A 57,011-nucleotide genomic window follows, 5' to 3' on the forward strand; every position below is an offset into this window, starting at 1 on the left:
GCCGCGTCCGGCGCCCAGCCCCAGCCGCAGCCCCAGCCGGCCGCGCGGGAGCAGGGCACCGCCGCGGCCTCCCCGCTCCCCGGGGAACGGCAGACGCAGCAGCCGGCCGGGCCGTACCACCCGCCGCAGGCCTACCCGGCGCAGCAGGGGGCGGCCGCCGGTGCCGGTGCCGCCGCGGCTGCCGTACGGCGCCCGCGCACGGGCGCGCGCACCACGCCCCGCGTCCGCAAGGCGCGGCTGCGGGTGGCGAAGGCCGACCCGTGGTCGGTGATGAAGGTCAGCTTCCTGCTCTCCATCGCGCTGGGCATCTGCACGATCGTGGCGGCTGCCGTGCTGTGGATGGTGATGGACGCGATGGGCGTCTTCTCCACGGTCGGCGGCACGATCTCCGAGGCCACCGGCTCGAACGAGTCCAACGGCTTCGACCTCCAGGCCTTCCTGTCGCTGCCCAACGTCCTGATGTTCACGTCGATCATCGCGGTCATCGACGTCGTCCTGGCGACGGCCCTCGCGACGCTCGGCGCGTTCATCTACAACCTCTCCGCGGGCTTCGTGGGCGGTGTCGAGCTGACGCTCGCCGAGGACGAGTGACGTCGCTCTGACGTGCTGCGGGTGTCCCGGTGACGGTGCTCCGACAACGGATTTTGGGACTGCCCATGTCGTGCGCTAATCTTCAGGAGTCAGCGCGCGGGACACACACCGCAGAGCGCGGCGGGGCTATAGCTCAGTTGGTTAGAGCGCATCCCTGATAAGGATGAGGCCACAGGTTCAAATCCTGTTAGCCCCACCAGCGAGAAGACCCCCGGTCCATCAGGACCGGGGGTCTTTGCCATCTACGGCGACAGCAGCCGCGCGGCCTGTGCTGTATGAGCGCGTGCTGTCCGCTTCTCAGGAGACGTGCGAAGGCCCCGACCGGTGGCAGTCGGGGCCTTCGGGGTCTCCGGTGTGTCGTGGTGAGTACGCAAGATCGCCAAGACGTACCAGGGATCGCGGCTTCAGCGCTGGAGGGGCGTGAGGTGGTCCGCCTCGGGGTCGGGGTCCGCGTCAGGGTCGTCGTCGGCGCAGGTGGTGCTCGGTGAGGCCGCCGTGTCCGCGAGCGGGCGGTGGCGGCAGCGGGGGGACTTGCCGTGGGCCTCGGCGCGGATGCGCTGTTTCATCGTGGGGGGCAGGGCCCTGGCGTGGGCCCAGGGGAGCGTCGCCGGCGCCGTCCGCTGCTGCGGGATGCTGATGCCGTTGCTGTTGCGCTCCTGCTCGGCCTGCGGTACCGCCGCGGCGGCGGTCGTGGTGACGAATCCGAGCGCCGTGCACAGGGCGAGGAAGGCGGTGACGATGGCGGTCCACAGCTTCATGACCTTGTTCCGGGCCATGGGCCCCTCACTTTCGGGTTGGGCGATTTGCGTACTTTCCTCATGATGTGTATGGGGGGCGAAAAGTGGTGGACCGACGCCCGGGGCGCGTCGATGTTCCGATGAACACCACCCGGATGGATGCAAGCAGGGTGAAAAGGTGAGAAGAGTGGAGGAGGAGGGTCAAAATCACCGTCCGTCGCGGTGTGATCACCCTCCGATCGGAGCGGCGAACTCCGCTTCTATCCGGGCTTCCCGGGCGGGAGTTGAGAGCCGACGCAGGTCACCGATCGGTATCGGTCGGTGTGTATAGTCGGGCGCCAGAGGTCCCCTACGTCAAGGAAAGACGAGGTCGCGCGGTGAAGAAGCTTCTCCTGGTCGCACTGGCCGCCATCGGCGGGCTCCTCGTGTACCGCCAGATCCAGGCGGATCGCGCCGAGCAGGATCTGTGGACGGAGGCGACTGACTCCGTGCCCACGGGTTCGTGAGTCACGACATCCCGAACTGAGCACACCCCGGCCGCCTCGCGGTCGGGGTTTTGTGTTCCAAGGGACAGTCGTGATCCTCGTCGGCGGGGCAGGATGGGCCACGGTGCACGGTTCCGCGGTCCGGCGACGGTGAGGGGTGGCGCGTGAGGGGACGGTGTCGTACGGCGTGGGGGCGTGCGGGCGCGTGGCGCGGTCGTCCGCCGGTGGCCGTGCGCCTGGGCGTCGTGGCGGTGGTACTGGGGACGACGGCTGCCGTGGCGCCGGGCCAGGCCGCCCTGGCCGCCAGCGAGGCCTCCGGTACGGCGCTGACGCCGAGCTCGTACGCCTTCGCCGACGGCGCCCGGAGCATCGAGGGCGCCAGGAGCACCGCGGACGCCCTGCTCCTGAAGCCGGGCACGGCCTACAAGAGCTCCCTCCCGAGCAGCGGCGAGGTCAACTACCGCCTCGAACTCGACGCCAGCTCGAACGCGTACGTCTCCGTCACCGCCGTCCCCTCCCCCGGCAGCACCGTCTCCGTCATCGACGGGGTCAAGGTGTCCGTGCAGGACGCCGAGGGCAACTCCTGCTCCGACAACACCGAGAGTTTCGGCGCCGCCCGCAGCCCCCACCCGATCGCGGCATGGGGCAGGCGTGAGATCGCGCCGAACAAGTCCCTGTGCCAGAAGAGCGGTGCCTACTACGTCTCCGTCGAGCGCGCCGACCCGGAGGGCGAGGGCTCCTCACCCGACACCTGGGCCCTGGAACTCCTCGCCACGACGGAACCGCGGACCGCGAGCACCGGGGCGACCACCGCGCCCGAGGTGTGGAACTCCGCCACGCCCCAGCCGCTCCAGGGAGACTCGCAGCGCCGCCCGGGAGGTGCGGGGTTCAGCGAGGCGCGGCCCCTGGACCAGGGCGTCTGGCGGGACGACATCCGGCCCGGCCAGACGCTCTTCTACGAGGTGCCGGTCGACTGGGGACAGCAGCTCGCCGTCACCGCAGAGCTGGGCAGCTCCGACTCCGGCGGCACGGGCTACGCGGCGGACGCGCTGGACCTGGCCCTCTACAACCCCGCGCGCGGTCCCGTCGCCGACGTCGGCGTCGGCTACGACGGCGACCAGAAGTCCGGCAGCCTGCCGCCCCTGCCGCCGGTCGACCATGCCAACCGCTACGCCGTCATCGGCCAGGTCGGCGCCATGCGCTTCGCCGGCTCCTACTACCTTGTCGCGCACCTCTCGGAGAGCGTCGCCGACAGCTTCGGGGACGGGCCGTTCAAGATGACGCTGCGCGTCCGGGTGAGCGGGGAGCCCCGGGGCGGGCCCGCGTACGCGGGGGAGTCCGAGCCGACGGGCGTCTTCGAGGTCTCGGACCAGGACCGGGAGGCAGCGGCGGAAGGCGTGGCCGCGGGCGACGACACCGCGATGAGGGTGGTCGCCGTGGGCGGGATCGGCACCGGGAGCGCGCTGCTGGTGGGGCTCGGGGTGTGGACCGTGGTGGCCCGGCGGCGGGGTACCGCGTAGGGCGGGCGCCCGGGCAGCGCGTGGGGTGGGTGCTGGGGCAGTGCGTGGGGCGGGTGCCGGGCTTGCGGTGACCGCGGCTGCTCAGAGGCGGGTCAGGGCCCAGAATCCCACCGCGTAACAAGCCAGGGCGAGCAGCAGGAGCGGGACCGCCACCTTGGCCGGCGGGCCGGGGCGGCGGCGTGGCCGTTCCGCGCGGTGCCGCGAGGCCGCCCGGGCGGGCGGTGGACTCTGCGGGGACTGGGCGGTGTAGGAGGCCGTGGAGGCGTCGGCGCGCTGCTGTGCCGCGGCGGGCAGGGGCTGACTCGCCGGGTAGACCTGGGCGCCGGGGTACGGCGGCGGCAGCGGCTGGGACGAGTGCAGTGGGTACGTGGGGTCGTAGGGGGAGACGGGAGCCTGCTGGCGCGGGGCCTGAACCTGTGGCTGCCCGGGCGCGGGGGAGGAGGTGACCGTGGCCTGCGGAGGCGGCAGGTGGAAGCTGCCGGTGTCCGACATGGAGGACGGCTGCGCGGGGGTGGCCGGCGGGCCGGTGACCTGGCTGGGGCCGGGCTGTGCGGTCTCCGCGGCCGGGACGTTGCCCAAGCCGGAGGCGTCGGCGCGCTGCCAGGAGTCCGTTCCTGCCGGAGCCTGCGCGTCCTGCCGGGACCGCAGCCCGCCCGTTCCCGGGCCGGACGGCACCTCGCCCGAGGCCGGGCCGGTGCGCACATCGCCCGTGGCTGGACCGGGCCGCACCTCGGCTGACGCCGGGCCGGGCCATTCCTCGCCTGACGCCGGGCCGGGCCGCGCATCGCCCGTTCCCGGGCCAGACCGCACCTCCGCCGGCGCCGGACCCGACCGCTGTCCAACCGACGCCGGACCCGGCCGCTGTCCCCCCGACACCGGGCCTGAGCGCTCTTCTCCCGGGCTCAGCCCCCGTGCTCTCTCCAGCGGGCCCTCGGGCGCGAACCCCGGTGGCAGCGGGCCGAGTTGATCGAAGATCTCGATCAGCTCGTCGTCCGGGCCCGGCTCCGGGAGGAGCTCCGCCGCCGCGGCGAGCGCCTTGCGCGCCCCCGTGGCCGTACGGAACCGCGCCTGCGGGTCCGGCTGGAGCAGCGTGGCCACCACCTGCCACAGCGGCTCCGGAATGCCCTTGGGCGCACCGGGCGTCCCGTGCTCGGCGAAGTACTGGATCAGCGCCTTGCTGTCCGGCTTGGCACCCTCCAGCAGGTACAGCGCGACCAGCCCTACGGCGAACAGGTCGGCGGGGAAGTCCGGTTCGGCGCCCATCATCTGCTCGGGCGCGAGGTAACCGGGCGTCCCCACCACGAGGTTGGTCTCCGTCAGCCGGGGCTCGCCCAGCCGCATCGCGATGCCGAAGTCGGACAGCCGCAGCCGCGGCCGGCCCGTACCGGTGGCCTCCAGCAGCACGTTGGCGGGTTTGACGTCACGGTGCACGACGTCCTCCGCGTGCACCGCCGCGAGCCCGGACAGCAACTGGTCGAGCAGGGTGCAGACGAAGGCGGGCGGCAGGGGGCCGTAGTCCCCGACGAGGTGCACCAGGGAACCGCCGGCGACCAGGTCCATGGTGAACAGGACCTTGTCGTCGTCAGCGGCCCAGCTGGTGGGGGCGAGGACATGGGGGTGGTCGATCCGCAGGGCCTGTTCGCGGACGAAGCGCAGCAGTGAGTGCGCGTCGCTCTGGAGCAGGACCTTGGCGGCCACGTAGCGGCGGCGGCGGTGGTCCCAGGCGCGCCAGACGGCGCCGACCCCTCCGCGCCCGATCGGGTCGACCAGTTCGTACCGGCCGGCGAAGACCTCACCCATGGCTGTACGTCGCTCCTCCCCCAGTGGCTTCCCCCCTTGCTTCCCCCTCGACGGGCGCTACGACTCCCCGACAGGCGGTACGACTCCCCCGATGAGCGATACACATCCCCCTCGCGTCGACCGGTCCCCCGTACGGCACACGCCCCTTCGTGCCCGCCCGTACCGCGACGCGTCCCCCGTCACCTCACCCGCGCCCGCTGCCGAACCCCCTTCGGCGGCCGGGCGGTGGGATCAGCTCTGGTGGGACTGGTAGTGCGCGACCGCGTCCGAGGTGCGGCCGGCGCCGTAGACCCGGAGGAACTCTGCCAGCTCCGGATGGGTCGGGGCGAGGGTGTCGGCGGCGTCGATGATGTCGCCCGCCGCCGCCACCGACCTCAGCAGCGACTGGATCTCGCGGACGACGCGCTTGACCGTGGGCGCCCCCGAACCGCTCGTCGTCTGCGTGGTGTTGCTGAGCACAGAACCCCCCTGTGACTTCTTGATCTCGTCCATGCGCTCGGTGGCCTCGGCCGCGCTCACGCTGCCGTCCGCGACCTGCCCCGCCAGGTCCTGGAGCAGCTGCACCCGCTGCACCACGGCCGGGTTGCCGATCTTCGCCCGCTGACCGCTCATCAGCTGCGAGAGCATCGGCGCGGACAGTCCCAGAACCCCCGCGAGACGAGCCTGGTTGAGACCAAGATCGTCGATGAGCTTACGGAAGAGCGCCCCCAACGGCTCCCCGTACCAGTTCCGCTGCAGTTCCCGCGCTCTTGCGGTCGCTTCCTGCTGTGCGGCGTCCATTGCGTCTCCCCATCGCTTCCCCATGTACGGCGGTTCGCGGTAGCGAACCACGCGGAGCATCTTACGGAGAGTGGTCGACGACGGGGACCCCCAATCCTTTTGCGGAATCACCGGGGTGACCCGGTACTCTGGTCTCCGACGCCCGCCGGGACGCGGTTTCTCCGGACGGACGTCCTCTTGAGGGGCCTTAGCTCAGTTGGTAGAGCGCTGTCTTTGCATGGCAGATGTCAGGGGTTCGACTCCCCTAGGCTCCACTTCCCGAAACGCCCTCCGAACTGCGGAAACGCGGTGCGGAGGGCGTTTTTGCGGGCTAGGCGCTCTGGTCGGTCAGCATCGCCAGCCTGTCGCGGGTGGTGCGGGTGGTGGGGTGGTCCTCGCCGAGCTGCGCGCGGTAGCCGGTCAGGCAGCGCCGCAGCAGACGGACGGCCTCTGCTTCGCGGCCGTCGTCCCGGGCGACGAGGACGGTGGCCAGGTTGTCCCGGGTGCGGTGGGTGTCGAGGTGCTCCTCGCCCAGGGCACGGGCGCGGCCGGACAGGACGGCGCGCAGCAACGACTCCGCCTCCTCGAAACGGCCGAGGTCGTTCAGCACCTTCGCCAGGTTGTGCCGCGTGGCGAGCGTGTGCCGGTGCTCCGGGCCCGACCGGCGCTCCTGTTCGGCCAGGACGGCTCGGAACTCGGATTCGGCCCCCTCCCGCTTCCCCTGGAGGTAGAGGGCGGTGGCCAGGTTGGCGCGTACGTCGACCAGGGGGTGCTCGTCGTCCTCACGCGGTCCGCTGGTGCGCAGCAGGAGGCGGCAGATGCTCTCGGCCTCCGCCGGCTGTGCGGTGTCGAGCAGGGACACCGCGAGATTGTGCAGGGCGGTCCGGGTGTCCGGGTGCTTCTTGCCGAGCTTGCGTCTGCGGTGGTCGACGACGTGCCGCAGCAGGGCCGCCGCTTCCGGGGCGCGGCGCAGTGCGTTCAGTGCCCTGGCGAGGCCGCAGGCGGCGGACAGGGTGTCCGGATGCGCCGGGCCGAGGTCCCGCTTGCGGACCTCGAAGACGTACCGCCACAGCTCCTCGGCCGTGGTGGGCTGTCCGTCGACGTGCAGCAGAGCCGCGCACTCCGCCATGACCGCCAGCGTCTCGGGGTGGGTCTCGCCGAGGGTGTCGGCCTTGGTGCTCATCACCTGGCGGAAGAGATCGAGCGCCTTGGCGTGGTGTTCCGGCTTGTGCGCGAGGACGACGGCCAGCTGGTGGCCCACCTTCACGGTCTTGGGGTGGGAGGGGCCGAGCCGCTCGATGTGCTCGTTGAGCATCAGGGGCAGTACCTGCTCGGGCGGCAGCCGGATCTCGATGGTCTCCGGTGGGGCCGGCTCGTCGCCGCCCTGCCGGAACAGGTTTTTCAGCTTCATGGATCCCCCGTTGCGCTCTCGATACACAGGGTGACAGGTCGAGTACGGTGCGCACAAGCGAGTTGGTCAGGCTCCCGCGTGGACATGCGCGGCCCACAGGCTCGGGCTCCTCTCGTACCGAGCGCGGCAGGCGCGCACCGCCCGGTGCAGCGCCACGGCCGCGCGCCCGGTGTCCAGTGCGGGAGTGCCCGGGAGCCGGGGCCCGGCGCGCAGCTCGCGGTAGAACCCCGTCGCCACCCGCCGCGCCACCGCGTCGTGCACCGGCCACAGCGTGCCGACGACATGCGGGTAGCCCGCCACCTGGAAGGCCGAGGTGATGTGGATCGCCTCGTCCGCCAGCGGTCCGGCCGTGCGGGAGGTCTCGCACGCCGACAGCACCGCCAGCCGCGCCGCCGACAGGTCGAGCCGCGAGATGTCGCGTACGGTCAGTGGCCGTTCGGCGTGGTCGTGCAGGAGCAGTTCGCCGGCGGACGGATCGGCCAGGTCGCTGACGCCGTGGCAGGCGAAGTGCGCGTACGGGTGCTGGGGCAGCGCCGCGTACACAGCGTCGAAGGTGGCTTCCGGACCGGCCAGTTCGCATGTCGGCAGCAGCGTCCCGATCGCCTTCGCCTCACGCTCCGCCCCGCGCAGCGGGTGCCGGTTGCCGACCGCCTCGCTCTGTACGACGGCCAGCAGGGAGTCCGGTGTGGCCACCGGGCGTCGTTCCCGTGCGCGGGCGTGGCGCAGGGCTCGGAGGGCCGGGGTGTACGAGGAGACGACGCGGTCCAGGGCCGTGCGTGTGGGGTCGCCATGGTGGCCGGCCGCGTGCAGCGGCAGGGCGGACAGCGCACCGCTGGGTGACCACCACAGGCGCTGCGGCGGGGCTGAGGGCGGGGCGAGAGCGTCGAGCACGGGGCCGACCGCGTTGTCCCAGAGCCAGGCCAGCACCTCGTGCAGGACCCGGTTGGCGTCCTGCTCCTCACCGGGCGAGCGGGAGGCGGTGAGCGCGTCGCGGAACCGGGCCGCCTGCCGTGACACGGCGGCTTCGCCGAGCGCGGGGAGTGCGAGGTGCCGCACGGGGGCGCCGGGGCCCGTGAGGATCAGTGCGTCACCGCGCCGCGGCCCGCCGTACAGCAGGACGACCGGCCCCTGGTCGGCGCAGGCCATCAGCTCGTCGAGGGAGGGCAGGGCCAGGAAGGACGCGAACCCGGGCAGTCGCCGGACTCTCCTCAGTTCCTCCTCCCAGCGCGCGCCGAGGGTGTGGCGTTCGTCAGAGGTGCCGGGGGCTTCGTCCGGGCCGAGGGACAGGTCGTCCATGCGGTCGCGCAGGTCGGTGAGGCGGGCAGCCGCCTGCGGGTGGGCCGCGCGCAGTTCCGTCATCTCGCCGCGGGCTTCGAGCAGGTGGCCGAGGAGCGTGCCGCGCCCCTGCTCCAGGAGCCGCACGGCCAGCCGTACGTCGCCCGTGTCGACCGCGCAGGCGGCGGCGCGGGCGGCCAGGCCGCTCAGCCGGGCCAGTGTCTGCTGCTGGTCGGCGCGGGCGAGGTGGCGTGGGGCGACCTGCGGCAGCAGGTCGACGGCGAGCCGGTAGGCCTCGAGTGCGGCGGTCGCGCTTTCGCACTCCACGGCGGCGTCGCCCCAGGCGCGGGCGGCGGCCGCGCGTTCGAGGGGTGGTGCCTGGACGGTGAGAGCGGCCTGGCGGTACCCGTGCGCGGCGGTCCGCAGGACGCCCGGGTCGCCCTCCCAGTCGTACAGCAGACGCAGCGCGTCGGCGTGGTGGAACTCGTGCTGTGCCCGTCGGCCGGGCCACGGTTCACCGGCGATCACCGCCCGGCCGAGTGCGATGATCGCCTGCTCGGCGGCCGCGCGGTCTCCGATGAGTTCCGCCTTGCGGAGCCAGGTGGCGCCCAGATCCCTCAGTGTGCCGGCGAAGTCGGGGGAGTCGGGCGGCAGCAGGTCCGCGGCTTGTTCGAGCAGAGTGACGGCTTCGTCGAGGTCGGCGTGCGCGTCCGGGCCCGGATCGCCGGGCCTGGCCCGGACCGTGAGGGCGTTGGCCAACGTGTTGAGCCGGTCCGCTCGCACCACGGCCCGGTCCGGAGCGCGGCGCAGCGCGGCGCGGGCCGTCTCGACGGCCTCACGGGCGGCGTCACCGGCCTCGGGATCGGCCGCGGCCAAGGTCTGGAAGACGGCGCTCGCGTTACTCAGGCCGTTGCTGTCCCGAGCGAGCCGGGTGGCCGAACCCATCAGCTCCCGGATGACGGCGGCGGACTCGCGCAGCGAGGCGAGGTCCCCCGTGACCAGGTGGCGCCGGTGCAGGGCCGCGGCCAGATTGACGCGCGCCCCGTCACGGTGGTCGTGCTGCGACGGGAGGCCGGCGAATCCGGCGACGGCCTGTCGCAGGCAGTCGATCGCCTCGTCCAGCAGGCCCGGCTCCCGCGCCAGGAGCGAATGCCGGTGCAGGACGTTGCCCAGCCGCATCAGCCGCTCGGGCCGGTCCGGGTGGTCTGCCGGCGTGCTGCCGACCGCCTTCCGCAGCACCATCGCGGCCTCCCCCAGGGCATCGACACCGAGTTCGCCGCCTTCGACCGCCAGCCGCAGCAGGACACCGAGGCAGCTCAGGAGGCTCCCGTGCTCGGGGTGGCCGGCCGGGGCGAGGGCGAGTCCCTGCCGGCAGACGAGGATCCCCTGGAGCGCGGCCCCCGGCACCCTCGCGTCGGCGGCCGACGCCAGAGCCTCGCCCAGATGACGCAGCATCGCGGGCCGCTCAGGAGACCCGGCCGGGAGCCCCGCGATCGCCTCGCGATACAGACCGACGGCTTCTGTCAGGGCGGTCGGCCCGTCGTCGGCCCGGTGGCGGAGAAACCGGACGTTGGCGAGGTTGCCCAGCACCAGGGGCCGCACGCCGGGACCGGCGTCCGGAAGGGCCAGCGCCCGCCGTAGATCGGCCTCCGCAGTGGCCAGGTCGGACAGGCGGCCGGTGCGGTGAAAACGGGCGAGCAGTGCCACGGCCCGGCTGTTCAGCACGGTCATGAGCCGGCCGTCCGGGTCCGGCAGAGTGGCGGCACGGCCGAACACCTCGATGGCCTCGTCGAGTTGGCCCGGCGTGCCGGTCCGGTCGTGGCTCTCCGTCAGCGCCTGGCCGAACAGCAAGAGGTCCTGAAGGCTGGGCGATCCGGCCGCGGTGGTGCGGCCGAGTACGACCAGGCCTCCGAGGTCGCGCGGGTCACCGGTGGCGGACCAGCGCAGCGTGAGGGCGGCCAGGAGATTGCTCCGGCAGCTCGTGTGTTCCCGCCCGCCCCGGGGCGTCTCGCCCAGGCCCTGCCGGAGCAGCGTGACGGCCAGATCCAGTGCGGTGCGCTCGCCGCGCCGCAGGTAGTGCTGGAGGAGGGCCGCGCCCCGCTGTGCCGCACTGCTCACGCCCGTCCTCGCCAGAGTTCCGCGGTCCTGCCCGGTCGCGTTCATTATCCTCGTTTGTGAGCAGCAGTGACGCACCGTAACCGGCGAGGAGTTGACGGGTGGCGGAACAGCACGAGCAAGGACGACGCGATGCCCGCCTGGCCGCGCTGTGCAGCCGCCTCGCCACCCCGGGCGGACCCCTGGCCGAGGACGCGGAACTGCGGGCTCTGGTGGCGAACGTGCTGGCCGGAGTGCGGGAGGGCAGGCCCTGGGAGGAGGTCGACGAACAGCTCGACGACCTTGAGGACCGGCTCCTGGTGACCGGCCACACGGCGGGCCTCGGCGCGTACCGCGGCGGAGTCCCGGTACCCGGAAACTCCGCCTACGAGCCGCTGCCCGGACTGGGAGGCGGGCGCGCCCTGCTGGAGGTGCGGACCTGCCCGCGTGGCCGCTGCACCCGCGTCGAAGCACCGGCCGGGACGTCGGCCACGGCCGCACCGTCGCGCTGCTCCGTGTTCGACGAACCCCTCCGACTGCTCGACATCACGCCGTGAGCCCGGCGTGAGTGCCTTCCTCGGCACGCTGGGCGGAAAGCTCGCCGAGCGCTGGAGCGCGCTGCTCGTCCTGCCCGGGCTGCTGTACCTCGGGGTGCTGGCCGGTGCCGTCGTGCTGGGCCGGGAGCGGTGGTACGACGTGGACCGGCTGCGTGACGTCCTCGACGAGCTGGCGGCGGCGCCCGCGGGCGACTCCCCCGGCGTCATCGTGCTCACGGCGGCAGGGGTGCTGGCCGGGGCCTTCGGCGTGGACCAGGTGGCCAGGGCCCTGGGCGCGGGGATCGAGGGGCTGTGGCTCGCCGAGGGCCGGGGACCGGTGGCCCGTCGGCTGACCGCGCGGCGGCTGCGGCTCTGGCGGGCGGCCGACGACGCCTTCCGGGAAGCCCTGGTGGCGGCGGGCCGCGCCCGGGTGACCGGGGACACGGATACCACCGCCCTGGCCGAGCACGCGGCGCTGCTGAACGCCGAGCGCAACCGCATCGCCCTCGCCGCCCCGAGCCGGCCCTTCTGGGTCGGGAACCGGCTGGCCGCCGTGGAGCAGAGGGTGTGGGGACAGTACCGGCTCGACCTGGCCTCGGCATGGCCCAGGCTGTGGCTGCTGGTCGAGGACGGCGCGCGGCTGGAGCTCCACACGGCTCGCCAGACGCTGGCCGCCGCGCATCGCCTCCAGGCGTGGGGCGTGCTGTACGGGGTGCTCGCCGTGGTGTGGTGGCCCGCGGTGGTGCTGGGAGCCGGGGCCGTCGTGGTGGGGGTGCGTCGGGCGCGAGTCGCCGCGGCCGTACTCGCCGAGCTCGTCGAGTCGGCTGTCGACCTGCGGATCCGTACGCTCGCCGCCGACCTGGGCCTCGACTGCCCGGGGCCGGTGGATCAGGCCACGGGTGAGGCGCTGACCCGGGCCCTGCGCAAGGGCACATGACAGGTGCGGCATCCCGCGGTGCCCCGAGGCTTGTCGCCGCCGACGCGTGTTTCACGTGAAACAGCACGGCGGGGCGGGAGACCCGCAAGGGCTGAGCCCCAGGTCTCCCGCCCCGCCGTGCTGAGGGGACCGGCTGCCGTCAGGAACGGTCGTCGCGCCGGGCGGCCTCTTCCTCCGCCTGCTTGGCCTCGACCTCCGGGTCCAGAACCGACTGGCCGCTGCCGTCCACGGAGGACAGCCGGCCGGACTCGGGGACCTCCGTCGCGGCCGGCGGCTCCACCAGCCAGTCCGGGTTGGCCTGCTTGTCCCACCACTTCCAGGCGGCGAAGGCACCGCCCGCGACGGCTCCCAGAATCACCAGCGTCTTCATGGCCCGGCCGGCCCTCGCCCGCCGTTCCTGCCTGCGGACCAGCTTCTGGATCTCCTTCGACGAGACCTGACCGCGCAGCGCGGCCATCGCGGCCGCACTCCGGGCCGCGGCCTCGGTCGTGACGGGCACGGCCGCGGCCATCGCCTGCTCGATCCTCGGACGGGAGTACTCCGCCGCCTGACGGGCGGCCTTGCGAGTGCGGACGGCGGCCTCGTGGGCGGCCTGGTCGACCTTCGGCGGCACATGCGTGCGGGCCTGCTCCAGATACGGCTGCACATGACTGCCGTACTGGACGCGTGCCTGCCCGGCGGCCTGCGTCACCTTGGGCGCTAGCCGTACGCGTGCCTCGTGTGCGTAGTGCGCGGCCCTGTCCTTGGCCGTGTCGGCGTAGGGCGCCACCACTTCCGCGGCGTGCAGCACGCTGTCCTTCGCCGAACCGGTCGCGGCGCGCACGCTGTCGATGCGGGTCACGGGTTCCTCCTCCTCGGTGGCGTACGGTATTTCGACTTTCCACCCTTTTACGGATCATGCCTGCCCGGGCGCATCCCGCCATGCGAGGCGGGCATACGGGTGCCGATGGAGTTGATCGAGTACAAGAACGGATGAATGGGGGGAACATGAGCTTGTCGTCGACAATGCCACGGATCGCCGCCGCGCGCCCCCGCCCCGGGACTACTCGACTGGTTTTCCGCAGCCGTTCGGCCCGGTTTCCCCCGGGTGAACGGAGGTCGGGCGACGCGGGGCCCCGTCCATGCGAGGATCAGGGAGTCACGGCAAGACAACGGAAGGCAGATCGTGGCTGAGCAGCTCTACGCCACCCTGAAGACCAACCACGGCGACATCGAAGTCCGGCTTCTGCCGAACCACGCCCCCAAGACGGTCAAGAACTTCGTCGAGCTCGCCCAGGGCGAGCGGGAGTGGACTCACCCCGAGACCGGGCAGAAGTCCACGGACAGGCTCTACGACGGCACGGTCTTCCACCGGGTGATCAGTGGCTTCATGATCCAGGGCGGTGACCCGCTGGGCAACGGCACCGGCGGTCCCGGCTACCAGTTCGAGGACGAGTTCCACCCGGACCTGCGCTTCGACAAGCCCTACCTGCTGGCGATGGCCAACGCCGGCCCGGGCACCAACGGCTCGCAGTTCTTCATCACCGTGTCCCCCACGGCGTGGCTGAACCGCAAGCACACCATCTTCGGCGAGGTCACCGACGCGGCCAGCCAGAAGGTCGTGGACACCATCGCCTCGACCCAGACGAACCCGCGCACCGACCGCCCGGTCAACGACGTGGTCATCGAGTCGGTCGTCGTCGAGACCCGCTGAGTGCGAAAGCTCCCACAGGGAACCAATCGCCCCGCTCATCCGTAAGGATGAGCGGGGCGGGGCTTTTGCCCACCACGGCTCTTGCGCCCAGCATGGCATTCATCACGACTTAGGGGATCTCATGGACGACCAGGCTGCGGGCAGCCCGCAGGACGCCCACAGCGTCCCCGTGTGCTACCGCCACCCGGACCGTGAGACCGGTATCCGCTGCACCCGCTGCGAGCGGCCGATCTGCCCCGAGTGCATGGTCAACGCCTCGGTCGGCTTCCAGTGCCCCGAGTGCGTCCGCACCGGCTCAGGCACCGGCCACGCGCCCACGGCCGCCATGCCCCGGACCATCGCGGGCGGCACCATCGCGGCCGATCCCCGCCTGCTGACCAAGATCCTCATCGGCATCAACCTGGCGGTGTTCATCGCCGTCCAGGTCCACGAGTCCCTGCTGAACGACCTCGTCCTGTTCGGCGCCTGGCCGCTCGCGCCCTACACGCCCATCCAGGGCGTGGCGGGAGGCGAGTGGTACCGCATGGTGACCTCGATGTTCACGCACCAGGAGATCTGGCACATCGCGTTCAACATGCTCAGTCTCTGGTGGCTCGGCGGCCCGCTCGAAGCGGCGCTCGGCCGCGTCCGCTATCTCGCGCTCTACTTCATCTCGGGTCTCGCGGGCAGCGCCCTGGCCTACCTGCTGACCTCCCCGGACACCTCCACCCTCGGCGCCTCCGGCGCGATCTTCGGCCTGTTCGGCGCGACGGCCGTTCTGATGCGCCGGCTCGACTACGACATGCGGCCGATCATCGCGCTGCTGGTGATCAACCTGATCTTCACCTTCAGCCCGGGGCTCAACATCTCCTGGCAGGCCCACATCGGCGGCCTCGTCGCCGGTGTCGCCGTCGGGTACGCCATGGTCCACGCCCCGCGTGAGCGACGCGCCCTGGTCCAGTACGGCACATGCGCCCTGGTCCTGGCTGTGGTCGTGCTGTTGACCCTGGTGAGGACGGCCCAGCTCAGCTGAGCGCGACCGTTGTCCACAGCGGGTGTCGGATCTTGTGCATAGTGTGCGGGAACACATGTGCCCCCTGTCACCGACCTGTGTTTCCGCAGGTCAGACAGGGGGCGAACAGGTTTTCGAGTGCCGGTACTTCCGTCATGCTGGCGTCAACGCTCAGCGAGTTATCCACAGATCGTCGTTTCTTTTCCACCTGTGGACAACTGCTGTGGATAACTCAGCGAACAGCCGTGGGCAAAGCTGCGTTCACCTCCCGGTGACCGCTACTTCCACTGGGTCGAGACGCCGAATCCGGCCGCGATGAAGCCGAAGCCCACCACGATGTTCCAGTTGCCCAGCGAGTCGATGGGCAACGAGCCGTCGGTGACGTAGAAGACGACGATCCAGGCCAGACCGATGAGGAACATGGCCAGCATGACGGGCGCGACCCAGGCACGGCTGTTCAGCTTGATGGCGGTCGCCTGCTTCGACGGCGGCGGCGTGTAGTCGGCCTTCTTGCGGATACGTGACTTCGGCACGAGGGTCTCTCCTGTCGATGCGCTGCGTGGCCGCGCAGGTAACTGGGTCGGTCTCGGGGCAGCGTAGGGGGACTCCGACTGCTCCCCCGGGCGTCCGTTAGCGTAGTGCTTCCGCCGCGCCGAAGGAGATAAGGGTACGTTGAGCAATTCTGCCGACTCCCCCGGGACGGGATCCACCCCTGGGCGCGCGCGCCGTTTCCGGCCCGTGCGGATCCTCACAGCGGCCGTCTTCGCTCTGGCGGGACTCATCTTCTTCACCAGCTTCAACACCGCCAAGGGCACCGACATCCGCACGGACGCCTCCCTGCTGAAGCTGTCCGACCTCATCCAGGAGCGCAGCCGGGAGAACGGCGTGCTGGACGAGACCAACGCGGCCCTGCGCAAGGACGTAGAGGCGCTCGCCGAGCGCGACGACGGCAGCACCAAGGCGGAGGACGACAAGCTCGCGGCCCTGGAGAAGCGGGCGGGCACCCAGAAGCTCAAAGGCGAGTCGCTGACGGTCACGCTCAACGACGCCCCGCCGGACGCCACCGCCAAGCTCCCCGGCTACCCCGAGCCGCAGCCCGACTACCTGGTCATCCACCAGCAGGACCTCCAGGCCGTGGTGAACGCGCTGTGGCAGGGCGGGGCCAAGGGCATCAAGGTCATGGACCAGCGGCTGATCTCCACCAGCGCGGTGCGCTGCGTGGGCAACACCCTGATCCTCCAGGGCCGCGTCTACTCACCGCCGTACAAGATCACGGCGGTCGGTGACCCCGGGAAGCTGCAGAAGGCGCTCGCGGCCTCGCCGGCGATCCAGAACTACATGGTCTACGTCAACGTCTACGGGCTCGGCTGGAAAGTCGAGGAGAACGGCCCGGTGACTCTGCCCGGCTACTCGGGCACAGTGGATCTGCACTACGCGAAGCCCGTGGAGTAGGAGCCAGGCCGGGGGAGCTGCCGGTGCGCGTGATCGTCAGGACCGTCAGCGAACTGTGCATCACCGTCGGCAACCTGATCGTGCTGTTCGTCGTCTACGTGCTGTTCTGGACCGGTGTGCAGGCCGACGACGTCATGGACGACCAGATCGAGCTGCTCCGGGAGGAGTGGTCCAAGCCCCGTCCGCCGGCAGGCCCCGCCGCGGGTCCGGCGAAGCCCAGGCCGTACGCCGAGGGCAAGCCCTTCGCGATCATGTACATCCCGCGTCTTGGTTTCACGTGGAACAAGCCGGTGCTCGAAGGCACCGCCACCGGCACCCTGAAGAAGGGGCTCGGGCACTACGCGGAGACCGCCCAGCTCGGGCAGAAGGGGAACTTCGCGGTCGCCGGCCACCGCCGGACCCACGGCGACCCCTTCAAGGACTTCCCCAGGCTGCGGCGCGGTGACGCCGTGGTGCTGACCGACGGCACCACCTGGTTCACCTATCGGATCGACAAAGGACCGTACAAAACAGTGCCCTCGGACATCGAGGTGATCGACCCTGTCCCACGTACATCCGGGTACACGCGTTCGGGCCGCTATCTGACGCTGACCACGTGCGAACCGGAATGGGGACACAGTCATCGGCTGATCGTCTGGGCGCACCTGGACTCCACCCAGCCTGTGGAGGCCGGGAAACCTGAGGCGCTGCGCCGTTAGTCTGGTGGCTGTACGGCGTAGGTCTGGTGCCGTGGTACGACGGAAGGGACGGCATGTACGGCTGGATCTGGCGGCATCTGCCGGGGAGCACATGGGTGAAGGCGCTGATCTCACTCGCCCTGGTCGTGGCCGTGGTCTACGTGCTTTTCCAGTACGTCTTCCCGTGGGCGGAACCGCTGCTGCCCTTCAACGATGTGACGGTGGACAACCAGTGAGCGCGCGCATTCTCGTCGTGGACAACTACGACAGCTTCGTCTTCAACCTGGTCCAGTACCTGTACCAGCTGGGCGCCGAGTGCGAGGTCCTGCGCAACGACGAGGTCTCGACGGCGCACGCCCAGGACGGCTTCGACGGCGTCCTGCTCTCCCCGGGCCCCGGCACGCCGGAGGAGGCGGGCGTCTGCGTCGACATGGTCCGGCACTGCGCCGCCACGGGCGTCCCGGTCTTCGGCGTCTGTCTCGGCATGCAGTCGATGCAGGTGGCGTACGGCGGTGTCGTGGACCGTGCGCCCGAGCTGCTGCACGGCAAGACCTCGCTGGTCGAGCACAGCGGTGCGGGCGTCTTCGCGGGTCTCCCGTCGCCCTTCACGGCGACGCGCTACCACTCCCTGGCCGCCGAGCCGGCCACGGTTCCGGCCGAGCTGGAGGTCACGGCCCGGACGCACGACGGCATCGTCATGGGCCTGCGGCACCGCGAACTGCCGGTCGAGGGCGTGCAGTTCCATCCCGAGTCGGTGCTGACCGAGCACGGGCACCGGATGCTGGCCAACTGGCTGGTGGAGTGCGGCGACCAGGGCGCGGTGGCGAGGTCGGCCGGGCTCGCCCCGGTGGTGGGCAGGGCCACGGCGTGACGGCGCTGCGCCCCGAGCGCGAGTCCGACACCTCGTACGGGCAGCAGTCGTACGGGGTGCCGGGTGCGTTCGAGGACTGGTCGGGCGGAGGGGCGCACGGTGCGTCTCCGCAGCCGGGGGCGCAGCCGCAGTCGTACCGGCAGGAGCCGCAGCCGTACGCGTCCGTCCCGGAAGAGCCGTATCTGCCTCCGGTCGACGAGGAGACGGTGGCGCTGCGGATACCGGATCCGCCGCCCGCGGCCGGTGACGCCCTGACGGGCTCTGCGGCCTCGTCCGGCGCACGGCACGGCGGAGGGGCCCACGGCGGCCGTGCGGCCCGCAGGAAGGCCGCCAGACGCCGTCACGGGCGCCATGGGGGCGCGGACACCCGCTCGCCGGACACCCGCTCGGAGGAGAAGTCCCGGGCGCCGCTGTCGCGGGTCGAGGCGCGGCGGCAGGCGCGGGCGCGCAAGCCGGGCGCGGCGGTCGTCGCCAGCCGGGCCATAGGTGAGGTCTTCATCACGACCGGCGTGCTGATGCTGCTGTTCGTCACCTACCAGCTGTGGTGGACGAACGTCCGGGCGCACGCGCAGGCCGGCCAGGAGGCCAGCAGCCTCCAGGACGACTGGGCGAACGGCAAGCGCAACCCCGGGGCGTTCGAGCCCGGGCAGGGATTCGCCATCCTGCACATTCCGAAGCTGGACGTCGTGGTGCCGATCGCGGAGGGCACCAACAGCAAGGGCGTGCTCGACCGGGGCATGGTCGGCCACTACGCCGAGGGCGCGCTGAAGACCGCGATGCCCAGCGACAAGACCGGGAACTTCGGACTCGCGGGCCACCGCAACACCCACGGAGAACCGTTCCGGTACATCAACAGGCTCACTCCGGGCGACCCGATCGTCGTGGAGACGCAGGACGAGTACTACGTCTACAAGATGGCGTCGATCCTGCCGGTGACCTCGCCGAGCAACACGAGCGTCCTGAACCCGATCCCCGCGGGGTCGGGATTCACCGAGCCCGGCCGCTACATCACGCTGACCACGTGCACGCCGGAGTTCACCAGCAAGTACCGGATGATCGTCTGGGGCAAGATGGTCGAGGAACGGCCGCGCAGCAAGGGCAAGCCGGATGCGCTCGTCAGTTAAGGGCAGATGACCAGTGGCAGCGACCACCGACACGGACCACGAAGAGCACACCGGCGCGGCGTCGCGGCGACCTGCGGCGCGCCGCGGGCCCGGCCCGTTCGCGCGGGCCGTCAGCGTCTTCGGGGAACTCCTCATCACCGCGGGCCTGGTCCTCGGCCTGTTCGTCGCCTACTCCCTGTGGTGGACGAACGTCGTCGCCGACCGGGCGGCCGGCCAGCAGGCCGACAAGGTCCGCGACGACTGGGCGCACGGCCGGGGCGGGCCCGGGGTGCTGGACACGAAGAACGGCATCGGCTTCCTGCACGTGCCCGCGATGAGGAACGGCGAGGTCCTGGTCGAGAAGGGCACGTCGAACAAGATCCTCAACGACGGTGTGGCCGGTTACTACACCGATCCCGTCAAGGCGACGCTGCCGATGTCGGGCAAGACCGGGAACTTCTCCCTCGCGGCCCACCGTGACGGCCACGGGGCCAAGTTCCACAACATCGACAAGATCAAGAAGGGCGACCCGATCGTCTTCGAGACGAAGGACAAGTGGTACGTCTACAAGACGTACGCCATCCTTCCCGAGACCTCGAAGTTCAACGTCAAGGTCCTCTCGAACATCCCGAAGGAGTCCGGCAAGAAGACGCCGGGCCACTACATCACGCTGACGACCTGCACGCCGGTGTACACGAGCACGTACCGGTACATCGTGTGGGGCGAGCTGGAGCGGGTCGAGAAGGTGGACAGCGAGCGGACACCGCCGAAGGAACTGGGCTGAGGGCCCTCCTTGGCGGAGATCGGTCGCTAGCGGTGTACGGGGCTGGTGATGGAGAGGTGGGGCGCGAACCTCTTGCACTGGACGACGATGCGCCGCCCGTCGGCCGTGAGCGCGGTGATGTCGATGCCGCGGTCCCTTCCGCCGCCTTGAACGACGACGCGGCGTCGGTCGGGGCAAGGTTTTCCACAGGCTGTGTGCGCGCCAGGTACTCCATGTCGAGGAGGAAGACACGCACCTGACGTTGCGACTTCGAAGTACGCCGCCAGCATCGCCGTCGTCACATGCATCCCGTCCGGCAGCAGCGACAGCGCTTTGACTCGTGCTGCGGCATGGCGGCATGGAAGAGCCCCGGCGCCCTGTGAAGGGTGCCGGGGCTCTGCCGTGAGCGGGCTGGGGCGTCAGTCGTCGCCGTTGAGGCCGCCGAAGATGCCTCCGTTGCCGCCGCCACCGCCGTTGTTGTTGCCGCCGTTGTTGTTGTTGTTGTTGCCGAAGCCGACGGTCTGGAGCGTGACCGTGGTGTTCGCCGGGTCGTCGACCTCGGAGTTGGCCCCCGGGTCCTGCCCGGCGACGATGGCGTTGTCGCTCTGGTCGCTGCCGTTCGCGAACTGGATCTTCGTGAAGCCGGCCTGCGCGAGGATCTGCTTCGCCTGGCCCACGGTCTGGCCGACGACCTGCGGCACGCGCGCCTTCTGCTGTTCGCTCTTCTTGCCGATCTGGATGGTGACCGACGAGTTCTTGTCGACGGAGGTGCCGGCCTGCGGCGTGGTCGCGATGACCTTGCCGACCTGGTTGTCGTCGCCGGTCTCCACCTCGGTGCAGGTGCCGACCAGGCTGCTGGCCTGCATCTGCTGCTTGGCCGCGTCACAGCTCTGGCCGAGCACGTCCGGGACGGTGGACTTCTCCGCCTCCTTGGCGACGGTCAGGGTGATCGTGGAGCCTTTCTCCTGCTCCGTGTCGCCGCTGGGATCCTGCTTGATGACCACGCCGGGGGTGCGGTCGGACTCCTCGGTCTTCTGATCGACCACGAAGCCCTTGTCCTCGAGTTCGGCCTTGGCCTTCTCGTAGGTCAGACCCGTGACGTCCGGGACCGTCACCTTCGGCGCCCCGGTCGACACCACCAGGGCGATGGTGTCGCCCTTCTTGACGTCCGTACCGGCCGTCGGGTTCTGGGAGCAGATGTTGCCCTTGGCCTGGTCGTCGCAGGGCTTGCTCGTGAAGGACAGTTCCAGGTCGGCGTTGGTCGCCAGCTTCTTCGCGTTCTGCTGGGTCTCGCCGACGAAGTTGGGCGCCGCGATCGTGTCGTCGCTCGCGCCTCCGCTGCCGCTGAACGCCCACCGGCCGATCAGGATCGCTCCGACCAGCACGAGGATGCCCGCCACCACGAGGAGGATCGTCGAGGTGCTGGACTTGCGCTGCTGCTGGCGGCGCCGGTCGGGGCGGTCGTCGTAGCCGTAGCCGCCGTCGTCCGGGCTCATGGGCGGCAGCATGGACGTGGCGCCGGCGCCGGAGTCCGCGCGCAGGGCCGTCGTCGGCTGGTCGTCGGGGTAGCCGCCGTAGCCCACGGCGCCCATCGCGGCCGTGGCCGCGACCGGCTGGCCGTCCAGGCAGGCCTCGATGTCGGCGCGCATCTCGTCGGCCGACTGGTAGCGGTAGTCCGGGTCCTTGACGAGCGCCTTCAGCACGATCGCGTCCATCTCGGGCGTGATCTCGGGGTCGAAGACGCTCGGCGCCTGCGGTTCCTCCCGGACGTGCTGGTAGGCCACGGCCACCGGGGAGTCGCCGACGAAGGGCGGGCGGACGGTGAGCAGTTCGTAGAGCAGGCAGCCGGTGGAGTACAGGTCGGACCGGGCGTCGACCTGCTCGCCCTTCGCCTGCTCCGGCGAGAGGTACTGGGCGGTGCCGATGACGGCCGCCGTCTGCGTCATCGTCATGCCGGAGTCGCCCATGGCGCGGGCGATGCCGAAGTCCATCACCTTGACCTGGCCGTTGCGCGTCAGCATGACGTTCGCGGGCTTGATGTCGCGGTGGACGATGCCGTTGCGGTGGGCGTACTCCAGGCCCTGGAGGATGCCGATGGTCATTTCCATCGCGCGCTCGGGCAGGAGCCTGCGGCCGCTGTGCAGCAGCTCTCGGAGCGTGGAACCGTCGACGTACTCCATCACGATGTACGGGATCGACACGTTGTCGATGTAGTCCTCGCCCGTGTCGTAGACCGCGACGATCGCGGGATGGTTGAGCGAGGCGGCCGACTGGGCCTCCCGGCGGAACCGGGCCTGGAAGGAAGGGTCGCGCGCGAGGTCCGCGCGGAGCGTCTTCACCGCCACGGTGCGGCCGAGGCGGGTGTCATGCGCGAGGTAGACCTCCGCCATGCCACCACGCCCGAGCACCTGGCCCAGTTCGTACCGGCCGCCGAGGCGACGCGGCTCTTCCATAGCTACCTACCAGCCCTCTCCGTCGGTCCCGACCGGCACGCTTGTACGGTCGGAGGCTGCCGTCCGGGCCTACCGTACCCGGCTCGCTTTGTGTGACCTGGCCAAGCCCGTCAGCCGATACAGGACCGGTATCGCAACGTGCACCAATGTGAAGCAGACGTGAGCGGGGTCACTGCTTGCTCTTGATGACCGCCTCCATCACGTTCCTCGCGATCGGCGCCGCGAGGCCGCCGCCGGAGATGTCGTCACGGACGGCGTTGTCGTCCTCGATCACGACCGCCACGGCGACCGGCGAGCTGCCGTCGTCGCCCTTGGCGTACGAGATGAACCACGCGTAGGGGTTCTCGCTGTTGTCGACGCCGTGCTGGGCGGTACCGGTCTTGCCGCCCACCTTGACGCCGTCGATCTTGGCGTTGGAGCCCGTGCCCTTGTCGACGACCGTCTCCATCATCGACTGGAGGATCTGGGCGTTCTTCGCCGACAGCGGCTGGCTCAGCTCCTCGGGCTCGGTCTTCTCGATGGTGTCGAGGTTCGGGGCCTGGAGCTCGTCGACCATGTACGGCTTCATCAGGGTGCCGTTGTTGGCGACGGCCGAGGCCACCATGGCCATCTGCAGCGGGGTCGCGGCGGTGTTGAACTGGCCGATGGAGGACAGCGCGGTCTGCGACGGGTTCATGTCGTCGGAGAACACCGACGCGCTGGAGCGGACCGGGGTGAACTGCTCCTCGGTGAAGCCGAACTTCTTGGCCGCGGCGAGCATCTTCTCGTTGCCCAGGTCCGAGCCGATCTTGCCGAAGACGGTGTTGCAGGAGTACTGGAGCGCCACCCGCAGAGTCGCGTCCTTGCAGGGGATGTTGCCCTCGTTGGGCAGCTTGGTGGTGGTGCCCTCCATGACCCACGGGTCCGGCGAGTCGGTCTTCGCGTCCGGGTCCGTGTACAGGCCGTCCTCCAGGGCGGCGGCCGCGGTGACCACCTTGAAGGTGGAGCCGGGCGGGTAGGTCTCGCGCAGCGCCCTGTTCATCATCGGGTCGTCCGGGTTGGCCGCCTTCTGCAGGCCCTTCCAGGCCTTCGCGTCCGAGGTGTTGGAACCCGCGATGCTCGCCGGGTCGTACGACGGGAAGGAAGCCAGCGCGAGGATCTTGCCCGTGGACGGTTCGAGGGCGACGACGGCGCCCTTGCCGCCCTGCTGCTTCAGTCCGTTGTAGGCGGCCTTCTGGGCGGCGGCGTCGAGAGTGGTGACGACGTTGCCGCCCTCGCGGCTCTCGCCCGTGAACATGTCGAGCGTGTTGCGGAAGAAGAGCCGGTCGTCGGTGCCGGTGAGGATGCCGTCCTCCACCTTCTCGAGCAGGCTGCCGTCGAAGGCCTGTGAGGCGAAGCCGGTGACCGGGGCCCACATGGGCCCGTTCTTGTAGGTGCGCTTGTACTTGAAGTCGCCGCTCGTCGTTTCGGTGGACCCGGTGATGGGCCTGCCGTCGACGATGATGTCGCCGCGCGGATACGCGTACCTCTCGATGGCGACCCGGCGGTTGTTCTTGTCCGAACGCAGTTCATCGGCGTTCGCGTACTGAATCCAGTTGCTGCGGATGAGCAGGGCGAGGACCAGAAGTCCACAGAAGATCGCGATCCGGCGTACGGGCTTGTTCACGTCCGGCCTTTCCACAAGCCAACAGCTCTGCCTGCTGTTTCACAGTCTCGGTGTCGTTGCTGCTGGCGCTCATCCATGACCGGTGACAGTCTAGAGGCACGCTTCGGGCGGGGGCAGAGCGGCAGCAAACCCGGGGAATGGACGTGCCGGAAGCCGTTCCGGTTCCTCAAAGCCGGACGGCTTCCCACCGGCTCTCGCCGACGGGAAGCCGTTTACCGGGTGGTTTGCCCAGGTGTGCTTCTCAGCACCACGGCGGATTGGCACCGCCGGCCACGGTGAAGTAGTAGTCGGACGTGTAGCCCCACTTACCGGTGTTGGAATTCACATTCCGCACGTAGTACCAGATGTCGTTGCCGAAGACACCCTCGCCGCGCGCCTTGCACTGCACGGCGGCACCGTCGCCTATGTAGCCGCGGTCGACGATCGCCGTGTTCGTGCTGGGACCCTTGCGGATCTTCACGTCGTTGGCGGTCCAGTTGCCCCCGTACGAGGCGGCCTGAGCGCTCGACGCGCTGGTCAGCGTGAACAGGGCCGCGCTCAACGTCGCAGCCGCGCCTGTTGCGATTCGCTTGGTTCGCGAGCTCACGCGAGCCATGAATCCCCCTTTGGTCATCCCGTGAGTACGGGCTGTGATGGTCGAAGGGAACTCTAGTGCGAAGCGCTGCGGAAGATGATCACTTCGGACGTGCTTCGGTCGTGATGACGATCACATGCCGGCAGGGTCTGAGTTCCCGGGGCGGACCACCTGGGTCATTTCGGCGTCGGGGCTGGTGGCGGGAGCGGGAGCCGGGCGGCGAGCGGTGTCGCTGATGCGCAACAGGATGCCGATCAGGGCCCAGTTGGCGATCACGGAGGAACCGCCGTACGCCACGAAGGGCAGCGTCATACCGGTCAGCGGGATGAGGCCCATGACACCGCCGGCCACGACGAAGACCTGGAGCGCGAAGGCGCCGGACAGGCCGATGGCCAGCAGCTTGCCGAACGGGTCGCGGGCCGCGAGGGCGGTGCGCACGCCTCGCTCGACGATCAGACCGTAGAGCAGCAGGATCGCCATGACGCCCGCCAGGCCCAGCTCCTCGCCGAAGGTGGCGAGGATGAAGTCGGAGTTGGCGGCGAAGCCGATGAGGTCGGAGTTGCCCTGTCCGAGTCCGGTGCCGAGCGTGCCGCCGGAGCCGAAGGCCCACAGGGCCTGCATGGCCTGCTCGGAGTGGACGATGCCGTCCTGGACGCCGGCGCGGGAGAGCTCGAACTCGCGCATCGGGTCGAGCCAGGCCTGCACACGCGTCTGGATGTGCGGCTCGAAGCTCGCCACGCCGACGGCGCCGACCGCGGACATCAGCAGACCGAAGACGATCCAGCTGGTCCGCTCGGTGGCGACGTACAGCATGATGACGAACATCCCGAAGAACAGCAGGGAGGTACCGAGGTCGGTCTCGAAGACCAGGATGAGGATCGAGATCACCCAGACGACGAGGATCGGACCGAGGTCACGTCCGCGCGGCAGGTACAGGCCCATGAAACGGCGGCTGGCCAGTGCCAGGGCGTCTCTCTTGACCATGAGGTAGCCGGCGAAGAAGACCGCGAGGATGATCTTCGCGAACTCACCGGGCTGGAGCGTGCCGAGGCCGGGGATCTTGATCCAGATCTTGGCGCCGTAGATGTTCGCGCCGAGTCCGGGCACGAGCGGCAGGATCAGCAGGAACAGCGCACCGGCCATGGAGATGTACGTGTAGCGCTGCAGGACACGGTGATCCTTGAGGAAGATCAGCACGACCACGAGCAGGGCGACGCCCATGGCGGAGTACAGCAGCTGGCGGGGTGCCGCCTCGACGAACGAGCTGGACGCCTGAAGCCGCTTCGACTGGTCAAGCCGCCAGATGACGACCAGGCCGATGCCGTTCAGCAGCGTGGCCAGCGGCAGCATCAGCGGGTCCGCGTACGGGGCGAACTTCCGTACGACGAGATGGCCGACGCCGGCGAGCAGGCCGAGGCCGACGCCGTAGCTCAACAGGCCGGGCGGCACCGAGTCGTTGATGGCCAGCCCGACATTGGCATAGGCGAAGACCGGGATGACGACGGCGAACACCAGCAACGCGAGTTCGGTGTTGCGTCGGCTCGGTGCGCCGATCGCGCCGATCGTGGACGTGTGGTGCGCCGGCGGGTTCGTAGTACTGCTCATCGTGTGACAGGGCCTCTCACGGCTTGCCTACTGCTTACCGCACAGCGAGACGACCTTCTGCTCTTCCTCCGAGAGGCTGGGGCCGGGGCTGGGAGTGGGTGCGGTCGTGGGCGGGGGCGTGGACTTCTCAGGCGTCGACGGCGAGCCCGACGGGGTCGACGGGTTCGGCGTGGGTGTGGCCTTGGACGTGAAGGAGGCGGGAGTGGTTCCCGTGGTGCCCCCGGCCTCGCCTTCGCCGGTCCTGGCGTTGTTCTGGCTCTCGGCTTGGCGCCGCTGCGCCTCCTTCTTGCACGCGGAGGCCTGCACCGACAGTTCCTGGATCTTCGCCTGGGCGTTCTTCAGGCCGCCCTCGGCGATGGTCGCCTTGACCAGCTTCTGCTGGTAGGGCGGCAGGTACTTGAGTTCGATCTCGGGGTGGTCCTTCTCGACCTTCGAGAGCGACACCCAGGCCAGGTCCTGGCTGATGCCCCGGTACAGCGCGACGTGCTCGCCCTGGGCGCCGACGTAGTACTGCGTCTGCGTCCAGCGCCAGCCGCCGTACAGGGCGCCGCCGACGACGGCGAGCGCGAGGGCGCCGTAGAGGGATCTCTTCAGCCAGCGGCCCTTCTTGCGCGGCTTGGCGAAGTCGTCGTCGCCGTAGCCGAAGCCGGCCGCCGGGATGTAGCCGGTGGTGTCGCCGGAGCCGGGCGGGCCGAACTCGCCGCCCCCGCCCTGGCCGTGTCCCTGGCGGCCGAGCCCGGAGGCGCGGCCGGCGGGGGTCTGCATGATGCCGTTGTCGTGCAGCTGGTGCTGGTTCTCGGCGACGGCGCCGACCACGACCGGGGTGTCGGAGAGCTGGCCCGCGAGGGTGTCGCCGGTGTCCAGGTCGAGGACGTCGGCCACGATGACCGTGATGTTGTCCGGGCCGCCGCCGCGCAGCGCCAGCTCGATCAGGTTCTGGACGGTCTCCTGGGGGCCCTGGTAGCTGGCGAGGGTGTCCTCCAGGGTCTGGTGGGACACCACGCCGGACAGGCCGTCGGAGCAGATCAGGTAGCGGTCGCCGGCGCGGACCTCGCGGATGGAGAGGTCCGGCTCGACGTGGTCGCCGGAGCCCAGCGCGCGCATGAGGAGCGAGCGCTGGGGGTGGGTCGTGGCCTCTTCCTCGGTGATGCGGCCCTCGTCGACCAGGCGCTGCACCCAGGTGTGGTCCTGGGTGATCTGGGTGAGGACGCCGTCCCTGAGGAGGTACGCGCGCGAGTCGCCGACGTGCACCAGGCCGAGGCGCTGGCCGGTCCAGAGCAGGGCGGTGAGGGTGGTCCCCATGCCCTCCAGCTGGGGGTCCTCCTCGACCATCGAGCGCAGCTGGTCGTTGGCGCGCTGCACCGCCGTGCCGAGCGAGGTGAGGATGTCGGAGCCGGGGACGTCGTCGTCGAGCGCGACGATGGTGGAGATGGCCTCGGAGGAGGCGACCTCACCGGCGGCGGCACCGCCCATGCCGTCGGCGATGGCGAGCAGGCGCGGGCCGGCGTACCCGGAGTCCTCGTTGCCCTCCCGGATCATGCCCTTGTGCGATCCGGCCGCGAAGCGCAGTGACAGACTCATGCGCACCTCGCCTGTCGGCTCCGGGTACAGCCGGTCGTGTCGAGCCACACTGCCCACCCTCCGGTCGGGAGCGCGCCGGGGCCCGGGGTGGGGCCCGCCACTGCGTGCTCGCTCCGCTCGCGCCTATCCATGATGTAGCACTACTTCCGCAGCTCGATGACGGTCTTGCCGATGCGGATCGGCGCGCCCAGCGCAATCGGTGTGGGAGTCGTCAGCCGGGTCCGGTCCAGGTACGTGCCGTTGGTGGAGCCGAGGTCCTCGACGATCCACTGGCCGTCGCGGTCCGGGTAGATCCTGGCATGGCGGCTGGAGGCGTAGTCGTCGTCCAGCACGATCGTCGAGTCGTGCGCCCGGCCCAGGGTGATGGTCTGGCCCTGGAGCGCGACCGTGGTGCCGGTGAGGGTGCCCTCGGTCACGACCAGCTTGGTGGGGGCGTTACGGCCGCGCCGGCCGCCGGCGGGCTGCTGGCGCTGCTGCGGCGGCGCCTGGCGGGCGGCCTGCTGCTGCCGGCCGGCCTCGCGGCGCGCTCCGCGCTGGGTGACCCGCGTACCGAACAGGTCGCTCCGGATGACCTGCACGGCCACGATCACGAACAGCCACAGAACGGCCAGGAAACCCAGCCGCATGACCGTGAGGGTCAGCTCTGACATTGCCCCCGCTTCACCCTTCGGCTTGCCGGTAAATGATGGTGGTGCTGCCCACGACGATCCGCGAGCCGTCGCGGAGCGTAGCGCGGGTGGTGTGCTGCCCGTCCACCACGATGCCGTTGGTGGATCCGAGATCCTGGATCGTCGAGGGCGTTCCGGTCCGGATCTCGCAGTGCCGGCGGGAGACGCCGGGGTCGTCGATCCGCACGTCGGCGTCGGTGCTGCGGCCCAGCACCAGCGTCGGGCGGGAGATCTGATGGCGGGTGCCGTTGATCTCGATCCAGTGGCGGGTGCGTCCGCCGGGGGCCGGGGCGGCCGGGGGCCGCTGGGCGCTCGCGGCCGGCGGGTAGCCGTACCCGCCGGGGCGGCCGCCGGGCGGTGGCGCGGCCGGCATGGGCGGGGCGCCGGCGGGCGCGGCGGCCGGTGGGTAGCCGTAGCCACCGGGGCGTCCGGCCGCCGGGGCGGCGGGCGCGGCGGCGCCGCCCGCGGGGCCGGCCTGGCTGCTGGAGGAGGCGAGCGTACGGCTGCGCACCCGGTACAGGCCGGTGTCGAGGTCCTCCGCCTTCTCCAGGTGCACCTTGATGGGGCCCATGAAGGTGTAGCGCTGCTGCTTGGCGTAGTCGCGCACCATGCCGGCGAGCTCGTCCCCGAGCTGGCCGGAGTACGGGCTGAGCCGCTCGAAGTCGGGCGTGCTCAGCTCGACGATGAAGTCGTTGGGTACGACCGTGCGGTCGCGGTTCCAGATGGTGGCGTTGTTGTCGCACTCGCGCTGGAGCGCGCCGGCGATCTCCACGGGCTGGACCTCGGACTTGAACACCTTGGCGAAGGTGCCGTTGACCAGACCTTCGAGACGCTGCTCGAACTTCTTCAGGACTCCCATGGGGCACCTCCTCCGTCGCTGCCGTCCTGTGTACTGCCCTGCGGGCCGCTTGCCTGGTACTGCTTACTGATCGTATCCACGCGCCGGTCGATCGGCTGGTTCCCCCTGTCAGCCCGGCCGACGGGTGTCGACGCTTGACGAAGTTCCCTGTGGAGCTCCTCTTCGAACTCCGGTGGGAGTACCGCCGCGCGCAACCGCTTCAGGTACTCCTGCCATGGATCGTAGAGGCGGCTGAAGACCAGTGTCCCGCACCCGGCTGTGGACCCCGACCGCCTCCTGGGGAGACAAGGGGTACCGGTACGAGGTTGATACCTGAAGCGGCAGGCGTTGATACGTGGCCGGGGCACCGAACGCTCGGCGGGGGCCCTGCCTGCGGGAAGAAGGGATGTGAACCCACCCCGCCCCGCGTGCTAATGTTCTGGGTGTCGGAAGGCGCCAGCCCCCAAGGGGCAGGGGCCCAGGACACACCCAATGCGCGGGTGGCGGAATAGGCAGACGCGCTGGATTCAGGTTCCAGTGCCCGCAAGGGCGTGGGGGTTCAACTCCCCCCTCGCGCACCGTCGGAACGGGCGGCATCGATCAGATGCCGCCCGTTCTTCGTGTCTGCGGATGTGACGGTTGTCTCGGTGTTTCGCCGTGTGAGGAAGCTCTCAGGACTGGTCGCCTCCGGTGCCGCCCAGGGGTCGGCCGGGGGCGAAGCGCTCCCGTACCGCCGGGTCGTCGAGGTGGCGGTACGGGTAGCCGGGGCCGGTGCGCGCGGTCAGGTCCTGGTGGCGCAGCGGCTCGCCGCAGGAGGAGCAGACGACGCGGGCCTCGGTGTCGTGGTCGCAGGACGTGTGGTGCAGGACCACCGGGGCGCCCTCGTCGCCGGCCAGCCAGCGGTCGCCCCAGGCGTTGATCGCGGCGAGGACACCAAAGAAGTCGCGGCCCTTGTCGGTCAGCAGGTACTCGTGGCGGACCGGTTCGCTCTGGTAGGCCCGCCGCCGCAGCAGGCCCTCGGCCTCCAGGCGCCGCAGCCGGTCGGTGAGGGTGTTGCGGGCGATGCCGAGCGTGCCGATGAAGCCGTCGAAGCGGGATTCGCCGTAGAAGACCTCGCGCAGCACCAGGAGGGTCCAGGCGTCGCCCAGGATGTCGGCGGTGCGGGCGATCGAGCAGGGCCAGGTGTCGAACGAGGTCCGTCTCATGGCTCCACTGTATGGGTCTCATGACGAGATCGACCTGTCCCCCGGGGGTCACTCCCGCAGGCCCGCCAGGTCCACCGGGCGGCGGCGCAGGGCGAGGGCGGCGGGGACGACCGCGGCGGTCAGGGCGAGGAGGGCGCAGGCGGTCACCGTCGTGCCCAGGGCCTGCCACGGGAGGGTGAGGGCGGGCCGGACCGACAGCAGCGCGAGGGCGCTCGCCAGGCCGGCCAGGTTGACGGCGGTGACCAGGAGGCCGAGGAGCGCGCCGGCCGCGACGACCGTCAGCGCCTCGGCGCCGGTCAGCCGCAGCACCTGCCACCGGGTGGCTCCGGCCAGCCGCAGCACGGCCAGGTCGCGGGTCCGGTCGGAGGCCGCCATGACCGTGGTGTTGGCCACGGAGATGCCCGTGTAGAGCAGGGCGATGCCGAGGACCAGCAGGAGGCCGAGGCGGGTGGTGCGGTTGGTCTCGGGATGGGTGGCCCGGAGCCATGCGTCGCGGGTGAGGACCTGGCCGGTGCCCACGGCCTTGTGGAGGGCTGTGGCCACGGCGGCCGGGTCCGCGCCGTCCCTGAGGGCCACGTCGATGCGGTCGACCGTGGCGCCCGGGGCGTTGCGCGGGGTGACGTAGACGCCGTTGCCGCCGGTGCCGGTGGGCATCACGGCGGCGATGCGCAGGGTGCGGGGCGTCCCGTCGCCGAGCCACACCCGTACCCGCTCGCCCACCCGGTGCCGCTGCCACTCCTCGTTGACGATGATCGAGTCGTCGTCCAGGTCGCTCACCCTGCCCGCGGCGAGCGGGAGGCGCGTGGTGGCCGCCAGGGCCCCGGGGGTCGCGGCGCGGGCCTCGGAGCGGACGAGGGCCACGCCGTCCTCCAGGGCGTGGACGGCCGTGGAGGACGTCGGTGACATCTGCGTGCCCGGTACGGCGCGGAGTCTGCGCAGGGCGGTTTCGTCGAAGCCCGTTCCGGCCGCCGGGGTGAGGACGAAGGCGGCGGTGGTGCGCTCGCTCGTCTCGGTGCTCTTCGCCTGGTTCAGGGTCGCTGTGGTGCCGAGCAGGGAACCCGCGAGGGCGACGGTGACCAGGACGGGGGCCGCGAGGGCAGCGGTGCGGCGGACTGCGGTGGCAGTGTTCGCGCGGGCCAGCCGGGTGACGGTCGTGGGCAGGCAGGTCAGCAGCCGGGCCAGGGGGCGCAGCGCGAGGGGTGCGAGCAGGGCCGTCGCGGTGATCAGCAGCAGGGGGCGGCTGATGTACGTCTTGCGGTGGAGGAGGTCGCCCGGGTCGCCGGCCAGGGAGAGGACCAGGGTCGCGGCGGCCGTGAGGAGGAGGGCCGTGCCGCACAGCAGGCGGCCGGGGGTGATCCGCCCGCTGTCCTCGCGCAGGGCCTCGGTGGGGGCGGTGCGGCCGGCCCGCCAGGAGGCCGCGGTCGCTCCGGCCAGGGCGACGAGCAGGCCCGTCCAGAAGGCCGCGTGGTAGGGCCAGGTGTGGTCGCCGATGGTGAACCAGGCCGGGGCGAGGCCCTCGTCGGCCACCCGGGCCGCCAGCAGGGGTGCCCCGTGGGCACCGAGCACGCAGCCGGCGGCCGAGGCGAGCGCGCCGACGGCGAGGGCCTCGGCCAGGACGGTGCGGCGGATCTGGCCCGGGGTGGCCCCGGTGGTGCGCAGCAGGGCGAACTCCCGGCGGCGCTGGGCGACCGCGAAGGCGAAGGTCGAGGCCACGACGAAGACCGAAACGAAGGCGGTGACGCCGCCGGCGGTGCCGAACAGGGCGTTCATCGCGGTGAGCGCCTCGCCGTCCCGGCCGGGGTCGGCGTCGGCGAGGCGGCGGGCGTCGCCGGTGAGCACCTGGGCGCTGTCGCCCACGGCCTTCCGCACGGCCGCCGGATCGGCCTCGACGACCACCTGGTGGACCGCGGGGGACAGCCGGGCGGCGCGGGCGTCCGTGAAGAACACGGCGTTCTCGAAGCCGCGCGGGGTCAGGGTGCCGACGACGCGTACGGTGCCGTTGTCCGTGCGGAGCCGTCGGCCGAGGCGCGTCCGGTCGCCGGTGACGGCGACCTCGTCGGACGCGTGGGGTGCCCGGCCGGCGGCGAGGACGTAGGGGGCGAACGCGGCGGTGGACCAAGGGTGGCCCACCAGATCGGCGGGACCGCCCCGCACGGGGAACGACCGGTCCTCGACGACCCGGCCCAGCGTCCGCAACTCCGCGACCGTCGCCGCGGGGAGGGGGCGCGGGTGGGCGAGCCGGGCCGTGCGGTCGCCGATCGGGGTCGGTACGCGCAGGGTGTCCCGGCCCTTGACGACGACCGGCGCGGCGGCGAAGCGTTCGGGGCCGCGCTCCGGGGCGGTCGCGGACGAGGCCAGGGCCAGGCCCGTCACGGTGAGCAGGGCCACGCCCAGGCAGAGGGCGACGAAGCTGCCGGTGAAGGCGGTCCAGTGGGTGCGCAGGGTGCGCAGGGTGACGCTCAGCACGGCACGGCCTCCAGGCGGGTCATGCGCGCGGCGATGGCGACGAGGCTGCCGGTCACGGCGGTCCAGCGGGTGCGCAGGGTGCGCAGGGTGACGCTCAGCACGGCACGGCCTCCAGGCGGGTCATGCGCGCGGCGATGGCGACGAGGCTGCCGGTCAGGGCGGTCCCGCGGGTGCGCAGGGTGCGCAGGGTGACTCTCAGCACGGCACGGCCTCCAGGCGGGTCATGCGCGCGGCGATGGTGTCGGCGCCGGCGCCGGTCAACTCCCCGTTCACCCGCCCGTCGACGAGGAAGAGCACGCGGTCGGCGTACGCGGCGGCGACCGGGTCGTGCGTGACCATCACGACCGTCTGGCCCTCGCGGTCGACCATGCCCCGCAGCAGCCCCAGCACCTCGCGGCCGGTCCGGGTGTCCAGGGCGCCGGTCGGCTCGTCGCCGAACAGCACGTCGGGGCGGGTGATCAACGCCCGGGCCAGGGCGACGCGTTGCTGCTGCTCGCCGGACAGCTCCCCGGGTCGGTGCCGGGCCCGTTCGGCGAGGCCGACCTGGGCGAGGGCCTGGCGCACCCGGGCCTTCGGGACGCGGCGGCCGGCCAGGCGCAGGGGCAGGGCCACGTTCTGCTCGGCGGTCAGCGCGGGCAGCAGGTTGAACGCCTGGAAGACGAACCCGACGCGCTCGCGGCGCAGCAGGGTCAGCCGCCGCTCGCTCAGGCCGGTCAGTTCGGTGCCGCCCACGGTGACCGACCCGGAGGTGGGCCGGTCCAGGCCGGCGGCGCACTGGAGCAGGGTCGACTTGCCGGAGCCGGAGGGGCCCATGACGGCGGTGAACGTCCCCTGGGGGAACGCGAGTGAGACGTCGTGGAGTGCGGTCACGGGGCCGTAGGTCCTGGTGACCGAGTCCAGCCGGACGGCGTCGGGTGTCATGGGTTCCCCCTGGGGTCGGTGTCGCTTCCACGAAACCGGGTGGGGGCGGGCCGGCGCAGTGCGGCAGGGCCTAGACCTGGGGTAGGGCCAGGCCTACCCCGGGACCTCCCTCTGGACCCATGGCCGCGGCTGCGGAGGGCTCCTACGGTGATCCCCATGCACCCTCGGAACGTGTGGCAGGCCATGTCCCGGCCCCACTACCTGCTGTCGGCGTGGCCCTGGCGGTCGGCCGGTTACCTGCTCAGCGGCGCGGTGTTCGGCGCCGTCGTGCTGGTGGCGATCGTGGCGTCGGCGGCGGCCAGCGGGGTGCTCGCGCTCGCGCTGGTGGGGCTGCCCCTGCTGCTCGGGACGGCTCTGGCGGGGATTCCGGTGGCGGCGGTGGAGCGGCTGCGGCTGCGGCTGGTCGACGCGGAGCGGGCGTCCGACCCGCACGAGCCGCCCGGGGAGCCGGGGCTGCGTCCGTGGCTGGCGGCCCGGCTGCGGGAGCGCGCCACCTGGCGGGAGTTCGGCCACGCCCTGCTGTTCGCGGGGCTGTTGTGGCCGGTCGACGCCCTCGCGTTCGCCGTCTTCCTGCTGGGACCGCTCTCCGTGGTGGCGACTCCGGTGCTCCTGGCCGTCTTCGGCGAGGCGAAGGTGCTCAAGGTGTGGCTGGTCTCCACCTGGCCGGCCGCCGCCGGGTGGGCCGTCCTGGGGCTGGTCCTGCTCGCCCTGGGCGCCTATCTGCTGGGCGTCGCGGCCGGGGCCCGGGCCGGGCTGGCCCGGCTGCTGGTCGCCCCGCGCGAGGCCGACCTGGGGGCCAGGGTGGTCGAACTGAGCCGGTCCCGGGTGCGGTTGGTGGACGCCTTCGAGGCGGAGCGGCGGCGGATCGAGCGCGATCTGCACGACGGGGCGCAGCAGCGGCTCGTCGCCCTGACGATGACGCTCGGCCTGGCCCGGCTGGACGCCCCGCCCGGTCCGCTCGCCGACCAGCTCGCCAAGGCGCACCAGGAGGCGGGCGCCGCCCTCGCGGAACTGCGCGAACTCATCCAGGGCATCCACCCCAAGGTCCTCGCCGACTACGGCCTCGAAGCCGCCGTGGCCGACGCCGCCGACCGCTCGGCCGTGCCCGTGGACGTCGACCTGGAGCTGCCCGGGCGGCTTCCCCAGGCGGTCGAGGCCGCCGCGTACTTCGTGGTGTGCGAGGCGCTCGCCAACGTGGGCCGGCACAGCGGGGCGCGCCGGGCGGAGGTGAGCGGCGGGCACCGCGACGGGCGGCTGGTCCTGCGGATACGCGACGACGGGTGCGGCGGTGCCCGGGCCGGGGAGGGCAGCGGGCTGACCGGACTCGCCGACCGGGTGTCGGTGCTCGATGGCAGACTCTCCCTGTCCAGCCCGCCCGGCGGACCGACCCTGCTGCGTGTGGAGATCCCTTGTGAGCCTGCGAGTTGACCGGCCGCTGCGGGTCGTCCTGGCCGAGGACAGCGTGCTCCTGCGGGACGGGCTCGTCGGGCTGCTCGAACGCTGCGGGCACGAGGTCGTCGCGGCCGTGGGGGACGCCGAGGCGCTGGTCGCCGCCGTCGGGGAACACGGGCCCGACGTGGTCGTGACGGACGTGCGGATGCCGCCCGGCTTCCAGGACGAGGGCCTGCACGCGGCCGTGCGGCTGCGCCGGGACCGGCCCACGCTGCCCGTCCTGGTCCTCAGCCAGTACGTGCAGCGCCGGTACGCCGCCGAGCTGCTGGACTCCGGCGACGGCACGGGCATCGGCTATCTGCTCAAGGACCGCGTCGGCCAGGTCGAGGAGTTCGTGACGGCGCTCGGCGAGGTGGCGGGCGGCGGCACGGTCGTCGACCCCGAGGTCGTACGGCAGTTGCTGCGCCGCCGCCGCGACCCGCTGGAGCGGCTCACCCCGCGCGAGCGGGAGGTGCTGGCGCTGATCGCACAGGGCCGGTCGAACAGCGCGATCGCCCGCGAACTGGTCGTCTCCGAGGCGGCCGTGGGCAAGCACGTCTCCGGCATCCTCACCAAGCTGGACCTGCCACCGGCGGACGACACCCACCGCCGGGTGCTGGCCGTGCTCGCCTACCTGCGGGGGTAGGCCTGGCGGTGTGGCGGCGCGTTGTGGAAAAACCAGCGAGTTGGTTTCATTGCGTCGCCAGCAGAGCCCCAGGGGAGCCACGGGTGACGAAACAGGACCGGGCCGTCCGGACCCGCCTCGCGCTGATCCGGTCGGCGGCCGAGCAGTTCGAGGCGCGGGGGTACGTCCGGGCCAGCCTCGCGGAGATCAGCGCGGGAGCCGGTGTCAGCTCCGGCGCGCTGCACTTCCACTTCGCGAACAAGGCCGCCGTGGCCGAGGCCGTCGAGCACGCCGCCGCCCGTGCCCTGCGCCGGGTCGCGGCCCGGGGCCGGGGCGGCGAGGGGTGCGCCCTGCAACGCCTCGTCGACGTCACCCACCAGGTCGCCCGGCTGCTGTGCGGCGACGTCGTGGTGCGGGCGGGGTTACGGCTCAACGCCGAGGCGGTCGCCGGGCGGGTGCGCGACCTGCGCCGGGAGTGGCGGGAGTGCGTGCACGAGCTGCTGGCCGAGGCCGAGCGGCGGGGCGAACTCGCGGCCGGCGCGCCGCCGCACCGCACCAGCGCCGTCGTCCTCGCCGCCACGACCGGCATCGAGGTGCTGTCCCGGGAGGACCACGGCTGGCTCGCGCGGCCCTCGCTGACCGACCTGTGGCGGCTGCTCCTGCCGTGCCTGGCGGCGCCGCACCTGGCCGACGCCCTGGACCCGGCCGGGACCGGGCCGGAGGTCGCGGACTTCGAGGCGGGCACGGCCGTGGGCGGAGACCTGGAGGAGGCGAGTCCGGCGGGGCTCGCGCTGCGGTAGCGGGCCCCCGGCTCCCCCTCCATTGGCTGACACTGTGTGAAGCGGTGGCCAAAACAAACCGGATGCCAAGTTTTTTCCCTGGCCAGATCGCACCATGGTGTCCCAGCCTCTGGACCAAGGAGCGATGAGTCATGGCACAGCAGGCCTGCCCCTTCCTGGCGATCGACCCGTCCGGCCAGGACCTCTACGACGAGATAGCTCGGATCCGCGCCCAGGGCCCGGCCGTGGAGGTGGAACTCCCCGGCGGCGTAAGGGCGTGGTGGATCAACGGCCTGGAGCTGAACAAGCGGCTCCTGGCCGGCCCCGAGACGAGCAAGGACGCCTACCAGCACTGGCCGGCCTGGATCAACGGGGACATCTCCCGCACCTGGCCGCTCGCCATCTGGGTCTCGGTGCGCAACATGGTCACCGCCTACGGCACCGACCACAGCCGGCTGCGCAAGCCGATGGCCGCCGCCTTCACCAAGCGCCGCGTCGACGCGCTGCTGCTGCGCGTCCAGGAGATCGTCGACCGCGCGCTGGACGACCTGGAGCGGGTCCCGGAGGGCGAAGTCGTCGATCTTCGCGCGGCGTTCGCGGCGCCGGTGCCGCACGAGGTGGTGTGCGAGCTCTTCGGCGTACCGCACGGCGAGGACGGTCCGCGGGGCGCGCTCTACCGCATCATCAACGGCTTCTTCGACACGGCGATCTCCCTGGAGGACGCCCAGGCCAACGCCGTCGAGCTCTACGCCACGCTGACCGCGTTCCTCCAGGACAAGCGCGAGCACCCGGCCGACGACCTGACGACCGCCCTCATCGCCGCGCGCGACGAAGGAAGCCTCAGCGAACAGGAGTTGATGGACAACCTGATCCTGCTGCTCACGGCGGGATTCGAGACGACCGTCAACCTCATCGACAACACCGTGCACAGCCTGCTCGCCCACCCCGACCAGCTCGACCTCGTCCGCTCCGGGCGGGTGTCCTGGGAAGACGCCATCGAGGAGTCGCTGCGCTACGAGGCGCCGGGCGCCATGTCGGGCCTGCGCTACGCCGTCGAGGACATCGAGATCGAGCCGGGTCTCACGATCCCCAAGGGCGACCCGGTCGTGGTCTCCTTCGCCGGTGCCGGACGCGACCCCGAGCGGCACGGCCCGGACGCCGACCGGTTCGACGTCACCCGCGCCACCAGCCGCGACCACGTCTCCTTCGGCCACGGCGTGCACCACTGCCTGGGCCGGCCCCTGGCCATGGCCGAGGCGACGGTGGCCCTGACCTCCCTGTTCGACCGTTTCCCGCGGCTGGCCCTGGCCGATCCGGCCCGTCCGCCGAAGCGGCTGCGGTCGATCATCTCGACGGGGCACGAGTTGTTGCCCGTACTGCTGCACGGCCCGCACCAGGGCCCGGACCAGGGCCCGCGGCCGGAGGAGGCGGAGGCGATCAGGAAGCTGTCCGGTCGCGCAGGAACGAGCGGTACCAGGGTGCCGCGCGCCTGAACTCGGCCGCGAAGCCCTCGCCGGGGGAGCAGTCGAGGTCCTTCCAGAAGGCGTCGTCCACGAACCAGTGGTCGACGGTGAGCATGCCGAGGTGATGGAGGGCGAGCGGCGACCCGGCGGCCCGGTCCAGGGCGGTGGCGACGTCCACCGCCGCACCGCCGCCGGGGTTCCCCAGGTGCTCGCGCACGGCCCCGAGCAGCTCCGGAACCGCCACCGGCTCGGGATGGCTCACGTGGTGCACTCCGCCGCCGTGCGCCGGGGACAGCGCCGCGGCCACGACCGCACGGCCCAGGGTGCCGACGTCGATCATCGACTGGAGCGCCGTGCAGCCGGTCACGGTCGCCGACAACTCCCGCAGCAGCCAGACCAGTCCGGGGACGACCCAGCGGTCGCCCTCGCCGTACACGAGGTGCGGCCGCAGCACCAGGCCGCCCGCGTCCAGGACGTGCTGTTCGGCCGCGGCCCGGGTGCGGCTGGTGACCGAGGCGGGCGCGATCGGCACCTCGCCGGGGCGTACGCCGCGGAAGGGGCCCCGGCCGTGGACGGCGGCCGTGCTCACGTACACGATCCGGCGCACGCCGGCGCGCACGGCCTCCTCGACCAGGGCCCGTGTGCCCCGGTCGTTGACGGCCTCCACGGCCTCGGGGTCGCCGTCGATCCGCGTGGCGCAGTGCACCAGCACGTCGGCGCCCGCGCAGGCGCCGCGCAGGGAGGGCGGGTCGGACAGGTCGCCGTGGACGGCCTCGGGTCCGGGCATGGCCCGCCGGGACAGCGTCCGCACCCGGACGCCGGGCCGGCGGCGGGCCGCGGCGGCCGCGTGGTGGCCGATGAAGCCGCCGGCGCCCGTGATCAGAAGGGTGACGGTCACGACAGGGACCGTACCGGCGCCGTCCGCGCGGAGGTCAGCGTGGCGGTGAAGACGGCCTCGCCGTCCTGCCGCCCCGACACGCGCACGGTCACCTCCTCCGGGTCCTCGTCGAGCAGCTCCGTCTCCAGCCGGCACGGGCTGTGCAGCTCGGCGTACCGGTTGAAGGAGGCCGTCATCGTGCGGGGCAGGAAGGGGTGTTGACCGGACGCGGCGGTCGCGGCCTGGCGGGCCGCCTCGAACAGGACCATGCCGGGGACGTGGTCGTTGGGCCGCGGGAAGAGGACCGGGTGGCCGGTGTCCACGCGCAGCAGCCAGACGCCGGGGCGGTCGGCGGGGGCGAGGACGACGTCCTCGGCGCGGGAGCGGCCGGCGAGTTCCGGCGCGATGCCGGGCAGCAGCGGCACGGGCGTGTCCATGGCGTCCAACTGCCGTCCGCGCAGGCGGCGGTAGGCGGGCGGCGAGGTGCAGCCGGTGCTGCCCGTGCCGCGGGCCACGAAGCGTCCCGCGCGGCGGAACTCCATGGTGGTGCGCATGCTCGCCAGGCCGCGACCGCGGCGGCGGATCTCGGAGCACACGACGTCGACCTCGACGGGTTCGGCGGCGTCCGACAGCAGGAGCGCGGACGGGTCCACGGAGACCGTCAGGTCCCACATGACGAAGTGGGTGTCGGCCGGGGCGCCGAACTCGGCGTGCGCGAGCACCATCGAGGCCTGCCGCAACGTTTCGCCCACGACCATCGGGTCCTGGTGGCGGTCGTCCACGGGGCCGAAGAAGCGGTGGGCGGCCGGCCAGTGCGCGGTGAGGCGGAAGCGGGTGTCGGAGACTCTGCGCCACCGGGTGGGGAAGACGTCCGTCTCGGTGGTGCGGTGGGCGAGTTCCTTGGTGACGGGGGTGTCCGGGGCAGGGTGTCCGGCTGTGGGGTCTTCGGCCGTGGTGGCGGCGGGATCTTCGGCGGTGGCCGCTGAGGCGACCTCGGCGGTGGCGGCGGCGGGCGGCGCGGCGTGCGTGGTGACGGCCGTCTGTGGCGTGTTCTCGACGGTCGCAACGGTTCTGTTTGCCGGACGGCCCTCTCGTCCGGTCTGATCGTCCGTGAGTGCGCTTAAAGGTCCCGTCTGCGGCATGAGAACCCCCAGGATCGGCTGCCTCGCTGCGGTCGGCGTCTGACTAAGATACGGACGAGCCGGTTTTTTTCAAAGGGTGAGCCAAGCCGCCGGAACAGGCCCTCGCGCCCTCGCCGCACAGCGACTTCACAGGGATCGACGGAGATCAGGAGGCACCCGATGGCGCGACAGGAGCGCGCGATCCGCACCCGGCGGACCATCCTGGAGGCGGCGGCGGCCGTCTTCGACGAACGCGGCTACACCTCGGCGACCATCGGGGAGATCCTGGACCGGGCCGGCGTCACCAAGGGCGCGCTGTACTTCCACTTCGGCTCCAAGGAGGAGCTGGCGGTCGGGGTGTTCGAGGAGCAGCTCGCGATCACGCTCCCGCCCCAGTCCAGCAAGCTCCAGGAACTCGTCGACTCCGGCCTGGTGCTGGCCCGCCGGCTGCGGTCCGAGCCGCTGGTGCGGGCCAGTGTCGGGCTCGCCCTCGACCAGGGGGCCATGGACCTCGACCGCACACCGGCCTTCCGCATGTGGTTCGACCAGAACGTGCAGCGGCTGGCCGACGCGCAGGCACAGGGCGAACTGCTGCCGCATGTCGACGTGGCGGAGACGGCGGAACTGCTGGTGGGCAGCTTCTCGGGTGTGCAGCTGCTGTCCCAGCTGCGCTGCCAGCGGCGCGATCTGGAGCGCCGTGTCGTCGTGATGTTCGAGCACTTCCTGCCGAGCATCGCCGTCCCCGCGGTGCTGGCCCGTCTCGACATCTCGGTGGGCCGGGCCGAACGGGTGCTGGCCCAGGGACGGGTGGAGCAGGGGGCGGCCGTGCCGGCGCAGGCTTCGTCGGGGACGTGAGGGGCGGGTTTCCCGGGGTGTAGCCGTTGACCTGGCACGGGTTGTCCACAGCTGTGGAGTTGTCCACAGGGTCTGACGCGTTTCGGCCGTCGGCTGTACGGTCGGCACGAGTTGATGTTCGTGCGCGTGCGGGGGAGGCGGTCGGTATGACCAGGGCTGAGGACGGGGCCGGGACGACGGCCGGGGGCGGGACCACGGCCGATGGCGAGGCGGCGGCCGGGGGCGGGGCGACGCGTCGGCTGCCCCGGGTGCGCGGCTTCGCCGAGTGGCCGGCCGAGGGCTCGCCCAAGGACGAGGGCAAGGCCCTGCGCCGACGCGTCCCGCGCAGCGCGCACGCCACGCTCGACCTGGACGCGACCCGGCCCGACGCGGTGAGCGCCGTCGAGGAGTCGGGCCGCGGCCGCCTGCCCGAGCTCACGCCGATACGGGTCGGCCGCATGGCCGCCACCCCCTTCACGTTCCTGCGCGGCGCCGCCGGACTCATGGCGTACGACCTGGCGCGCACGCCCATGACCCGGATCCGGGCCCAGATCTGCGGCGACGCCCATGCGGCCAATTTCGGCCTCTACGGCGACGCCCGCGGCGGCCTGGTCATCGACCTGAACGACTTCGACGAAACGGTGCACGGCCCCTGGGAGTGGGACCTCAAGCGTCTCGCGGCCTCCCTGGTGCTCGCGGGCCGGGAGGCGGGAGCCGACGAGGACCGGTGCCGCAAGGCGGCCTACGACGCGGTGGGCGCCTACCGTCGCACCATGCGGCTGCTGGCCAGACTTCCGGTGCTGGACGCGTGGAACGCCATCGCGGACGAGGAACTCGTCTCCCACACGGACGCCCATGACCTGCTCGGCACGCTGGAGCGGGTCTCCGAGAAGGCCCGCCACAACACCAGCGGTCGCTTCGCGGCCAAGTCGACCGAGGCCGTCGAGGGCGGCGGGCGGCGCTTCGTCGACGCCCCGCCGGTGCTGCGGCGCGTCCCGGACGAGGAGGCCGCGGTGGTGGCGACGTCCCTGGAGGAGTACGTCGGCACACTGCCCGAGGACCGCCTGCCCCTCCTCGCCCGGCACGCGGTGCACGACGTGGCGTTCCGCGTCGTCGGCACCGGCAGCGTCGGCAGCCGGTCCTACGTCGTGCTGCTCCTGGACCACCGGGGTGAGCCGCTGGTGCTCCAGGTCAAGGAGGCGCGGGCCTCGGCGCTGGTGCCGCATCTGCTGACCGCCGGTTTCGAAGTGCCGGAGACCGGCCACGAGGGCCGGCGGGTCGTGCTCGGCCAGAAGCGGATGCAGGTCGTCAGCGACAGCCTGCTGGGCTGGACGACGGTCGACGGGCGCCCCTTCCAGGTCCGCCAGTTCCGCAACCGCAAGGGCAGCGTCGATCCGGCCGCCCTGGCCGCCGACCAGATAGACGACTACGGCCGGATGACCGGCGCCCTCCTGGCCCGGGCCCACTCCCACAGCGCCGATCCCCGCCTCGTCGCCGGGTACTGCGGCAAGAGCGAGGAACTGGACGAGGCGATGGCGGCGTTCGCCGTGGCCTATGCGGATCGGACGGAGGCGGATCACGCCGAGTTGGTGGCGGGGGTGCGGGCCGGGAAGGTCGCGGCGGAGATGGGGGTGTGACCGCGATACCGGGGTGGGCAACGTCCCATCTCGGGCCGCAAGGGGTGCAAGAGGGCCGGGTCCCCAGAAGGGCAGGGGCGCGGACGCGGTCGGCCCGTGGCCTACGCTGGTCGGGTGACGACCCCCGAAGCTGAGCAGGACGGTGGCGACGCCGCCCGGCCCGAGGCGCGGCTGGAGCGGGCCGTGCGGGCCGCCGAGCAGGCGTTGATCGAGTACGAGATCGCGGTGGAGACCTTCCGCGTCGAGGTCGAGAACTTCTCCCGGCTGCACGAGCAGAAGCTCGGCCCGCTGTACGCCCGGCTGGAGGAGCTGGACGCCCGGATCCTGGAGGCCAGGGCCGCCCGCAGCGGCGACCCCGAGGACCGGCGCCGGGCGGAGGAGGCCAGGGCCCGGCTCGCGCCGATCCCCGGCGTCGAGGAGCTGCTGCACGGCTGGATGGACGACAGCGGCCTCTTCCCGGAGGCCGTGGCCATGCTCACGGACCAGGCGGTCCGGCCCCCGCAGCGGGTCCGCCCCAGCGAGGAGGCCCGCAAGCTCTACCGCGACCTGGCCCGCAAGGCCCACCCGGACCTGGCACAGGAGGAGAAGGAGCGCGAGCGGCGCGAGGAGTTCATCACCCGCGTCAACGCCGCCTACGCCCGCGGCGACGAGGCCGAGCTGCGCGAACTCGCCGAGGAGTGGGCCAAGGGACCCGAGCTGAAGCGGGGCCCCAGCCGCGCCGAGGAGCTGTACGCCCGCCTCGAATGGCTCGCCCAGCGCAAGGAGCTGCTCGCCCTGCTCGCCCGGGAGCTGGAGGAGAGCGCCATAGGCCACATGCTCCAGCTGGCCCCGGACGACCCGGACCGTCTCCTGGACGAGATCGGGCAGGGGCTGCTCACCCAGCTCGCCGAGCGCGAGCGGGAGCTGGTCGCGCTGCTCGGCGAGGGCTGAGCCGCGCCCCGGCCGTCCCACCGGGCGGTTCGGGTAGCGTCGGACACATGAGTTTTGGAGCTGGTGTGCCCACGGTCGAGGTCGCGGACCTCAAGGACGGCGACTTCCTGCTGGACGTCCGGGAGGACGACGAGTGGCAGGCGGGTCACGCCGAAGGGGCGCTGCACATCCCGATCAGCGAGTTCGTCGCCCGGTACGGCGAGCTGACCGAGGCCGCCCCGCAGGACGGCCGGGTGCACGTGATCTGCCGCTCCGGCGGCCGGTCCGCCCAGGTCACGATGTACCTGGCCCAGCAGGGCATCGACGCGGTGAACGTCGACGGCGGCATGCAGGTGTGGGCGGCGGCGGGCCGTCCCGTCGTGACGGACGACGGGAAGCCGGGGTTCGTCCTTTAGCGCCTGACGCCTGACGCCTGACGCCTGACGCCTGACGGCTGAGGCCAGTGCCCAGCGCCCAGCGCACGCGTCGGGCGGTCAGGCCAGTGGGTGGGCGGCCAGCAGGTCGCCCAGGGCGTCCTCGTGCGCCGCGGCCGGGCCGAGCGACAGCTCCAGGTGCTTGGCCCAGGCGTGATAGCGGTGCAGCGGGTAGTCGACGTCGGCGCCGAACCCGCCGTGCAGATGCTGCGCGGTCTGCACGACCCGGCGCACGCCCTCCGCCGCCCAGATCTTGGCGACGGCGACGTCACCGGCGGCGGGCAGCGCGCCCGGTGCCCCCGAGGCGATCCGCCACGCCGCCTGCCACAGCGTGGCCTCCATCGCGCGCAGGTCGATGTACCGGTCGGCGGCCTGCACGGCGACGGCCTGGAAGGTCGCGATCGGGAAGCCGAACTGCTCCCGCTTGCTCGTGTACTCACCGGTCATCCGCAGCACGCGCTCCCCGAGCCCGAGCGCCAGCGCGCACGTCCCGGTGGCCAGCAGGTCCCGCAGCCACTCCCAGGCGCCCTCGGCGTCGATCACGTCCCGGGCGGCGAGCCGCGCCGAGTCCAGCCGCAGTTCGCCGAGCCGCTCGCCGCTGGTGGAGAACTGCTCGGCGAGGACGGCGCCCTGGTGCCCGCGCGGGACCAGGGCCAGCACGGTCCGGCCGGTCCCGGTGTGCGCGGGGACGACCGTGACGTCCGCGTCGTAGGCCCACGGCACCGCCGTCTGCACGCCGTCCAGCACCCAGGCCGCGCCGTCCCGCCGTGCGGTCACGGCGAGCTCGGCCGGGTCGTGGCCGGTGCGGCCGTGCGCGGCGACGGTCAGCACGGTCTCGCCCCGGCCGGCCCCGGCGAGCAGGGCGGCCTTCGCCGCGCCTCCGCCGTAGGCCTGGACGGCCGCCGCTGCCGCGCTGCTCTCCAGCAGCGGCACCCTGGCCAGCACCCGGGCCGACTCCCGCAGCACCAGGCACAGCGCGATGGCGTCCAGGCCGGCCCCGCCGTACTCGGCGTCGAGCAGCAGGCTCAGCAGGTCCGCGTCGGCGAGTCTGGCCCACAGGGCGCGGTCGTAGGACTCGGCGACGGCGCCGGGGGTGAGGGCCGGGCTGGGTACGGCGTCCGGGGCGACCCCGGCGAACACGCCCTTCGCCGCCTCGGCCGCCGCCTGCTGCTCCTCGGTGAAGGTGAAGTCCACGGTGCCTGTCCTCCCGGCCGGTCCCGCTGAGCTGACGGTGCGTCAAGATAGAACAGGTTCTAGAAGAAGGGAATGGGCGTACGGGCGGGCGCCGTAGGGTGTCACTCCTGCGGGCCACCCGCCGGGGTGCCCTGTGGATAACCTGCGGGGGTCCCCTGTGGACCAGGGGGGCCGCGCTCCCGGGCGGTCGCGGGCGCCGTACGGTCGGCTCTCGCGGTGTGGTGACGGCCACGGCCCGGGCCGGCGGACAGGGGCTGTGCCGGGGTGGGCGGCCTGAGTACCGTGCCGGTGCCGGCGCGCGCGGCGGTGCGCGGGCGGTACGACGCCCTCCGCGGCCGGGCGGACGGAACGAGGACCGTGATCGGGAACGGGGCGGAATGAACGCGTACGACGAGGGCCCGAACGCCCGGCACGGGCCGGGCACGCCTGCCGAGCCCGGTCAGCCTGCCAAGCCTGGTCAGCCTGCCGAGCCCGGTTCACCTGCCGAGCCCGGCCCGCCCCTGGAGTCTGGTCCGGACGCAGGCCCCCGTACCGGCGTCGCCGCGCTCTCCCTCCGTTACCGGATCGTCGTCGCCGTGGCGCTCGCGGTCGTCGCGGTGGGGGTCTGCGCGCATCTGGGGATGACGTTCCTGCATGTCGCGCCTGCGAATACGGTCACCAAGGAGCACGGGAAGGCCGTCGACGACTGGATCTATCCGGAGTTCGAGCAGAACTGGAAGCTCTTCGCGCCGAACCCGCTCCAGCAGAACATCTCGATCCAGGTCCGCGCCCAGGTCCGGGGGCGGGACGGCATGACGCTGACCACCGGCTGGTACGACCTGTCCGCCGAGGACGGCCGGGCCATCGACGGCAACCTGCTGCCCAGCCACACCCAGCAGAACGAGCTGCGCCGCGCCTGGGACTTCTTCGTGGCGACGCACGACGGCGAGAACCGCCCGGTGGGCCTGCGCGGCTCGCTCTCCGAGTCGTATCTGCGCCGGATCGCGGTGCTGCGCCTGGACCGCGATGACGCGGTGCGGGCCACGACCGGGGGCGGCGGTGTGATCGAGCGCGTCCAGGTCCGCTCCCGTACGAGCAACGTGCCCGCGCCCGAGTGGAGCCGGGAGAAGGTCTCCACGACACCGTCCTACCGCGAGCTGCCGTGGTGGAAGGTGCCGCGGGACGAGGCCGCGGGAGGCGTGCGGTGAACCGCTGCTCCCTGGCCGTCTCGCGCGGTATCGCCCGGGTCACCGAGGCCGCCCTCGGCCCCTACCAGACCGCCGTCGTCCGCATCGGCTTCAGCGCGACCTGGCTGCTGTTCCTGCTGCGCGAGCTGCCCCACCGCCATGAGCTCTACGGCCCCGACGGCCCGTGGAGCTGGGATCTCGCCGAGCAGCTGATCCGGACGAACGGGGCGTTCACCACGCTGATGTGGTCGGACGGCCGCATCTGGTTCGAGATCGTCTACGCGCTCGCGGTCCTGGCCAGTGCCCTGCTGATGCTGGGCTGGCGCACCCGCACCATGTCGGTGCTGTTCATGGTCGGCGTGCTGTCGCTCCAGAACCGCAGCGTCTTCATGGGCGACGGCGGCGACAACGTGCTGCACCTGATGTCGATCTACCTGGTGTTCACGCGCTGCGCCCAGGTGTGGTCGCTGGACGCCCGGCGGGCCTCGCGGGCCCGGGCGGCACGCGCGCGTGGCGAGCGGGTCACGGACCGGACCGGGCCGGTCCTGTGGGGCGTGCTCGGGTTCGTCCTGGTCGCGGTGACCCTGGCCGGCCGGTTGGAGGGCGACTGGCTGATACCGGCGCTGCTGTGGACGGTGTGGGCGGCGCAGGCCCTGTGGTGGCTGGTCGGGCGCCGCGCCCGGTCCGCTGAGCCGCGGATCCTGCTCGACGTCGTCGCCAACGTCGTGCACAACGGCGCCCTGCTCGTGATCATGGCCGAGGCGTGCCTGATCTACGCGACGGCCGGCTGGTACAAGATCCAGGGGTCCCGCTGGCAGGACGGCACCGCGGTCTACTACCCGCTCCACCTGGAGTACTTCTCGCCCTGGCCCGCGCTCGCCGGCCTGCTGTCCGCCAGCGGCACGCTGGTGATGCTCGTGACCTACGGGACCGTCCTGGTGCAGGTCGCCTTCCCGTTCACCTTGTTCAACCGGCGGGTGAAGAACGTCCTGCTGGCGGTGATGATCACCGAGCACGCGGTGATCGCCGTCGTGCTCGGCCTGCCGTTCTTCTCGCTGGCGATGATCGCGGCGGACGCGGTGTTCCTGCCGACGACCTTCCTGCGCCGCCTGGGCGGCTGGGCGGCACGCGCGCGTGACCGCCTCCTGAGCCGCGCCCGGCGGCGGAGCCCGGTCCCCGAGCAGCGGGCCCACGAGAGCCCCGAGACCACGCACGTAGGCTTCGGGACATGACCGACCCCGTGACCGCCTGGCACCGGCTCGCCGGCGACACCGTCCTGCTCGACGGCTTCCACGCCCTCAAGCACGCGCTGCGGTTCCGCGCCGAGGTGCCCGTGGCGGTCACCGCGGACCGGACCGCCGCGCTCGCCCTCGCCGACGAGCTGGCGCCCGACGTCCGGGACACCCTGGCCGCGCTGCTGGCGGAGGTCCCGCACGAGACGTACACGTCGCTCGTGCCCCGCCCGCACCCCACCGCGGTGGCCGCCCTGGCGGTACGCCCGTCCCGGGCGTCCAACCTGGCGAAGCTGGCGCACACGCCGCGCACGGCCCCGGTCGTTGTCCTGGACAACCCGCGCAACCTGGGCAACGCGGGCGCGGTGATCCGCCTGGCCGCCGGCTTCGGGGCGACCGGCGTGGTGACGACCGGGACGGTCGACCCCTGGCATCCGACGGTGGTCCGCGGCGGTGCGGGCCTGCACTTCGCGACCGCGGTGGAGCGCCTGGACGTGACCGACCTGCCGCCCGGCCCGCTGTTCGCCCTCGACCCGGAGGGCGACGACATCCGGGGCATCAAGCTCCCGGACGACGCCGTCCTCGCCTTCGGCTCGGAACGCACGGGCCTGTCACCCGAACTGCGCGCCCGTGCCGACCACTTGCTGGCGCTCCCGATGCGCCCCCAGGTCAGCAGCTACAACCTCGCGACCAGCGTGGCCATGACCCTGTACCACTGGAGCTCTGGTGCGTCCTGAGGGACGCGAACGGACTGCCCCTCCTCGTCGGTGTCTCGGCCGCCAACACCCACGACAGCGAAGGGCTGAAGCCCATGATCGTTGATCTCGCGCTCGCGCCTGAATACTGTCGTGGTCACGGGGCTCTGTACGGCCTGACGGGGTGCCGTTGCCGAGGGCGCCGGATGGTCGGCTGGTGCTGGCTGTGGAGTCTCGCCGTGGCTGCGGCCGGGATACGTGGTAACTGCTGGTCACGGATGAGATGATCTTTCCGTGTCTGTTGTGATCACGGCGTCGGAGCCCTCCTGGATAGCCCCGTTCACCGGGCTGAGCCCGCGCCAGTTCGGCAAGCTGATCACCGCTCTGCGGCGCGAGGGTGCGGACCCGGGGCGCAAGGGCCGTCCCTGGAGCCTGCCGCTGGAGGACCGCGTGCTCCTGGTCGCCGCGTACTGGCGGACGAACCTGACCCTGCGCCAACTCGTGCCGCTCTTTGGGGCGTCCGAGTCGGCCGCCTACCGCATCATCGACCACCTTGGGCCCGCGCTCGCGCTCCAGCAGCGCAAAAGGTTCCGCAAGGACACCAGGCTGATCGTGGACGGCACCCTCGTCCGACCCGCGATCACACCGTCACCGAGCAGTCGAAGAACTACCGGTATTCCACCAACCACCAGGTCGTCATCGACGCCGACCCCCGCTCGTCGTCGCGGTCGACCGACCAGTCACCGACAATCGCAACGACTGCAAGGCGTGGGAGCTGCCCGGCGCAAGGAGGAACACAACGCCTCCCACCGCAAAGTCCGCGCTCGCGTCGAGCACGCCTTCGCCCGCATGAAGACTGGAAGATCCTCCGCGACTGCCGGCTGAAAGGCGACGACGTCCACCACGCCATACTCGGCATCGCCCGCCTGCACAACCTCGTCATTGCCGGGTGACACAGTGCCCTGACCAGCATGACCATTGTTTGAACGCAGACTTGGCAACTGCGCGCGGCGAATGCAGCAATGTTGCACTCAAGTTGCATAAAAGGGCATAATGTGCTCGCTTGTTATCCGGCACCCTTGATCGTCGCTTTTTGTATTGCCGGACGCAAATCGAGGGTGGGGCTTCCCAAGCCTGGATCTTGGTCGGTACGATTACCCAGAGACGGCATCTCTGGCCGACTAAAGTCGAAGGGAAGTATGGAATGCGCCTTAAGAGAACCCTTGTCATGGGTTCAGTGGCCCTGACTGCTGTGATGGCGACAGCGGGCAGCGCATCAGCGTTCACGTACCCTGCCGCAGAATGCGATCCGGGTCAGGTGTGTCTCTACTACAACTCCAGTTCGTCGGGGTTCGGAGCTGTCTTCAAGCAGAGTTCCAACATTCCAAACTACTCGGGCTACTACTTCTCGGCCGGCAGGAATGGAAGCTCCGGTGCCGGCGTTTCGGTGAAGAACAACGTGGCTGCGGTGGACAACCGTGCAAACGGGCGCTACTTCTCTCTGTTTTTCAATAGCGGCTACGACTGCTCTGTCGCCTGTATGCAAATCGGGCCCAACAACGCGGTCGACATCCCTGAGCCGATGAAGAACGACAATGCATCGGGTAGGTACGGACAGCCCTAACCGTTTGGTAGTTCCACGGCGATCCCTGGCCATCCGTACTGGCGGCCAGGGATCCCTTGATGCGATGTGCCACTACTCATCCTGCACTCGGTTACGATCCGCGAAAGAGATCATGCAAGTGTCCAGCCGCTCGTATCGCACAGCCGCCGTCTTGATCGCCCTTCCACTCCTGCTGGCTGGTTGCACGGGTGCGGACCGAGAGGATCCCGAGTCAGACGACAGGGCGGAAAAACAGCCAAGCGTGAAGGTGCCGGCGCTCGTTTTTGCCCCACCAAGAATTGATTCCGCCAACGACAGGCCGCTGCCCCTCGATAAATACCTGGTCAATCCAGAGCAGCAGTCAATCATCACCAAAGCGTATGCGAGGCTTGTCTCCGACTGCATGGCGCGCTTCGGGTTCGAGTACAAAATTCCGACGCCCCAGGAGCGGCGGGACAGCGATGCTCCCACCACTCGGGTAAGTGGCCACTATGGGCACCAGAACTCCGCGTTGATGGCCAAGTGGGGTTACCATCCGGAGGGAGGTGTACCCGTAAGTCAATCCGGTGCCGCAGATTCTATTCCGAAGGTAACAGCGAAGCAGAGGGTTGCCGAGCGTGGTACGTCCGACCCCAGACAGAGTTTCGGTCCTGGCGGCCAGGTCATCCGTGGCCGTACTGTACCGAATCATGGCTGTATCGGAGCGGCGACCGAGAGGGTGACGGGAACTGTGGACGGCGAACTGCTTGATCCGCAAATCGCAGTCAATATCAACCTCGAGACCATGTATGCGGCCCGTCAGGATGAGAGGACCAGATCTGTATTCGTTAAGTGGTCGCTGTGCATGAAGAACAAGGGCCTCAATTACAAGGATCCTTTGGCTGCCATAAGTGATCCAGAGTGGCAGAAGTCTTTGAAGCCTACGGCGCACGAACTGAAGGTGGCTACAGCGGACGCGGCATGTCGGCACAAGGAGAATGTGGTGGGCGTCTGGTATGCGGTGGACTATGCCTATGAGAAGCAAGCCCTCGCTGCCAACGTTGCGGCCATGGCCAAGGTAAGAGCTGACCTGGAATCCAAGGTAAGAATCGCGACGCAGGTGATGGCTGAGTAAAGGTGTCCTCGCATGACGCGGTGCATTGACCGCTCGGGGCTGGCTGGCGGGCAACGGCCGGGGCTGTTCAGGATGCCCCCCGGGGAGGGGGCGGCTTATGGCCAAGCTCATCGGCTACCGGATCACCGCAGCCGAGGTGCGCGGTGAAATCGCCGGTGTCGTCGTCCGGTGTAGCCGTAGTCACCGTCACGGCCAACAGCGGTCGGAGAGGAGCCATCACGCTGTGCCGCTTGCGGCCGTTGGCTTTCTTCCACCGTCGAAGCCCCTGGTCGCGGCAGGCACCGACGCTGCTCCCCTCACCGACCGCGCGTCGCGGGTACCGGCCGTCGGCTCCGGGGCCGGCACCGCATCTAGTACGACCGCCTACTCGGCATCGCTCGTGTGGGACGCCTCAGCCGCCTGCACGGCCGGTCCCCCGGACTTTCCCGAACCGGTGAGCGAGACGATCACCCTCCAGGGAGGCCCAGCTGGACGACACTCCCCGACGCCAGCATGGTGCACAGAGGGGCCTGCCGTCGCTCGGTTGGATTCGACGCGGGGCACGGGGCCCTCCTACGCCTCCCGCCGCACCTCGACCACCCGGAACCGGTTGGCGACGAACGCACCGTCGCACAGCGCCGCACTGGCCGCCGGATTACCCCCCGAGCCATGGAAGTCGGAGAACGCGGCCGTCTGGTTCACATACACCCCGCCCGTCAGATTCAGCGACAACTGCGCCGCCTCCTCCAGACAGGCTTCCCGCACGTCCTGCTCGACCTCCGGGTCGGTCGTGTACGCCCCGACGGTCATCGCGCCCTTCTCCCGGACGGTGCGCCGCAGCAACTCCACCGCGTCCGAAGCCGAGTCCACGGCGACGGCGAACGACACCGGCCCGAAGCACTCGCTCATGTACGCGGCCTCCGCGTCCGGCTTGGCCCCGTCCAGCTTCACGATGACCGGCGTACGGACGACCGCCCCCGGGAAGTCCGGGTTGGTGATCTCCCGGGACGCCAGGGCGACTTCGCCCAGCCCGGCCGCCTTCTCCAGCCGCGCCTTCACGTCCGGGTTGACGATCGCCCCGAGCAGCGCGTTCGCCCGGGCGTCGTCGCCGAGCAGGCCGTCCACCGCCTTGGCGAGATCCGCGACGACCTCGTCGTACGACCTGGGTCCCTGGTCCGTGGAGATGCCCTCCCGGGGGACGAGCAGGTTCTGCGGGGTCGTGCACATCTGGCCGCTGTACAGGGACAGCGAGAACGCCAGGTTGGAGAGCATGCCCTTGTAGTCGGACGTGGAGTGGACGACGACGGTGTTGACGCCGGCCTTCTCCGTGTAGACCTGCGCCTGGCGGGCGTTGGCCTCCAGCCAGTCGCCGAACGTGGTCGAGCCCGTGTAGTCGATGATCCGGATCTCGGGGCGCAGGGCGAGCGTCTTGGCGATGCCCTCGCCGGGGCGCTCGGCGGCCAGCGCCACCAGGTTCGGGTCGAAGCCGGTCTCGGCGAGCACCTCGCGGGCGACCTGCACGGTGAGCGCGAGCGGCAGCACCGCGCGCGGGTGGGGCTTGACCAGGACCGCGTTGCCCGTGGCCAGGGAGGCGAACAGGCCCGGATAGCCGTTCCAGGTCGGGAAGGTGTTGCAGCCGATCACCAGGCCGATGCCGCGCGGGACCGGCGTGAACTGCTTGCTCATGGCCAGCGGGTCGCGCTTGCCCTGCGGCTTGGTCCACTCGGCGTTGTCCGGCGTGCGCACCTGCTCCACGTACGCGTACGCCACCGCCTCCAGGCCGCGGTCCTGCGCGTGCGGGCCGCCCGCCTGGAACGCCATCATGAACGCCTGGCCGGAGGTGTGCATGACCGCGTGCGCGAACTCGTGCGTCCGGTCGTTGATCCGCTTGAGGATCTCCAGGCAGACCACCGCGCGCTGCTCCGCGCCCGCATCCCGCCAGGCCCGCTGCCCGGCCTTCATGGCGGGCAGCAGCACGTCGAGGTCCGCGTGCGGGTACGTCACGCCCAGGTCGATGCCGTACGGGGAGGTCTCGCCGCCCACCCAGTCGTCCGTGCCCGGCTGGCCGAGGTCGAGGCGGGTGCCGAGCAGGGCGTCGAAGGCGGCCTTGCCCGCGGCCGCGTCCAGGCTGCCGTTCTCCCCGTAGGCCTTGGGGTGCTCGGGGTGCGGGGACCAGTACGCGCGCGTGCGGATCGCTTCCAGCGCCTGGTCGAGGGTGGACCGGTGCCGGGCGATCAGCTCGTGCGCCGAGAGTGCGGCGGTCATGGGTGACCAACTCCTCGTCTCAAGAACTCCTCGTCGAGTTCATGACCTGGGCAGAAACCTGGGCAGGAACACTCGGACAGAGCTAGAGTAACCGAACGATCGGTCGGTTCAAGGGGGTCCGCCGCATCTGTGGAAAACCCCGTGCGGGAGGATCGCGCACATGACAGCACTCGACCTCAGCAGCCCCGTGGCCGTCGTCGGCACCGGCACCATGGGCCAGGGAATCGCCCAGGTCGCGCTGGTCGCGGGCCATCCCGTACGGCTGTACGACACCGCCCCCGGGCGGGCCCGGGAGGCGGCCGACGCGATCGGCGGCCGCCTGGACCGGCTCGTCGAGAAGGAGCGGCTCACCGCCGCCGACCGGGACGCCGCCCGGGCCCGGCTGCTGCCCGCCGGGAACCTCTCCGAGCTGGCCGACTGCGCCCTGGTCGTCGAGGCGGTCCTGGAGCGGCTGGACGTCAAGCAGGAGCTGTTCCGCGAGCTGGAGGACATCGTCACCGACGACTGCCTGCTCGCCACCAACACCTCGTCGCTGTCCGTCACCGCCATCGGCGGCGCCCTGCGTGTCCCCGGCCGCTTCGTCGGCCTGCACTTCTTCAACCCGGCGCCGCTGCTGCCGCTGGTCGAGGTCGTCTCCGGGTTCGCCACCGACGTCACGTACGCCACGCGCGCGTACGAGACCGCCCGCGCCTGGGGCAAGGCACCGGTCGCCTGCGCGGACACCCCCGGCTTCATCGTCAACCGCATCGCCCGGCCCTTCTACGCCGAGGCCTTCGCGGTGTACGAGGCGCAGGGCGCCGACCCGGCCACCATCGACGCCGTGCTGCGCGAGTCGGGCGGCTTCCGGATGGGCGCGTTCGAGCTGACCGACCTGATCGGCCAGGACGTCAACGAGTCCGTCACCCGGTCGGTCTGGCAGTCCTTCTTCCAGGACGTGCGCTTCACGCCGTCCCTCGCCCAGCGGCGCCTGGTCGAGTCCGGCCGGCTGGGCCGCAAGACGGGCCAGGGCTGGTACGACCACCGGGACGGCGCCGAGCGCCCCGAGCCGGACACGGCCGAGAGGCAGCAGCCGCCCGCGTACGTCGTCGCCGAGGGCGATCTCGCCCCGGCCGGCGACCTGCTCGCGCTGATCCGCGAGGCGGGCATCCCGGTCCGCGAGGAGGACGAGGACAACGGCACCCGCCTGGTGCTGCCGAGCGGCGGCCAGCTCGTCCTCGCCGACGGGCAGACCTCCGTGGAGTTCCGGGACGTCGTCTACTTCGACCTCGCCCTGGACTACCGCAAGGCGACCCGGATCGCCCTGTCCGCCTCCCAGGACACCGCCCCGCAGACCCTCGCCGAGGCCACCGGGCTCTTCCAGGCGCTCGGCAAGAAGGTCAGCGTCATCGGCGACGTGCCCGGCATGATCGTCGCCCGTACGGTCGCGCGGATCATCGACCTGGCGCATGACGCCGTCGCCAAGGGCGTCGCCACCGAGGAGGACGTCGACACCGCGATGCGCCTCGGCGTCAACTACCCCCTGGGCCCCTTCGAGTGGAGCCGCCGGCTCGGCCGCTCCTGGGCCTACGCCCTCCTGGACGACCTGCACCTGCGCGACCCCTCGGGGCGCTACGCGCCGTCCCTCGCGCTGTACCGCCACGCGCACGCCTCCGACAAGCGGGAGGGCACCGCCTCATGACCACCGCCAAACGCGACACCTACACCCCGGACACGCTGCTGTCCGTCGCCGTCCGGGTGTTCAACGAGCGCGGCTACGACGGCACCTCCATGGAGCACCTCTCCAAGGCGGCCGGCATCTCCAAGTCGTCCATCTACCACCACGTCACCGGCAAGGAGGAGCTGCTGCGCCGGGCCGTGAGCCGGGCCCTGGACGGCCTCTTCGGGATCCTCGACGAGGAGCACGCGCGCGTGGGGCGTGCCGCCGAGCGCCTGGAGTACGTCGTCCGGCGCATGGTCGAGGTGCTCATAGCCGAACTGCCCTATGTGACCCTCCTGCTGCGCGTGCGCGGCAACACCGACACCGAGCGGTGGGCCCTGGAGCGCCGCCGCGACTTCGACCACCGGGTCGCCGACCTGCTGAAGGCCGCGGCGGCGGACGGGGATGTGCGCGGCGACATAGAGGTCCGGCTGGTGACCCGGCTGGTCTTCGGGATGATCAACTCGATCGTCGAGTGGTACAAGCCGGGCGGGCGGGGCATGAGCGAGCGCGAGGTGGCCGACGCGGTGGTGCAGCTGGCGTTCGGCGGGCTCCGGAAGGACGCCTGAGCTCAGCTCTGCGGCTCCAGGTCCTCCTCCTCGAACACCAGCAGCGTGCGCGTGCTCAGCACCTCCGGGATCGCCTGGAGCCGGGTCAGCACCAGCTCGCGCAGCGCCCGGTTGTCGGACACGTGCACCAGCAGCAGCACGTCGAAGTCCCCGCCCACCAGGGCGATATGGGAGGCGCCGGGCAGCTGTCTGAGCTGCTCGCGGACCGTGCGCCAGGAGTTCTGGACGATCTTCAGGGTGATGTAGGCGGACGTGCTCTGCCCGGCCCGCTCATGGTCGACGCGGGCGCCGAAGCCGCGGATGACGCCGTCCTCGACGAGCCGGTTGATGCGCGCGTAGGCGTTGGCGCGCGAGACGTGGACCCGCTCGGCGACCGACCGTATCGAGGCGCGGCCGTCCGACTGGAGCATGCGCAGGATGTCCTGATCGATGGCGTCCAGGGGCCGCGGCGGCGGCAGCACACCGCTGTCGTCCTGGCTCTCGGCCATTTGTTCAGCTGCCACCCGCGCCCGCCTCCCTACCATGGACGTACTGCGTCCATCACAGGCTGTGGAGAACCGTTTGTCCACAGCCTGAGGTCAGCCGTAGCCAAAATGTGCCGACGACCGAACAATCGGTAGGTGAGGCGCATCACATCCGACGTGCCTCTCGAAGCCGCTCCCACGAGGAGGTGCCGTCATGACGGTCATGGAGCAGCGGGGCGCGTACCGGCCGACCCCGCCGCCCGCCTGGCGACCCCGTACCGACCCCGCGCCGCTGCTGCCCGACGCGGAGCCGTACCGCGTCCTCGGCACCGAGGCGGCCGCGAAGGCCGACCCGGAGCTGCTGCGCCGGCTGTACGCGGAACTGGTGAAGGGCCGCCGCTACAACGCGCAGGCCACCGCGCTCACCAAGCAGGGCCGTCTCGCGGTCTACCCCTCCACCACCGGCCAGGAGGCCTGCGAGGTCGCCGCCGCGCTGGTCCTGAAGGAGCAGGACTGGCTCTTCCCGAGCTACCGCGACACGCTCGCCGTCGTGGCCCGCGGGGTGGACCCCGTCGAGGCGCTGACCCTGCTGCGCGGCGACTGGCACACCGGCTACGACCCGTACGAGCACCGGGTCGCCCCCCTGTGCACCCCGCTCGCCACCCAGCTGCCGCACGCCGTGGGCCTCGCGCACGCCGCCCGCCTCAAGGGCGACGACGTGGTCGCGCTGGCCATGGTGGGCGACGGCGGCACCAGCGAGGGCGACTTCCACGAGGCGCTGAACTTCGCCGCCGTCTGGCAGGCCCCGGTCGTCTTCCTCGTGCAGAACAACGGCTTCGCGATCTCCGTCCCGCTCGCCAAGCAGACCGCGGCCCCGTCGCTGGCCCACAAGGCCGTCGGCTACGGCATGCCCGGCCGCCTGGTCGACGGCAACGACGCCGCCGCCGTGCACGAGGTGCTCGCCGACGCCGTACGGCACGCGCGCGAGGGCGGCGGCCCCACCCTCGTCGAGGCCATCACCTACCGCGTCGACGCCCACACCAACGCCGACGACGCGACCCGCTACCGCGGTGACGCCGAGGTGGAGACCTGGCGCGCGCACGACCCGATCCAGCTGCTGGAGCGGGAGCTGACCGCGCGCGGCATGCTCGACGAGGCCGCCATCGAGGCCGCCCGGCAGGACGCCGAGACCCTGGCCGCGGCCCTGCGCGAGCGCATGAACCAGGACCCGGTCCTCGACCCCATGGACCTGTTCACCCACGTCTACGCCGAG

Annotated in this window: 51 protein-coding genes, 3 tRNA genes and 1 pseudogene (2 of these 55 cut by a window edge); 33 read left to right on the forward strand and 22 right to left on the reverse strand. The window is 71.5% G+C overall.

What is annotated here, in order from left to right; all coding sequences use genetic code 11:
• Positions 1 to 591, forward strand: the 3' portion of a protein-coding gene (locus IE255_RS26385) for a DUF3566 domain-containing protein (protein ID WP_190052855.1). 231 nt of this gene lie to the left of the window's left edge; 591 of the gene's 822 nt are visible here — the last part of the coding sequence; the start codon falls outside the window, past its left edge; it ends in the stop codon at positions 589 to 591.
• A 122-nt stretch (positions 592 to 713) separates the two neighbouring features.
• A tRNA-Ile gene (locus IE255_RS26390) sits at positions 714 to 790 on the forward strand.
• A gap of 205 nt (positions 791 to 995) precedes the next feature.
• Here the strand turns inward: IE255_RS26390 and IE255_RS26395 are convergent.
• Complete coding sequence (locus tag IE255_RS26395; RefSeq protein WP_190052856.1) at positions 996 to 1,367, reverse strand: DUF6344 domain-containing protein; 372 nt, start codon at positions 1,365 to 1,367, stop codon at positions 996 to 998.
• A 338-nt stretch (positions 1,368 to 1,705) separates the two neighbouring features.
• Here IE255_RS26395 and IE255_RS39400 point away from each other — a divergent pair, with 338 nt between their 5' ends.
• Both IE255_RS39400 and IE255_RS26405 read left to right on the forward strand, forming a co-directional pair.
• Positions 1,706 to 1,834: a DLW-39 family protein gene (locus tag IE255_RS39400; RefSeq protein WP_003999697.1), complete on the forward strand. Its 129-nt coding sequence runs from the start codon at positions 1,706 to 1,708 to the stop codon at positions 1,832 to 1,834.
• A gap of 203 nt (positions 1,835 to 2,037) precedes the next feature.
• The gene (locus tag IE255_RS26405; RefSeq protein ID WP_229906595.1) at positions 2,038 to 3,333 is read left to right on the forward strand and encodes a hypothetical protein; all 1,296 of its coding nucleotides are present in this window, start codon (positions 2,038 to 2,040) and stop codon (positions 3,331 to 3,333) included.
• An 81-nt stretch (positions 3,334 to 3,414) separates the two neighbouring features.
• On the opposite strand, the gene IE255_RS26410 is transcribed toward IE255_RS26405, so the two are convergent.
• Entirely contained in the window at positions 3,415 to 5,133 is a 1,719-nt protein-coding gene (locus IE255_RS26410) for a serine/threonine-protein kinase (protein ID WP_190052858.1), read from the reverse strand.
• Positions 5,134 to 5,364: 231 nt separating this feature from the next.
• Entirely contained in the window at positions 5,365 to 5,913 is a 549-nt protein-coding gene (locus IE255_RS26415) for a helix-turn-helix domain-containing protein (protein WP_190052859.1), read from the reverse strand.
• 181 nt (positions 5,914 to 6,094) lie between these two features.
• Between IE255_RS26415 and IE255_RS26420 the strand changes: the two genes are divergently transcribed.
• Positions 6,095 to 6,167 (forward strand) — tRNA-Ala (locus IE255_RS26420).
• Between the two features lie 56 nt (positions 6,168 to 6,223).
• On the opposite strand, the gene IE255_RS26425 is transcribed toward IE255_RS26420, so the two are convergent.
• Entirely contained in the window at positions 6,224 to 7,303 is a 1,080-nt protein-coding gene (locus IE255_RS26425; protein ID WP_190052860.1) for a tetratricopeptide repeat protein, read from the reverse strand.
• A 66-nt stretch (positions 7,304 to 7,369) separates the two neighbouring features.
• Positions 7,370 to 10,696, reverse strand: a complete 3,327-nt coding sequence (locus IE255_RS26430; RefSeq protein ID WP_190052861.1) for a CHAT domain-containing tetratricopeptide repeat protein — start codon at positions 10,694 to 10,696, stop codon at positions 7,370 to 7,372.
• Positions 10,697 to 10,794: 98 nt separating this feature from the next.
• Between IE255_RS26430 and IE255_RS26435 the strand changes: the two genes are divergently transcribed.
• Together IE255_RS26435 and IE255_RS26440 are read left to right on the forward strand one after the other, a co-directional pair.
• Entirely contained in the window at positions 10,795 to 11,229 is a 435-nt protein-coding gene (locus tag IE255_RS26435; RefSeq protein ID WP_190052862.1) for a hypothetical protein, read from the forward strand.
• A gap of 7 nt (positions 11,230 to 11,236) precedes the next feature.
• On the forward strand, positions 11,237 to 12,145 hold the full coding sequence (locus tag IE255_RS26440; RefSeq protein WP_190052863.1) for a hypothetical protein: 909 nt from the start codon (positions 11,237 to 11,239) through the stop codon (positions 12,143 to 12,145).
• Positions 12,146 to 12,284: 139 nt separating this feature from the next.
• Here the strand turns inward: IE255_RS26440 and IE255_RS26445 are convergent, their stop codons facing one another.
• Entirely contained in the window at positions 12,285 to 12,986 is a 702-nt protein-coding gene (locus IE255_RS26445) for a DUF5324 family protein (protein WP_190052864.1), read from the reverse strand.
• A 324-nt stretch (positions 12,987 to 13,310) separates the two neighbouring features.
• On the opposite strand from IE255_RS26445, the gene IE255_RS26450 reads away from it, so the two are divergent.
• Entirely contained in the window at positions 13,311 to 13,838 is a 528-nt protein-coding gene (locus tag IE255_RS26450; RefSeq protein WP_190052865.1) for a peptidylprolyl isomerase, read from the forward strand.
• 121 nt (positions 13,839 to 13,959) lie between these two features.
• Positions 13,960 to 14,850, forward strand: coding sequence for a rhomboid family intramembrane serine protease (locus IE255_RS26455; RefSeq protein ID WP_190052866.1), 891 nt, complete (start codon positions 13,960 to 13,962; stop codon positions 14,848 to 14,850).
• A 257-nt stretch (positions 14,851 to 15,107) separates the two neighbouring features.
• On the opposite strand, the gene crgA is transcribed toward IE255_RS26455, so the two are convergent.
• Entirely contained in the window at positions 15,108 to 15,362 is a 255-nt protein-coding gene (crgA, locus tag IE255_RS26460) for a cell division protein CrgA (protein WP_190052867.1), read from the reverse strand.
• Between the two features lie 139 nt (positions 15,363 to 15,501).
• On the opposite strand from crgA, the gene IE255_RS26465 reads away from it, so the two are divergent.
• Genes IE255_RS26465 through IE255_RS26490 form a run of 6 tightly spaced genes read left to right on the forward strand, consistent with a single transcriptional unit; the run spans position 15,502 to position 19,716 of the window.
• Positions 15,502 to 16,281, forward strand: a complete 780-nt coding sequence (locus IE255_RS26465; protein WP_190052868.1) for a DUF881 domain-containing protein — start codon at positions 15,502 to 15,504, stop codon at positions 16,279 to 16,281.
• 23 nt (positions 16,282 to 16,304) lie between these two features.
• Entirely contained in the window at positions 16,305 to 16,979 is a 675-nt protein-coding gene (locus IE255_RS26470; RefSeq protein WP_190052869.1) for a class E sortase, read from the forward strand.
• A 53-nt stretch (positions 16,980 to 17,032) separates the two neighbouring features.
• A complete protein-coding gene (locus IE255_RS26475; protein WP_086602725.1) occupies positions 17,033 to 17,194 on the forward strand; it encodes a hypothetical protein in 162 nt (53 codons plus the stop codon).
• The gene (locus tag IE255_RS26480; protein WP_190052870.1) at positions 17,191 to 17,829 is read left to right on the forward strand and encodes an aminodeoxychorismate/anthranilate synthase component II; all 639 of its coding nucleotides are present in this window, start codon (positions 17,191 to 17,193) and stop codon (positions 17,827 to 17,829) included. Before IE255_RS26475 ends, IE255_RS26480 begins: the two co-directional genes overlap by 4 nt.
• Positions 17,826 to 18,953: a class E sortase gene (locus IE255_RS26485; RefSeq protein ID WP_190052871.1), complete on the forward strand. Its 1,128-nt coding sequence runs from the start codon at positions 17,826 to 17,828 to the stop codon at positions 18,951 to 18,953. Before IE255_RS26480 ends, IE255_RS26485 begins: the two co-directional genes overlap by 4 nt.
• A gap of 13 nt (positions 18,954 to 18,966) precedes the next feature.
• Positions 18,967 to 19,716, forward strand: a complete 750-nt coding sequence (locus IE255_RS26490; RefSeq protein WP_190052872.1) for a class E sortase — start codon at positions 18,967 to 18,969, stop codon at positions 19,714 to 19,716.
• 398 nt (positions 19,717 to 20,114) lie between these two features.
• On the opposite strand, the gene pknB is transcribed toward IE255_RS26490, so the two are convergent.
• The 7 genes from pknB to IE255_RS26530 form a co-directional block, all read right to left on the reverse strand.
• Positions 20,115 to 22,148, reverse strand: coding sequence for a Stk1 family PASTA domain-containing Ser/Thr kinase (gene pknB / locus IE255_RS26500; protein ID WP_190052873.1), 2,034 nt, complete (start codon positions 22,146 to 22,148; stop codon positions 20,115 to 20,117).
• A 169-nt stretch (positions 22,149 to 22,317) separates the two neighbouring features.
• Positions 22,318 to 23,793 (reverse strand): peptidoglycan D,D-transpeptidase FtsI family protein, encoded by a 1,476-nt coding sequence (locus IE255_RS26505; protein WP_190052874.1) that lies wholly within the window; start codon positions 23,791 to 23,793, stop codon positions 22,318 to 22,320.
• Positions 23,794 to 24,034: 241 nt separating this feature from the next.
• The gene (locus IE255_RS26510) at positions 24,035 to 24,334 is read right to left on the reverse strand and encodes a hypothetical protein (RefSeq protein ID WP_190052875.1); all 300 of its coding nucleotides are present in this window, start codon (positions 24,332 to 24,334) and stop codon (positions 24,035 to 24,037) included.
• 165 nt (positions 24,335 to 24,499) lie between these two features.
• A complete protein-coding gene (locus IE255_RS26515) occupies positions 24,500 to 25,972 on the reverse strand; it encodes an FtsW/RodA/SpoVE family cell cycle protein (protein ID WP_190052876.1) in 1,473 nt (490 codons plus the stop codon).
• A gap of 27 nt (positions 25,973 to 25,999) precedes the next feature.
• Positions 26,000 to 27,553 (reverse strand): Stp1/IreP family PP2C-type Ser/Thr phosphatase, encoded by a 1,554-nt coding sequence (locus IE255_RS26520; RefSeq protein ID WP_190052877.1) that lies wholly within the window; start codon positions 27,551 to 27,553, stop codon positions 26,000 to 26,002.
• Positions 27,554 to 27,693: 140 nt separating this feature from the next.
• Complete coding sequence (locus IE255_RS26525) at positions 27,694 to 28,203, reverse strand: FHA domain-containing protein FhaB/FipA (protein WP_190052878.1); 510 nt, start codon at positions 28,201 to 28,203, stop codon at positions 27,694 to 27,696.
• Positions 28,204 to 28,213: 10 nt separating this feature from the next.
• Complete coding sequence (locus IE255_RS26530) at positions 28,214 to 29,080, reverse strand: FHA domain-containing protein (protein ID WP_190052879.1); 867 nt, start codon at positions 29,078 to 29,080, stop codon at positions 28,214 to 28,216.
• A 473-nt stretch (positions 29,081 to 29,553) separates the two neighbouring features.
• Between IE255_RS26530 and IE255_RS26535 the strand changes: the two genes are divergently transcribed.
• Positions 29,554 to 29,637, forward strand: a tRNA-Leu gene (locus IE255_RS26535).
• A 93-nt stretch (positions 29,638 to 29,730) separates the two neighbouring features.
• Here IE255_RS26535 and IE255_RS26540 read toward each other — a convergent pair.
• The 3 genes from IE255_RS26540 to IE255_RS26550 form a co-directional block, all read right to left on the reverse strand.
• Positions 29,731 to 30,264 (reverse strand): winged helix-turn-helix transcriptional regulator, encoded by a 534-nt coding sequence (locus IE255_RS26540; protein ID WP_190052880.1) that lies wholly within the window; start codon positions 30,262 to 30,264, stop codon positions 29,731 to 29,733.
• Positions 30,265 to 30,312: 48 nt separating this feature from the next.
• Positions 30,313 to 32,730: an ABC transporter permease gene (locus IE255_RS26545; protein ID WP_190052881.1), complete on the reverse strand. Its 2,418-nt coding sequence runs from the start codon at positions 32,728 to 32,730 to the stop codon at positions 30,313 to 30,315.
• A gap of 195 nt (positions 32,731 to 32,925) precedes the next feature.
• The gene (locus IE255_RS26550; protein ID WP_190052882.1) at positions 32,926 to 33,651 is read right to left on the reverse strand and encodes an ABC transporter ATP-binding protein; all 726 of its coding nucleotides are present in this window, start codon (positions 33,649 to 33,651) and stop codon (positions 32,926 to 32,928) included.
• 156 nt (positions 33,652 to 33,807) lie between these two features.
• On the opposite strand from IE255_RS26550, the gene IE255_RS26555 reads away from it, so the two are divergent.
• From IE255_RS26555 to IE255_RS26570, 4 genes are all read left to right on the forward strand, one after another.
• Positions 33,808 to 35,079 carry a sensor histidine kinase gene (locus tag IE255_RS26555; protein WP_229906596.1) on the forward strand — a complete coding sequence of 424 codons (1,272 nt, stop codon included), beginning with the start codon at positions 33,808 to 33,810 and terminating at the stop codon, positions 35,077 to 35,079.
• Complete coding sequence (locus tag IE255_RS26560; RefSeq protein ID WP_190052972.1) at positions 35,069 to 35,728, forward strand: response regulator transcription factor; 660 nt, start codon at positions 35,069 to 35,071, stop codon at positions 35,726 to 35,728. Before IE255_RS26555 ends, IE255_RS26560 begins: the two co-directional genes overlap by 11 nt.
• 83 nt (positions 35,729 to 35,811) lie before the next feature.
• Positions 35,812 to 36,507 (forward strand): ScbR family autoregulator-binding transcription factor, encoded by a 696-nt coding sequence (locus tag IE255_RS26565; protein ID WP_190052883.1) that lies wholly within the window; start codon positions 35,812 to 35,814, stop codon positions 36,505 to 36,507.
• A gap of 131 nt (positions 36,508 to 36,638) precedes the next feature.
• Positions 36,639 to 37,979, forward strand: a complete 1,341-nt coding sequence (locus tag IE255_RS26570; RefSeq protein WP_190052884.1) for a cytochrome P450 family protein — start codon at positions 36,639 to 36,641, stop codon at positions 37,977 to 37,979.
• On the opposite strand, the gene IE255_RS26575 is transcribed toward IE255_RS26570, so the two are convergent.
• A complete protein-coding gene (locus IE255_RS26575; RefSeq protein ID WP_190052885.1) occupies positions 37,924 to 38,847 on the reverse strand; it encodes an NAD-dependent epimerase/dehydratase family protein in 924 nt (307 codons plus the stop codon). The genes IE255_RS26570 and IE255_RS26575 overlap by 56 nt on opposite strands.
• Positions 38,844 to 39,968, reverse strand: a complete 1,125-nt coding sequence (locus IE255_RS26580) for a ScbA/BarX family gamma-butyrolactone biosynthesis protein (RefSeq protein ID WP_190052886.1) — start codon at positions 39,966 to 39,968, stop codon at positions 38,844 to 38,846. Before IE255_RS26580 ends, IE255_RS26575 begins: the two co-directional genes overlap by 4 nt.
• 159 nt (positions 39,969 to 40,127) lie before the next feature.
• Here IE255_RS26580 and IE255_RS26585 point away from each other — a divergent pair, with 159 nt between their 5' ends.
• The 4 genes from IE255_RS26585 (at position 40,128) to IE255_RS26600 (ending at position 43,743) form a co-directional block, all read left to right on the forward strand.
• On the forward strand, positions 40,128 to 40,802 hold the full coding sequence (locus IE255_RS26585; RefSeq protein ID WP_190052887.1) for a ScbR family autoregulator-binding transcription factor: 675 nt from the start codon (positions 40,128 to 40,130) through the stop codon (positions 40,800 to 40,802).
• 146 nt (positions 40,803 to 40,948) lie between these two features.
• Positions 40,949 to 42,418 carry a DUF2252 domain-containing protein gene (locus IE255_RS26590; RefSeq protein WP_229906597.1) on the forward strand — a complete coding sequence of 490 codons (1,470 nt, stop codon included), beginning with the start codon at positions 40,949 to 40,951 and terminating at the stop codon, positions 42,416 to 42,418.
• Positions 42,419 to 42,532: 114 nt separating this feature from the next.
• Positions 42,533 to 43,348 carry a hypothetical protein gene (locus IE255_RS26595; RefSeq protein WP_190052888.1) on the forward strand — a complete coding sequence of 272 codons (816 nt, stop codon included), beginning with the start codon at positions 42,533 to 42,535 and terminating at the stop codon, positions 43,346 to 43,348.
• Between the two features lie 65 nt (positions 43,349 to 43,413).
• Positions 43,414 to 43,743 (forward strand): rhodanese-like domain-containing protein, encoded by a 330-nt coding sequence (locus IE255_RS26600; RefSeq protein WP_190052975.1) that lies wholly within the window; start codon positions 43,414 to 43,416, stop codon positions 43,741 to 43,743.
• 78 nt (positions 43,744 to 43,821) lie between these two features.
• Here the strand turns inward: IE255_RS26600 and IE255_RS26605 are convergent, their stop codons facing one another.
• On the reverse strand, positions 43,822 to 44,955 hold the full coding sequence (locus IE255_RS26605) for an acyl-CoA dehydrogenase family protein (protein WP_190052889.1): 1,134 nt from the start codon (positions 44,953 to 44,955) through the stop codon (positions 43,822 to 43,824).
• Positions 44,956 to 45,332: 377 nt separating this feature from the next.
• On the opposite strand from IE255_RS26605, the gene IE255_RS26610 reads away from it, so the two are divergent.
• The 6 genes and pseudogenes from IE255_RS26610 to IE255_RS26635 all read left to right on the forward strand — a co-directional run bounded on the left by IE255_RS26610 (position 45,333) and on the right by IE255_RS26635 (position 50,765).
• On the forward strand, positions 45,333 to 46,142 hold the full coding sequence (locus IE255_RS26610) for a DUF5819 family protein (RefSeq protein ID WP_190052890.1): 810 nt from the start codon (positions 45,333 to 45,335) through the stop codon (positions 46,140 to 46,142).
• Positions 46,139 to 47,353: an HTTM domain-containing protein gene (locus IE255_RS26615; protein ID WP_190052891.1), complete on the forward strand. Its 1,215-nt coding sequence runs from the start codon at positions 46,139 to 46,141 to the stop codon at positions 47,351 to 47,353. Before IE255_RS26610 ends, IE255_RS26615 begins: the two co-directional genes overlap by 4 nt.
• Positions 47,350 to 48,090 carry a TrmH family RNA methyltransferase gene (locus IE255_RS26620; protein WP_190052892.1) on the forward strand — a complete coding sequence of 247 codons (741 nt, stop codon included), beginning with the start codon at positions 47,350 to 47,352 and terminating at the stop codon, positions 48,088 to 48,090. Before IE255_RS26615 ends, IE255_RS26620 begins: the two co-directional genes overlap by 4 nt.
• A gap of 252 nt (positions 48,091 to 48,342) precedes the next feature.
• A pseudogene (locus IE255_RS26625) lies at positions 48,343 to 49,001 on the forward strand (transposase family protein).
• A 275-nt stretch (positions 49,002 to 49,276) separates the two neighbouring features.
• Positions 49,277 to 49,672 (forward strand): hypothetical protein, encoded by a 396-nt coding sequence (locus IE255_RS26630; RefSeq protein WP_229906598.1) that lies wholly within the window; start codon positions 49,277 to 49,279, stop codon positions 49,670 to 49,672.
• Positions 49,673 to 49,790: 118 nt separating this feature from the next.
• Positions 49,791 to 50,765, forward strand: a complete 975-nt coding sequence (locus IE255_RS26635; protein WP_190052893.1) for a hypothetical protein — start codon at positions 49,791 to 49,793, stop codon at positions 50,763 to 50,765.
• Positions 50,766 to 51,317: 552 nt separating this feature from the next.
• On the opposite strand, the gene paaN is transcribed toward IE255_RS26635, so the two are convergent.
• Positions 51,318 to 53,009: a phenylacetic acid degradation protein PaaN gene (gene paaN, locus IE255_RS26640; protein WP_190052894.1), complete on the reverse strand. Its 1,692-nt coding sequence runs from the start codon at positions 53,007 to 53,009 to the stop codon at positions 51,318 to 51,320.
• Positions 53,010 to 53,169: 160 nt separating this feature from the next.
• On the opposite strand from paaN, the gene IE255_RS26645 reads away from it, so the two are divergent.
• Positions 53,170 to 54,687: a 3-hydroxyacyl-CoA dehydrogenase gene (locus IE255_RS26645; RefSeq protein ID WP_190052895.1), complete on the forward strand. Its 1,518-nt coding sequence runs from the start codon at positions 53,170 to 53,172 to the stop codon at positions 54,685 to 54,687.
• Positions 54,684 to 55,274: a TetR/AcrR family transcriptional regulator gene (locus IE255_RS26650; RefSeq protein WP_031118146.1), complete on the forward strand. Its 591-nt coding sequence runs from the start codon at positions 54,684 to 54,686 to the stop codon at positions 55,272 to 55,274. The genes IE255_RS26645 and IE255_RS26650 overlap by 4 nt, the downstream gene beginning before the upstream one ends.
• A 2-nt stretch (positions 55,275 to 55,276) precedes the next feature.
• On the opposite strand, the gene IE255_RS26655 is transcribed toward IE255_RS26650, so the two are convergent.
• Complete coding sequence (locus IE255_RS26655) at positions 55,277 to 55,762, reverse strand: Lrp/AsnC family transcriptional regulator (protein ID WP_190052977.1); 486 nt, start codon at positions 55,760 to 55,762, stop codon at positions 55,277 to 55,279.
• A 190-nt stretch (positions 55,763 to 55,952) separates the two neighbouring features.
• Here IE255_RS26655 and pdhA point away from each other — a divergent pair, with 190 nt between their 5' ends.
• Positions 55,953 to 57,011 carry the 5' portion of a pyruvate dehydrogenase (acetyl-transferring) E1 component subunit alpha gene (gene pdhA / locus IE255_RS26660; protein WP_190052896.1) on the forward strand. It continues 87 nt past the right edge of the window, so the window shows 1,059 of its 1,146 coding nt (coding positions 1-1,059); it begins with the start codon at positions 55,953 to 55,955; its stop codon lies off the right edge, out of view.

The sequence above is a fragment of the Streptomyces lomondensis genome, from assembly GCF_014651035.1.
Lineage (GTDB): Bacteria > Actinomycetota > Actinomycetes > Streptomycetales > Streptomycetaceae > Streptomyces > Streptomyces lomondensis.

Excerpts from the sequence above, each read along its gene's own strand:
- IE255_RS26395 (WP_190052856.1), bottom strand. The coding sequence starts at position 1,367 with ATGGCCCGGAACAAGGTCATGAAGCTGTGGACCGCCATCGTCACCGCC.
- IE255_RS26410 (WP_190052858.1), bottom strand. The coding sequence starts at position 5,133 with ATGGGTGAGGTCTTCGCCGGCCGGTACGAACTGGTCGACCCGATCGGG.
- IE255_RS26415 (WP_190052859.1), bottom strand. The coding sequence starts at position 5,913 with ATGGACGCCGCACAGCAGGAAGCGACCGCAAGAGCGCGGGAACTGCAG.
- IE255_RS26425 (WP_190052860.1), bottom strand. The coding sequence starts at position 7,303 with ATGAAGCTGAAAAACCTGTTCCGGCAGGGCGGCGACGAGCCGGCCCCA.
- IE255_RS26455 (WP_190052866.1), top strand. The coding sequence starts at position 13,960 with ATGGACGACCAGGCTGCGGGCAGCCCGCAGGACGCCCACAGCGTCCCC.
- IE255_RS26475 (WP_086602725.1), top strand. The coding sequence starts at position 17,033 with ATGTACGGCTGGATCTGGCGGCATCTGCCGGGGAGCACATGGGTGAAG.
- pknB (WP_190052873.1), bottom strand. The coding sequence starts at position 22,148 with ATGGAAGAGCCGCGTCGCCTCGGCGGCCGGTACGAACTGGGCCAGGTG.
- IE255_RS26515 (WP_190052876.1), bottom strand. The coding sequence starts at position 25,972 with ATGAGCAGTACTACGAACCCGCCGGCGCACCACACGTCCACGATCGGC.
- IE255_RS26520 (WP_190052877.1), bottom strand. The coding sequence starts at position 27,553 with ATGAGTCTGTCACTGCGCTTCGCGGCCGGATCGCACAAGGGCATGATC.
- IE255_RS26525 (WP_190052878.1), bottom strand. The coding sequence starts at position 28,203 with ATGTCAGAGCTGACCCTCACGGTCATGCGGCTGGGTTTCCTGGCCGTT.
- IE255_RS26530 (WP_190052879.1), bottom strand. The coding sequence starts at position 29,080 with ATGGGAGTCCTGAAGAAGTTCGAGCAGCGTCTCGAAGGTCTGGTCAAC.
- IE255_RS26540 (WP_190052880.1), bottom strand. The coding sequence starts at position 30,264 with ATGAGACGGACCTCGTTCGACACCTGGCCCTGCTCGATCGCCCGCACC.
- IE255_RS26550 (WP_190052882.1), bottom strand. The coding sequence starts at position 33,651 with ATGACACCCGACGCCGTCCGGCTGGACTCGGTCACCAGGACCTACGGC.
- IE255_RS26555 (WP_229906596.1), top strand. The coding sequence starts at position 33,808 with ATGCACCCTCGGAACGTGTGGCAGGCCATGTCCCGGCCCCACTACCTG.
- IE255_RS26570 (WP_190052884.1), top strand. The coding sequence starts at position 36,639 with ATGGCACAGCAGGCCTGCCCCTTCCTGGCGATCGACCCGTCCGGCCAG.
- IE255_RS26580 (WP_190052886.1), bottom strand. The coding sequence starts at position 39,968 with ATGCCGCAGACGGGACCTTTAAGCGCACTCACGGACGATCAGACCGGA.
- IE255_RS26585 (WP_190052887.1), top strand. The coding sequence starts at position 40,128 with ATGGCGCGACAGGAGCGCGCGATCCGCACCCGGCGGACCATCCTGGAG.
- IE255_RS26590 (WP_229906597.1), top strand. The coding sequence starts at position 40,949 with ATGACCAGGGCTGAGGACGGGGCCGGGACGACGGCCGGGGGCGGGACC.
- IE255_RS26610 (WP_190052890.1), top strand. The coding sequence starts at position 45,333 with ATGAACGCGTACGACGAGGGCCCGAACGCCCGGCACGGGCCGGGCACG.
- IE255_RS26620 (WP_190052892.1), top strand. The coding sequence starts at position 47,350 with ATGACCGACCCCGTGACCGCCTGGCACCGGCTCGCCGGCGACACCGTC.
- IE255_RS26630 (WP_229906598.1), top strand. The coding sequence starts at position 49,277 with ATGGGTTCAGTGGCCCTGACTGCTGTGATGGCGACAGCGGGCAGCGCA.
- paaN (WP_190052894.1), bottom strand. The coding sequence starts at position 53,009 with ATGACCGCCGCACTCTCGGCGCACGAGCTGATCGCCCGGCACCGGTCC.
- IE255_RS26645 (WP_190052895.1), top strand. The coding sequence starts at position 53,170 with ATGACAGCACTCGACCTCAGCAGCCCCGTGGCCGTCGTCGGCACCGGC.
- IE255_RS26650 (WP_031118146.1), top strand. The coding sequence starts at position 54,684 with ATGACCACCGCCAAACGCGACACCTACACCCCGGACACGCTGCTGTCC.
- IE255_RS26655 (WP_190052977.1), bottom strand. The coding sequence starts at position 55,762 with ATGGCCGAGAGCCAGGACGACAGCGGTGTGCTGCCGCCGCCGCGGCCC.